This is a genomic window from Sphingomonas sp. DMC8, from assembly GCF_056314185.1.
Genome location: NZ_JBQUYV010000003.1, coordinates 227,752 through 285,422, shown reverse-complemented (window position 1 = coordinate 285,422; position 57,671 = coordinate 227,752). Strand labels below are relative to the sequence as shown.

Genomic DNA, 57,671 nt, shown 5'->3' with positions numbered 1-57,671 from the left:
CGATCTGAAAGGGACCGGGCCGCTGCGCAACAGCCGCGCCGGATCGGTCTATATCGTCAAGCCTAAGATGCACGGGCCGGAGGAAGTCGCCTTCGCCAACGATCTGTTTGATGCGATCGAAGACCTTCTGGGTCTTGCCCGCCATATGATCAAGATCGGCGTGATGGACGAGGAGCGCCGCACCAGCGCCAATCTGGCGGCGTGCATCCATGCGGTGAAGGATCGCATCGTCTTCATCAACACCGGCTTCCTCGATCGCACCGGTGACGAGATTCACACGTCGATGCAGGCCGGCGCGATGCTGCGCAAGGGCGACATGAAGGCGAGTGCATGGATTCATGCCTATGAGAATCGCAACGTCCAGATCGGGCTGGCCTGCGGGCTTTCGGGCAAAGCGCAGATCGGCAAGGGCATGTGGGCGATGCCCGATCGAATGGCCGACATGCTCGCGCAGAAGATCGGCCATCCGCAATCGGGCGCAACCACCGCCTGGGTGCCCTCTCCAACGGCGGCGACGCTGCACGCCACCCATTATCACACGGTCGACGTGTTTGCGCGTCAGGCAGAGCGGGCGGCGGAGCCGGTCGCACCGCTCGAGGCGCTGCTGACCATCCCGCTTGCCCAAGGGCAGAACTGGTCGGCGGAAGCGATCCGCGACGAAATCGACAATAACGCCCAGGGAATATTGGGCTATGTCGTGCGCTGGGTCGATCAGGGTGTCGGCTGCTCGAAGGTGCCGGACATCCATGATGTCGGCCTGATGGAAGACCGCGCGACGCTGCGCATCTCCAGCCAGCACCTCGCCAACTGGCTGCTCCACGGCGTGGTCACCCCCGAGCAGGTGGACGAGGCTTTGTTGCGCATGGCGGCGAAGGTGGACGCCCAGAACGAGGGCGATCCGCTCTACCGGCCGATGGCGAGCGATCCGGCCGCGAGCTTGGCCTTCCAGGCGGCCCGGGCGCTGGTGTTCGAAGGCGTAGCCCAGCCCAGCGGCTATACCGAACCGCTACTCCATGCTTTCCGCGCGAAGGTGAAGGCAGAGCCTGTCATCGCCTAGGCGTTGTGGCGGGTGCGGGGAATCTGGCGGATCGGCAGAACCTGCTGGCCGCCGCCAGAGCTCTGCCGATCATCGCGCCTTACGCGGTGAGGAAGAACATCGCCTGCTTACTTGGGTGACGGCGGCGTGGCGCTCGCCAGCGACGCTGCCCCGATCACGTCGATGGGCAAGCCAAGGCCTTCCAGCTGGGGCCGCACCTTGGCCGCATCCCCCACCACTATCCAGACGAAACGGCCCTGCTTCAGCGCCGCGCGCGCCGCCGCGTCGAGTTCGGCGACGGTGAAGCCGCGGTAGCGCGCGGCAATGTGATCGTAAAAATCGTCCGGGCGGCGGCGCAGGTCGTTGGTCTGCATCGCGACGAGCACCGCGCCCGAGGTTTCGAAGCGCCCGGCCAGTTCGCCGATGGCCCCGTTCACGTCGCGCGCCAGCTCGGCCGGGGTCACTCCTCTGCTCGTCAGGAACGCATCGACCTGGTCGCGGATCGCGCGGATCGAATCGCCGGTGCGATCGGCCTGCACCGGTGCCTCGATGGCGTAAGGCACGGCATGTTCGAGCCAGTCGAAACTGCCGCCGGCACCATAGGACCAGTGCCGGTGCTCGCGCAGTTCCATGTTGATGCGCGACGCGAAGCCGCCCCCGAGCGCCTGGTTGGCCGTGATCGCCGCCAGCAGCTCGGTTTTGGGGTCGAGCGGCGTCATCTGCCCGGCGCGGATCAGCGATTGCGGTGCATTGGGCCGATCGACCAGCACGATGCGCGGCTCGGCCGATCGGGGCGCGGCGGCGAAGATTTTGGTACCTGCCGGCCCCTCGCCGCGCCAATCGCCGAAGCGCGCCTCCAGCACCGCCTTGATACGCTCCAGCGGCATGTCGCTGACCACGAACAGCTTGGCCTTTTCGGGGCGGATCCATGCATGATGGAAGGCGATCAGGTCTTCCCGGCGCAGCGCTGCAATCGCCGCCGGATCGCCCGTGCCGTTGCCGATCTTCGCATAGGGATGGCCGGGGCCGTAGAGCAGCCCGGCCATTGCCCGGCCTGCGAGGCTGGAGGGATTGGCGAGGCCAAACTGGATCGAAGTAAGCGCGCTCGCTCGCAGCCGCTCGACTTCCGCAGGCGTAAAGGCGGGGCGGCGCGCGATGTCCGCGAACAAGGCGGCCGCGGCGTCCAGATTGGTGCTGGGGGTGCCGAACGTGATCCAGCTGCGATCGGCGGAATGGCCCGACTGGACCTCCGCACCCAGCCGTTCCTCAGTCTCGGCGATCGCGACGGAATCGCGGCTGGTCGTGCCGGCCTCAAGCAGGGCTAGCGCCAAATTCTGCGTGCCGGGCTTGTCGTCAGGATCTGCGGTCACGCCGGCATCGAAGCTGAGGACGATCCGCGTATACGGTACCGCCCCCTGCTGCGCATACACGATCTCGATACCGTTCGAGAGACGCGTGCGCGTGACGGCGGGGAAGCGGATGTCCTGCACCATGCCTACGGCAGGGAGCGGCCCGCGGGTGCCCTTCGGTATCGCTTCCGAAACTGCGGTCGTGGGGGCTGCCGGCTTCGCTTCCTGATAGGCCGGTCGCTCGCCAGCTTCGACGACCACGGTAAGCGCCGGGCGCGTGAGCCATTTCGCCGCCGCTGCGCGGGCCTTTGCGGGGGTCATCGTCGCGATGGCGGCGAGGCGCTGGTGGAACTGGCCCGGATCACCGGCATAGAGCGCGCCCTCGGCGAGCGCCGCCGCCTGGGCGGAGGTGGACTCCAGCCCAAGGATCGTGCGGGAAACCTGGCTCGTCGCGACGCGCAGCACTTCGTCCGCGCTGGGGCCCTTGGCGATCAGATCGGCCAGAATGGCGTCGATCCGCTTTTCCACCAGCGCCGCATCGACGCCCGGCTTCAGCACCGCCTGGATCTGGAACATGCCGAGCTGGGCCAGCGGATCAATCCCGGCCGAGACATGGACGGCGAGCTTTTCGCCGCGCACCAGCGCATTGTTGAGGCGCGAACTGGCCAGCCCGCCGAGCACCCCGCCGAACACCTGCAGCGCCGCCGAGTCCGGATCGTTCACGCCCGGCACCGCCCAGCTGCGCACCAGCATGGTCGCTGCGACATGATCCTTCAGCACGATCGTTTTCGGCGTCGGAAGCGTCGGGATCGCCACTTGGGGACGTTCGCTCTTCGGGCCGGCAGGAATGGCGCCGAAATATTTCTCCACAAGCGGCCGCGCTTCGGCCGCATCGATATCACCGGCGAGCACCAGCACCGCATTGTTCGGGCCGTAATGGGCTTGGAACCAGGCTTTCACATCGGCCAGGCTCGCCCGGTCCAGATCGGCCATCGATCCGATCGGCGCATGGCCATAGGGCGTGGTACCGAGCAGGCCGTCGAGCACCGCATATTGCAGGCCGCTATAGGGCTGATTGTCGCCCTGACGCTTCTCGTTCTGGACGACGCCGCGCTGCTGATCGAGCACGTTTTGGGTGATCGCGGGGGTGAGCCAGCCCATGCGATCGCTTTCGATAAAGAGTGCCCGTTCCAGAGCGGGCTTCGGCACCGTTTCGAAGTAATTGGTGCGATCGAAATTGGTCGTGCCGTTCATGTCGGTGGCGCCGACCTGCCTGAGCTGTTCGAACACGCCGCCGGGCGCATTTTGCGAGCCGTTGAACATCAGATGCTCGAAAAGGTGTGCGAACCCCGTCTTGCCGGCGGGCTCATGCTTTGAGCCGACATCGTACCAAATCGACAGCGCCACGACGGGCGCCTTCCGATCAGTATGGACGATCACCCTCAGGCCATTGGCGAGCGTAAACTGGGCATAGGGCAATTTCACCTGGTCGACGAGCGTTGCGACCGGCGCGGTGCCCTGCTGAGCGACGGCCGGCGCGCAAGGAAGCGCCAGCGCGAGCAAGGTGCTGCCGGTCACCAGGAGACACTTCATCGTCGCAATGCCCTTAAAGATGGTGCGCAAGGGCTGAAGGGACGGGCGCTTCGGCGAGCATCCGCACCAGTAGCGCGGCGAATTCGTCATAGCGCTCGACGACGCGGCGGTTCGTGCGTGCAAGATTGGCTTCGTACCGGCGTGCCAGATCGGGGTCTGCCGCGTGGAACAGCTTCGGATAAGGAACCGGCTCGCCTGCGGCGCGGGCGGCTTCATGTTCTTGCCAAAGGCGATCGAGCAACGCCATGCTTCGGCGCCCATCCTCCTCCGACCAATCGGGGTTCGCCTCCAGCTCTGCCAGATCGATCCAGCAGCGCAGCATGGTGGTAAGGGTCGAGCGGTCGCGGTCCGCCGGCCAACAGGCCGCTTCGCTCATCTTTGCCCGCGCCCGCGCAACACCATCGAGCGAGGCGTCCACCGGCGCCAATACTGCGCGCCGAATTTGCTTCCATGCGTCCCGGTCGGGGGCCGCGCCGTCGAGCTGCTGCTGATGGAGTGCACGGACCCGCGCGAGGAGCCCCCCGTCCCCTGCGATTTCGGGGGCGTCGAGCAGGTACAAGGCGAGGCGTGTCGGCAGCTGGGCCAGATCGGCACCTGGTGTCACTGCCGCCAGTGCCGCGAGCAGGAAAATCGTCTCGTTGCCCGGCGCTCGCACGCGCGGCGCAAGCAGCATCAGCAGCGCCGCTATCGGCAGCGGAAGGTCGCTTCGCATCGCTAGCGCGTCGGCATCGGCGATCGCCTCGCCTTTTGCCACCGCCTCGAGCAACGCCGCTTTCCGGGCCGGATCGCCCGCAAAGGCGAGCGTCACGCGGCATCCTCCAGCAGCATGGAAAGACGGGCGCGCGTTTGCACGCCCATCAGCCGCTCGCGCAGTTCGCCCCCCTGAAACAGCAGGAGCGTCGGCAAAGTCGCGACAGCGAAGCGTTCCTTCAACTCCGGCTGCTCGTCGACATTGACCTTCACTATTCGCGCCTCGCCGGCAAATTCCTCGGCCAAATCCTCCAGTGCCGGCAGCAGCATCTTGCAGGGGCCGCACCAGGGCGCCCAGAAGTCGACCAGCACGGGCTCCGCAGCCTCCAGAACCAGCGTGTCGAAGGTTTCGGCGGTGGCCACTTGTACGCTACTCACATTATCTCTCCTGTTCCCTCGTTCGTCACGCGCCGCGCCCGCCGACCATCATTGCATCGATACGGATGGTAGGTTGCCCCACGCTCACATCGAGCGTCTGTCCCTGCTTGCCGCAGGTCGCGACGCCCTCGTCGAGCGCGAGGTCGTGTCCGACCATCGAAATCTGTTTAAGCGCCTCATGGCCGACGCCGATCAGCGTCGCCCCTTCGATCGGCGCCGTGATCCTGCCATCCTCGATCCGCCACGCCTGGGTGGTCGAAAAGTTGAAGCGACCGCTGGTGATGTCGACCTGGCCGCCCCCGAACGCCGTTGCGTAGATGCCGTTCTGCACCGAACGCAATATATCGGCCGGGTCTTCCTGGCCTGCCGCGAGGAAGGTGTTGGTCATGCGCGGCATCGGAAGATGCGCATGGCTCTGCCGACGGCCATTGCCCGTCGGACGCGCATTCATCAGCCCGGCATTGAGCCGGTCCTGCATAAGGCCGGTGAGAATGCCGTCTTCCACCAGCACGGTGCGTTCGGGTGCCGTGCCTTCGTCGTCCATTCCCAGCGAGCCGATGCGGCCCGCGATGCCGCCATCGTCGATCACGGTCACCCCGGGCGCGGCGATGCGTTCACCCAGCCGCCCACCGAAGGCAGAGAGGCCTTGGCGGTGGTGATCGCCCTCCAGCCCATGGCCTACCGCCTCGTGGAACAAGACGCCGGGATAGCCGGGGCCGAGTACGACCGGCATCGTGCCGGCCGGTGCCGGCCGCGCATCGAGGTTGATCAGCGCCATCTCGGTCGCTTTGGCAACGGCGTGGACGACGGCTGCATCGCCAAAGCCCGCCAGATCGTGCCTGCCGCCAAGCCCCCCAAAGCCGCGGGCGCGCCGCCCGCCAGGCGCTTCGGCCACTACCATCAACCGTAGCTGGACCATCGGTCGCACATCGGCACCCAGCCGACCGTCAAGATCGGCAACCAGCACGACCTGCTCGCTTGCCGCCAATTGGGCGTCGACCCGAACGATTCGCGAATCTGCCGCCCGCGCCCATGTCTCGACTCGCTCCAGCAGGGAGATCCACGCCGCAGCTTCGGCGCCCGCGACCGGATCGATCGCCGGATAGAGCGTGTGGCCGGGCTGTTCGCCGCCAAGCCTGATAGCGGCTGGCGCGGCATCGCCGCTGCTCTGCCGCAGCCCGCGCACAGCCTCGGCCAGCGTCCGCAGCGCCGGCGCGCGCATGTCGGCCGAATAGGCGAAGCCGAGCGCCGCGCCGCGTGCCGCGCGCGCGCCCACGCCTTGCGTAATGCCGAAGCTGCCGGCCCGAACCCGGCCGTCCTCCAGTCGCCAGCTCCGCGATGTCCGTGCTTCGAAATACAGGTCGCCCAGATCGGCGCCGCCGGCAGCCAGCTGACCCAGTGCATGCTCAATATCCGTGCGGTCGAGTCCGGCGGGCGCCAGGATGCGCGCCTGGGCCTGCCCCATTGCCGACATGGTCATGCGCCACCTCCCAGTTGCATCGCCTCGATCAGGATAGATCCGGTGCGCACTGCGCCCTGGCGCTGGACATCGTCACCCACTGCAACCACCGCGCGCCACATGTCGCTCAGTCGCCCGCCGATCGTCACATCGGTCACAGGGTGGATGATCGCGCCGCCCTCCACCCAGAAGCCCGACACCGCCTGGGTCCAGTTTCCGGTAACGGGGTCGCTGCCGCCCCCCTGCAACTGTGTCACGAGCAGACCGGTCCCCATGGCCCTGCGCAGCGCGGCTGCGTCGCCGCCGGGTGCGCGACTGGTCAGGGTCAGGTTCCAGGGGCCATCGGCATTCCCGGTCGAAGGCATCCCCAGACGCCGGCCCGAGGCGGCGTTGAGGAAATAGCCCGCACAGACCCCGGCATCGAGGATCGGGCGCCGGCGGCCCGAAACTCCTTCGCTGTCCCATCCGCCGCTGGCGAGACCAAAGGGCTCGAACGGGTCTTCGATCAGGTCGAGATGCGTCGCCGCGACCACGCTGCCCAGCGCCCCCGGCAGCCAGCTGGCCTTGCTATATTGCGCACGGCCGAACAGCGCCTGCGTAAGCGCATGAACCAGCGCCGGGGCGATGCGTGCGTCGAACAGCACCGGCGCGCGCTGTCCGGCGACTGTGCGGGCGCCCAGTTGTGCTGCGGCGCGCGCCACGGCTTCCTCGGCCAGCACGTCCATCGGGTCCAGCCGATCGAAGCGCCGGTCGACACTTTGCGCAAAGTCGCGGATCGCGCCGTCGCCATCCTGCGCCAGCGCTGCAGCCCATTGTGCATGGGTGGAAACAGCGCGGGATCGACAGAACCCCGCCGACGTCGCGAGCGCGGAGAGGTGGTCGCTCGACGTTACGCTGACCTCATTCGCCCGCACCGTCGCCGATGCCCGGGCCGCCGCCGCCACGGTCAGCGCCTCGAATTCCAGCGCGCGCGTCAGCAACGCCTCGGGCGACTGCCCCGAATGGGCGAAGCATTCGGGCGCCGGCGTTACGAACGCCAGCGCCGATATTTCGGGCAAGCCCGCATCGGGGTCCGGCTGCACTGCATCGGCGATGACCAGCGCTTCATTCACCACGCGCGCCAGCGATGCATCATCCAGGGCAGCGGTGCTCGCTGCGCCGCTGCGGCCGCCGCGATAGACGGTCAGCGACAGCGCCTGATAGCCGTCGCGCACGGCGCTTTCGGCATGGCCATTGCGCACCTTGATGCTAACGCCGCCGCCGGCCCGCGCGGTTGCGCAGACCTCGTCGGCGCCCATCTCCTGCGCCAACGCCACCGCCCGGGATGCGACATCGCGCAGGCTGGATTCGTCGCAAGCCGCGTAGCCTGTCACTGAGCATCTCCGGTGGGAATCACATCGCCTCGGGCAATCCCGTCTTCGATCCGCAACGCATGGGTGTGATAGCACCGCAGGCGATCGTCATGGACGACGCTGACCAGGGTAAGTCCCGGCATCTCGGCCAGGATCTGCTCGTGGAAGAAGCGTGCATTGTCGGCATCAAGCGCGCTCGTCGCTTCATCGAGCACCAGCAGATCGGGGCGATGCAACAGAATACGTGCCAGTGCGACGCGCTGCTGCTCGCCAGGCGACAATTCCTCCTGCCACTGCCGCGCTGCGTGCATCTGCTCGACATGGCCGGAAAGGCGGACACGCATGAGGAGGGCGGCAATCGCCGCATCGTCATGCGCCTCGGGCAGATCCGGGAAACAGATCGCCGCCTTCAGGCTGCCCAGCGGCAAATAGAGTCGCTGTGGCACGAACATGACGGTGCCGGTGCCCGACAGCGTCACCATGCCTGCGCCGTCCGGCCATAGACCGGCGATCGCCCGCAGCAAGGTACTCTTGCCGGCGCCCGACGGGCCTTGCACCACCCAGCGCTCGCCGCGCCGGACCGTCCAGTCGCCAACGTCGAGCAATTGCTGACCATCGGGGCGTGCCAGCCGAAGGGCATGCGTGGTGATCGCCGCCTCGGCCAGATCCGGCGCGAAGGCGAAACCGATACCGCGTGGGCGCTCGTCGTCGATTGCATCGTCGAGTGCGCGCACGCGATTGATGTTCGCGAGCTGCTGGCCGATCCAGCTGAACTGCTGGACGAAGATTGACAGGTTCTGGACCATCGTACCGAACGCATCGCGTGCGCCCATCACCTGGCCGAAGCTGATCGCACCGGCGAAATAGCGGGGCACCAGCAGCATGATCGGGACGACGCCGCCGACGCGCTGGTACACGCCGTCGCCGACCTGGATTCCCAGGTTTGCCAGGATGTAGCGGTGATAGGTTCGTGCAACCTGGTCGAACGCGGCGCGCAGCGCACCCGCTTCCGTATCGACGGCTCCGGCAAAGCCGATCTGCGCGGCGTTGCGGCGGATATGCATCAGATCGGCGCGCAAATCCGCTTCGACATGCTGCAGTCGCATCAGCGCCCGGACGAAGGGCCGACCGATCCAACCGATTACGAAACTGCCGAACAGCGCGTAGAGCACGGCATACCAAATCGTGCCGCCCGGAATGGAAACGGCCGTGCCGAAGAGGTGGAAGCGGATCGGCTCCGCTGTTTCCATAAGGATGAACGCAAAGGTGACGCTGCCGACGATACTGCCGATAAAAGCCAGCAGGATGTTGACTATGTTGGGGATGTTGCCGCGGGTGCCGGTCAGGGCACCAATATCATCAGTGATGCGCTGGTCAGGATTGTCGATAAGCCGCAGCCGTTCGATTTCCGCAAAGCGATTGCGAGCAAGATAGCGCGCGACATAGCGGTCGGTCAGAAATCGGCGCCAGCGAATGCCTAGCACCATGGTGATCAGGCTGTTTAGCGCGCCGGTGAAAACCTGCACCGCAATGATCACGAAGAACAGCAGGACAAGCCAAGGAAAATGCGCCACATCGCGTTTGGCAAGCGCGTCATAAAATGCCTGCTGCCAGCGATTGGTGGCGACGAACATGTAGGTTGTACCGAACTGGAAGCCGAGCAGCACCACCACGGCGAACCAGGCGAACTTCCAATCGCGCGATACCCAGTAGCTGCCGATGAGCCGCACGGCATGGGCCCAGCGCCCGCGCGCTGGCTTAGAAGAAGAGAGGTTCGCCTCGCGGCGAACCTCCCCGGTCTGGTTCGGTTGGGACGTCATACAGGGATGCTCTTGCTGCCTTTCAGCGGAACCGATAGCCTAGCGTTACGCGAACCGAACGCGGTTCCTGGATCGGCAGATACGAAGTCTGGTAGCTGATCCCATAGTTCAGGCGATCGAACACGTTGCGCACGCCCACGTTCAGATCGAACGCCCGCCATTTCAGGAAAAAGTTCGCGTCTGCCTGCACCGCCGGCGGGAGATAGAAGGATCCAGTGCGTGTCACCGCCGCGCTGGAACGCCCGAACAGACCCATGCCGAGTCCAGCCGTGACTTCGCTGCTTAAGGGACGGCGATAGGATGTGTAGAAGCTGTACTGGTCCTTCGGCTTGCCCTGAGGCGTGTTCCCATATTGGGAGAAGGTCAGCATCTTATAGTCGGTGCGTGTATAGGATGCCGAAACCATCCAGTCGTGCGAGATTTCGCCGCTGAGATGCAGGTCGATACCTTCGCCCTGCAGACCCGGTGTCGCCAACTGGTAGCCGGGATGCTGCAGATCGGCCACCAGCGACACGCTCTGGTATAGGCGGAACCACGAGGCGTTCAGCAGCATGCGGCTGCCGAACAGGTCCACCTTGACGCCGGCTTCTGAGTTGCGCGTCTTTAGATCGGGAAGCTTGTTGCGCTGCCAGTCCACCGTCGTATTCGGTGAATATCCATAGGCTTGTGAACCGTATAGCGACACGCTCTTTGTCAGGTCGATGATAACACCAAAATTGGGCGTGGTAGAACCATTCGATTGGTAGTTGGACCGGTTGGTAGAGTAATTGGCAATCCTGCTCTCATATTCGTTCCGGCGAACGCCCGCGAGGAGACGAATTTTCCATAGGTTGAACTGATATTGCGCGTAATAGCCGGTCTGGCTGGACGTGAGCCTGTAGTCTTGGCGGTTGATTGCTGGAATTGCCGGCGCGGGCGCTGTCGCGCTGAGCACGTTGTAGGAAAAGAATGAGCCTTTCGAGCTACTCAGCGCCAGCGTGTCGTTGGCGACATAGGTGGCGCCAGCGACCAGTTGGTGCTTCACCGGTCCGGTGGAAGCCTTGACCCGGACATAACCGTCTACCGCGTCCGAAGACACCTTTTGCAAGCTATGGCTATTGCTGGAGAAGACGTCGCCACTGCCGCCCATGACGCCATAGGGGGAATAGGATGCGAGATCGAGATCGATTTCCTGATGCTGGCCGCGTGCCACGACGGTCAACCAGCTTGCCACCTCCTGCGTGATCTCGCCGAAGACCTGCGTTGATTCGGTGCGCACGCCCTGCTGCTTGTGGCCGTAGAGCGGCTTGTCCCGCGCGATTGCGAAGGGCTGGTTGGTAGCCGGATTGAGCAGCGTGTAGGGCGAGGCGCCGGTGAATTGATCGCTCAGCGAAACGCTGAAGATCGCGTCGGTCTTGTCGTTTTTGAACCGGACGCTCGTTGCGATCAGATTGTCGCGCGTGCCGGCATACCCGCCCCAGTTGCGGTCCGCTTGGTTGACGCTGGCGATCGCGCGCGCGCTGAACGTGTGCGAAGCATTCAGCCCGCCGGTGGCATCCAGCGTCGCGCGATACTGGCCGAACGAGCCGCCTTCCAGCACCGCGTATACATAAGGGTCGGCCGCCGGTTTCTTCGTGACGATATTGACTGTGCCGCCAAGGTTGTTGGCGCCTGCCAGCAGCGCGTCGGGGCCTTTCAGCACTTCCAGCCGTTCGACATTGACCATCGACTGCGTGCCGCTAGCCGCCTGGCCCAGCGCCGCTGTGCCTGCCAGGCCGTTGGTGATGCCTACGGTATCGAAGCCGCGTACGCTATAGGTGATGCCGCTCTGCACCGTGGCATTGTTGACCATGACTCCGCCCGCATTGCGCAGCGCGTCGGTAATCGACTGTGACTGCTGCTCTTGCATGAGCTTGGAGGTGATCACCTGCGCATTGCGCGGCTGTTCGCGTAGCGACAATCCGGTGCGGGAGGAGGTTGTGGTCGTGCGTGCGGCGTAGCTGGTCTCCGCCTCGTCCCGCGCGGCCGTGACGACGACTTCGGCGAACACGTCGATCTTGCCGTCTCGCAGTTCTAGCGACAGTCCTTGGCCATTGATGGCCTGGCGCACTGCGGCCACGGCATCGGTCGCCGAAACAGGCCGCGACAGCCGGCCACGCACCGCATCCGGATCGAAATTGATCGTACGGCCGCTCTGCTCGGCGATTTCCTTAAGCGCGCTTGCAAGTGACATCGACGGAACCGAAATCTGTCGGGTTTGTGCAGCGGCGGGCACCACGCAGGTTGCCATCGACAAGGCGCTCGCGCCAAGCATCCAGCACATCATATTCGAACGAAGTAGCTTCATCCTTCCCCCCTTCTTGCAGCACAGGCTGACCGGCGCGGCGTGCCGCGTTCCGGTGCGGCGTGCCGCACCTGATAGCGCTCAATGAACGGTGGTCAGCCTCCCTGAGCCGACCGAGTTGGTGCCCGGATACGGGCCGTTCCTTGCCCTGCTCGCAGCTGTCACACGCTTGTTCCCCCGCTTGCGGGCCTGCGTCTGTCCAGCAGCTGTCATGAGGATGCAATCAATCTGAAATGCCGACAAATCAGTAATGATGATACGCGCATCAATCTGATTGATGGCCATATCGTGCGAGCGCCGCGCCTATTTCCAGTAAATCGCCCGGCGCAGTTCGTGGAGGATCCATTCCACATGCGGGGCACGCTCCAGGTGCGCAGGCCATTGCGCGACCACCGACGCAGTGGGGAACGCCGCCGCGGACACATCGACGAGTCGCACGGGAGTCATCGCCGCATAATATTGCCCCAGCCATGAGCTGACTGTCGCGATCAGGTCGGTGCGCTCGACCAATGCGGGCAACATTGCATACATGCTGGTGCGGACGACGATGTCACGCTTCGCCAGCAGGGGATGATCCAGCCCGTTCAGGTTGACGCGCTCCATATCCTCGGAAAGCGCGGCGTGTCGCGCACCCAGATATTCCGTAATCGACATGGCATCGCCGAAATCGGGATGGTTGCGACAAACGATGGCGGTGTGCGTCGATTCGAACAGCGTTCGCGTTGGCAGCGCCGGATCGGCCATTTGCCCGGGCAAGATGGCGACATCCACGCCGCGGTCGAACAGCGCCTGTACCGATCCATAATGGAACGGCACCAGATGGATTTGCAGCCGCGGACCCTGCTGCAGCAGGCGCGGAATCACCGTCCGCAGGAACATCAGTTCGATCTCCTGCGGTGCAGCGATCGAAATGATGCGCTCCGCAGTTGCGGGATCGAACTCCAGGCGCAGGTCGAGCACGTCGTCTGCCTCACGCAGGATTCGCATTACCCGCGGCAGCAGCGCCTCGCCCAGAGCAGTCAGTCGCCGTTCGCCATGCCCATAGATGACGATCGGGTCGTCAAAATGCTCCCGCAACCTCCGCAGTGCCATGCTCATCGCCGGTTGGCTCAGCGAGTTCATGCGCCCCGCTTCGGTCAATGTGGTCGCGCGCAGAATTGCGGCCAGCGCATAGAATAGGTTCAAATTCAGCCGCCGCAGGCTCTGCTGCGGATGCCGGGCATCATCGACCATGAGTCTCTCTCACTACCTGAACGGATGTTTCCGAGCGGTAGGCAGGACTGTCAAATCAAAGCGCGCTGCGACCGCGCTTGATGGTATCTGACCGGGCCGGTCAATCGAACGCGATCGACATCCTCAGGCTCCTGCCCGGCGCGGGTGTGCCCACTGCGTCCCAGCTCCGGTTGTCGCCCAGGTTGCGCGCGGTAATCCTTAACTTCGCATGGGCGGTGAGCCGATAGCCAAACCCCAGGTCGGCCTCAACATGGCCTGAGGTCACGCGTGCTCCCGTTGGAACGGCGCTGTCATTCACGTCGCTGTTACCGCGCAGTGCTGCATCGGCTTGCCAGCCATTTTTTTCCCACGCCAGGCGCAGGTTTCCGCTCCACGCCGGGCGCCCGCGCAGCGGTGTTTCGCTATCGAGCGAGACGTGCGTGACTGCCCCGGTAAGCGACCAGCCTTTGCCCATCACCAGCGCTAACGCCGCTTCCAGACCTTGCGCGCCGACCCTAGCGCGGTTCACGAGGCGGAACGCGATGGGATCGAAGTCGATCAGATTGCGAAACCGATTGTCGAACAGCGTGAGGCTTACCCGGCCGGCGGAAAGCGGCACCTCGATGCCGGCGTCGAGGCTGCGGCTCGTCTCGGGAACAAGCTTGGCGTTGCCGACGAGTGGGTGACCTAGCGCATAGAGGCTGGGGCGCTTGTAGCCGCTGGCAAGGTGGGCGAACAGGCTCGGGCCGGAGGACGCGATCTCCCATCGCACGGTGCCGCGCCCAGTCCAGTCGCCGCTGCCGCCGTCCAGCTTGTCGTACCGAACCGCGCCTCCCAGTGTAACGCGGGTGGAGGCGCGCAGTACCGCCTCTCCAAAGCCGCTATGCGTCACCCGGGTAAGTGCGAATTTCACCGGCAGGGGAAAGCCGAAATTCAGCGTGCCGGTGCTTCGGCCGCTCTCGCGCAGCACTGCCCCACCCACCGAAAGCGTGACCGGGCCAAGATCACCGGCGACGGCGCCGGTGCCTTCGAAGCGGACAAAACGGTCATGCGCAGTCGTTGCCGGAACGCCGCTGAGCACGCCCGGCGCGATTGCCGGCGCGGCACTGTCGCCATGCGCGACCGACCAGGATGCGGTCAGGCTGGGCCGGATCCGAGCTGTCGAATCCCGCGCAATCGAGAGGGCTGCGAGCGAGAGGTCACCGCTGCGGTTCTCGCGCGTGCGGTTCACCGCCAGCAGCGGCCCGCCGCTGTCCTCCGGAAACAGCGTGCCGCGCATAGAGCCGTAGAGCCCCGTCGCCGCGAGCTTGTAACCACCCAGTGACTGACGGGCACTGCCGAAGAGCTGGTCGCGGCGTAGCGTGCCGGCGGCATCGCCGTCGCCGCTGTCGTAATGGGCGCCCGCGGCAAGGATGCCGCCCCCGTGCCAGCCGCTCGACACGCTGGCAGAGGCCGCGCCGCCATACCGGCTGTCGAGCCATCCCCGCGCACCGACACGAAGATCCTGGGTCGCTGGCGAGCGAGTGACGATCTGGACGACGCCTGACAGCGCATCCGAACCATGAATTGCCGATTCCGCCACGCGGGACACTTCGACTCGTTTGACGATGAGCGGGTCCAGCAACGTGAAATCGAAAGCACCACCGGCACTGTTGGTGGGGTCGTTCAGCCGTACGCCGTCGATCAGAACGGCGGTGAAATTGGGCTCGCCGCCTCGTATCGTCAGAAAGGTGCCGCCCGCAGGGCCGCCAGTCGAAAACGCATGTACGCCGGGCAGATCGTCAAGCAGTTCGACCAGCGAGGTGCTCTGGCGGCGCTCGATGGTGTCGGAGGCTATGGTCGCAGTGCCCGCGCTATCCCCCACGCGGGAGGCGGTGACAAAGACATCCTCTTCCTTGTCCGAAGCAACTTGCTGCGCGCGGGCGGCGGGCGCGGCAAAAAGAACGGCAAGGGCCGCCAGGCTGGTGCTCGTCTTCAACGCCGATGCTCAGCGCATTTGCCGGGCAAGTGCCGCAAACCCGCCGGTTTCTGCCTCCGGTGCGGACGACGCTTCGGTACGTTCGCTGGCTTTTAGCGGTGCGTTGTCGAGGAACCGGTAGAGGAGGGTGCGCTGGCCACGAGTCAGGTCGCGGGTCACCGGCATATACCGGAAATGCTCGAAATAACCGGGGTCGGTTAGCTTCTTGATGATCGGCGCATAGGCGCGCACCTGCGCCTCGTCGCCCAGGCGCAGCCAGTTGTCCATGCACGGCGCTATCGCCTCCCAATAAGAGAGGACATGGGCATAGACATTGTCCCAGCTGGGTTCGAGCTTCGCAAGGGCGTCATCGCCGGGAAGGACGCGCAGATACATGTAGGTGTACACCTGCGGGTTGAATGCGTCCGCCGAGATCGGCACGGTCGGATTGTCGCCGGGCTCGAATACAAAGGCGGTGATGGTTGGTGTCGCACTGTCGAGCGAGAAGCTGACCAGCCCGTTTGCGTCGGTAATGGCAGTTACCGGCGTGGTGCTGTTCGATCCGACCTCAACCAGGCTGACGCGAATGCCTGCGCCCGCCGGCTTGCCATATGCATAGACCTGTGCCTGCGCCAATGCGGGCTCGCCCTGGTTGACATAGAGATTGGGTGCGAGCGGGATTGCCCGGAGGGGCGCTTCTGCCAGAAGCGGTGTGGGCTTGTCGTCAATTTCTACCGAAAGAGTCAGTGCGTTCAGGTCGAGCGCGACCTGCGACGCGGGGAGAGGCACATCGACGATGCCCGAGGTTGCGAGATAGGCTGCCTGGTCATAGCGGTCGGGCGTCAGTGTCGCGATCGGCACATCGCCGGCCGAGATAAGGAGATTGCCGACATTGGCCTTGTCCGGCGTCACCGTGTTCCACGGAACTGCGTTTGAAAGGTCAAGCGCGATCCTGTCGCGATCTACTCGCGCCCAGGCGGTGCCGAACGGAACCTTGCCCAGCCTGTCGCCGATCGCCACCGTCTTGTTCGTGGTGACCAGTGCCCGATCGCCGGGCTCGTGCATCGGGTCCGTGTCCCGCCAGATGCCGGCCGTGCCCACCAGCAGACTGCGCGCCGGATTGGGCTGGAACCCGCCGGCGGCAAATTTCTCCATCAGCGCCTTGGCCTGCGCAGCGACCTCCTTATCCACTTCTTCTTTGGAGCCGGTGGCGAGCTTTAGGTCGTCATAATAGATTGTTCGATAGGTGCAGAAGCGAGTCATCAGCCCTTTGACGCCCGGTGCCTCCATACTGGCGCGCAGCGCCTGTAATGCGGGCGAATCGAAGGCGTCGATGGTCAGCGTGTCCGGATCCCAAGCGTAACAGGCCTGCCACAGGACGGAGGCGACGCCGGCGATGAACGCATTCGCGCGATTGGCACTGAAGTTGATGTAGCGATCGCTCGACCGGCACACCGGGCTGCCGAGGATGCGGCAGCCCCCATCGATGCCGAGATGGATCGAATCGAAGAACAGCTGCGACGTATAGGGGCCATATGGCTCCGCATCGACGAGCATGCCGGCGAAATTGGCGGGCGCGCTTACGAATGGGTCGGTCGTGTCCAGCCCCGCGCCGGTGTCGACGCCGGACACGGCGCAATTGTAGAAAAACGATCGATAGGTACCCGCCGGGTTCCAGTTCTGACCGGGAATCTGCTGGATCGCCGTCTGACGATATTGCGCGACCTGGTTCGGGCGCAGCGCTTGGCCGTCGAGCTGCGGATCGGCGTTCACCTCGTCATAATTGGCTTTCCAGGTCGGCTCGGTATTGTTGTTGGTGGTGACGGGATCCCAGCTGATTTCGCCCGAGAAATAGATCCGGGGGAATTCGAGGATGCTCATGCGACCGCTCCCATATCGGCAACTTCGGTGGTGACGATTGGCTCGAACAGAAACGCCGGGCCCGCGACCATGCCGTTGCTGAGCGGCGTGTTGAGCGCCTGCATCGCCGCCATGCGGAGATCGAACATCGCGCGTACCGCTACGCCGAGTTGGCCCGGCGCGCCGCCAAAGGCCGCCTGCAGCGCGTACACCATCGCCGTGAAGGCGGCATTGCACTTCGCTTGCGCGATCTGGACCGCTTCGGATTCCCGACTGAAATCATAGCGCTCGGGATCGGTGATCGCGGGATAGGCCGCCTTCCAGTCGACGCCGAGCGGCCCGCCCCACATATATCCGGAGCCGTTCCCGTCAGGCGAAACGTCCTTCTGGAGGACACGGTTCTTGTGGATTTCCCAGAAGCGATAATAATGGGCCAGCTCGTTCTGGAAATCGAGCGGGCTGCCTTGCGTTTCCGGGGACCTGGGCGTCCCTTCGCCTTCCGATACGATCTGGTCAATCGCATTGCAGGCATCTTCACAGTTGTTGACCGCAAACACCTGCCCCTGGAAGAACTGTGCGTCGGTCACCTGATTGCGGTCCCGCGTCCATGCCGAGGCGGGTAGCGCCTGCAGCGCCAGCTTCAGCCGCTCGTAATAGACTCCGATTGTCACTTCCTCTTCCTCGCCGTCGCCTTTTGCGAGCAACATGCGCGGTTCGATCGGCTCGAGCGGAGTCTCGATCGCCATGCCCTGTTCCATGGCCTGCGGCGAAAAGGGGTAGAGGTGCACGACCAGGCTGCCGCCGACCGCATGGGGCAGGGTGCCCGGATAGGAGGGCGGCTGGATCTGCACCGTCCCGCCGATCGCGTTCAGGATATTGCAGGCCAGGCACATGTGGATCATTTCCTGCATGATCACCGACTGCAGCCGGGATTTGGCCGCAGCATTGGTGTCGGGCAGGATGGTGAGCGAGGCGTAGAGATACGGCGGCAAGGTCGAGAATTCGATGTCGACTGCGCCCTGTACCAGCGCCTGTACGTCGGCCAGGCCGCGCGGTTCGCACCAGGAAAGCTTGATCATCCCGGGTATCTCCCCTCTCGGGCGTCGAATGATGCCTGTAGGCGCGCCGTCCCGACACATGCTGGGGACTCGCCTGATTTCAGTTTGCTATGGTCGCTGCAGCGCGTTTTCCGTCAACTGAAATATAAACCATAATGGCGTCATCTTTTGCGGCGTTTGGGTGTCTTGAATGTTAAGTTGATCTCAAAATGTATTCATGAAATCTGGAATATTGATATTGTTGAGGCTGAGGTAAATGTGCCCTGACGTCGGAAAAATTTCATCGAATTCGCATGTTTTGGGCCGTTATTGTTGATTTTGCGAACGTCGTTACGGGAGGGGAAGCCGATGACCAAGGGGCTGCTATTCTCGATTATCGCGGGCTCAGCCATGGTAATGGCGGCTCCGGCGACTGCACAGGTCTATCAGACCTACGGCGCCCATAACCCCGCCGAGGCGAGCCCATGCCAGGTCGAGAATTGCGTCTACAAGCGCAAAAAGGGAGAGCCTGCCGATCCGCTATGGCCCGTGTACTGGCAATCGGACTGGACGATGTACCGCGTTTACGGGGACGATGCCGGGAAATATCCGCCGCCCTATCAGGGTAAGCCGCCGGCAGGCGCAACGTACCAGACTTCCTATGGCAAGACCTTTTACGACTCCACCTGGCGCGGCAAGTCCGGGGAAGGGGCGATGGAAGAGCGGTACGACGAATATTGCCTGCCGATCTTCCCGCTAGACAACCATTATTCCTGCAAATTCATCTCGCTGGGCGATGTGGCCTATTTCGTTGCGGGAGAGGGGCGGCCGGCCTGGATGCCGCGCATTTGCCTGTTCTCGGGCCTCAATCATCCGCCGCGCCGCGACTTCGTATCGCACCTTCCCTACAGCAAGGAAGACAGTGCGCGCATTGGTACAGGCGGCCAAGGCTACTCTTTCTGGGTGAGCGCGGCGAACGGATATGTGATGCAGGTGGGCGCAAGCCCGGACCTGACCGACAAGGGCGGCATTCTGTTCGGCTACGGTTTTCAGGCCAATGCTGCGGGCGAGGTGCTGCCGCAGTCCTTCTATTTTTCCGGCTACCCTTTGGCGCCCGCCAATGCGCCCTATGTCAGCCAGAACTATACCAATTTTGCCGCGACCCAGCCCAGCCCGGAAATCTGGTCTGAAGTCGCCGGCGTTGACCCGACGACGCTGCCGGCCTGTCAACTCTTCCAGCCGCCGGAAAGCGCTAGCAACGGACTCAAGGCCGGCGTCGCACCGGCAAAGCGCGCGCCCACCTGGGGCGATATCGGCCGCTGGAAGCAATAGCGCGTCGCCGCAGCGCAGACGGCATGTCACGACCGAGAGCCTGGCGACCAGGCCCGCGGAACCGGCCGCGACGACGATCACAGCCGCATGTGGGGCGTAACTACCGCACCTCCCGCCGCAGGATTTTGCCGACATTGGTCTTGGGCAGCGGCATGTCGCGCAGTTCGACGATCGCCGGGATTTTGTAGCCGGTCAGCCGTTCGCGGCAATGGGCACGGACAGCCTCAGCGGTCAGCCCCGGTCCGCGCGGATGGACGACTGCCTTGATCCGCTCGCCCTTGACCGGATCGGGCACGCCGACCACCGCGACTTCCGCCACATCCGGATGGCCGGCGATCACCGCCTCGACTTCGGCGGGATAGACGTTGAAGCCCGACACCAGGATCATGTCCTTGATGCGGTCGACAATTCGCACCGCGCCGCTTTCGTCCATCACCCCGACATCGCCGGTCGCCAGCCATCCGTCCGGCGAGAGCACTGCTGCTGTCGCTTCGGGCTGCTGCCAGTATCCGCGCATCACCTGCGGGCCGCGCACGCACAGTTCGCCCGGCTCGCCGATAGCGGCCCAACTGCCGTCCATTCGGCGCATCCGCACCTCGGTGGAAGGGACGGGGAGGCCGACCGAGCCATTGTGCCGCATCCGCTCCGGCGCCGCGAAGTCGACAGGGCGGATGCAGACGATCGGCGCGCATTCGGTGAGGCCATAGCCTTCGACCAGCGGCTTGCCGGTCATCGCCTCCCAGCGTGCGGCGACGTCCGGATGTGTCGCCATGCCTCCGGCGATGGTCAGTTCCAACGCCGAGAAATCGCGGGTGCGGAACGCATCGTCTTCCATCAGGCTGGCGAACAGCGTGTTGACGCCTGCCAGGCCGGAAAAGCGCTCCTTGCGCAGGATCCAGGAGACGCGCCGGGCATCGCGCGGATTGGCGACCAGCACGTTCCGGCCGCCGATGCCGCTGAACAGCAACAGGTTCGCCGTCAGCGAGAAGATATGGTACAGCGGCAGCAGCGTCACGTTGGTGCGTGGCCGGTCGTCCGGCAGTTGCGACATCACCCAGGCGCGCCCCTGCAGCACATTGGCGACGACATTGCGGTGGGTGAGCATCGCTCCCTTCGCCACGCCCGATGTGCCGCCGGTATATTGCAGGAAGGCCAGATCTTGCTGGTCGATCGGAACCCGCTGGAACGGCAGCCGGCGCCCGCGTCTGAGAACCGCATTCCAGCGCATCATGTCCGTGCGCGGATAGGGCTTTGGCGCCTGCCCGGCGGCGCGCAGCATCAGCGAGACGAGCCGCCCCTTTACCGGCCCCAGCATGTCGCCCATCGACGTGACCACGACATGGCGCACGGCGGTCTGTTCGCGGATCGCGGCGAAGGTGGCGGCGAACATGTCCATTACCACCAGCACCGTCGCGCCGCTGTCACGCAACTGGTGTGCCAGCTCGCTCGCGGTGTAGAGTGGGTTGACGTTGACCACCACGGCGCCGGCGAACAGCGTGCCGAACAGCGCGACCGGATATTGCAGGCAATTGGGCATCATCAGCGCGACCCGGTCGCCCTTTTTCACGCCCTGGTCCTGCAGCCATGCCGCGAATGCCTGCGCATCCCGCAGTACTGCACCATAGGTGCGCCCGGTGCCCAGGCTGACAAAGCCTTCGCGCGCCGCGTGTCGCGTTGCATCGCGCTCGAAGACATCGGCCATCGATCCCGCGGTTTCCAGCTCGGCCTCGATGGAGGCGGGGACGCCGGGGCTGTAGTGGCGCGTCCAGAAGCGTTCGGCCCAGAGCCGATCGGTGTCTTCCGATGGCTCCGGCGCGGGGCTCATTTCTCGACTACCGCCACTACGCCCTGGCCTCCGGCCGCGCAGATCGAGATCAGCCCGCGCCCGCCGCCGCGCCGGTCGATGCTCTGGGCCAGCGTGGCCAGGATGCGCCCTCCCGTCGCAGCAAAGGGGTGCCCGGCGGCGAGCGAACTGCCGTTGACGTTCAGCCTAGCCCGGTCGATCGCGCCGGGCGGCGTGGCGCGGCGCAGGCGGTCACGCGCGAAGGCCGGATCTTCCCATGCCGCGAGCGTGCACAGCACCTGTGCGGCAAACGCCTCGTGAATCTCGTAAAAGTCGAAATCCTGCAGCGCGATGCCAAGCTTGTCGAGCATACGCGGCACGGCATAGGCCGGTGCCATCAGCAGTCCTTCCGCCCCGCTGGCGAAATCCACCGCTGCGGTCTCGGCGGCGTGGAGATAGGCGAGCACCGGCAGGTCATGCGCGCGCGCCCACTCCTCGCTGGCCAGCAGTACGGCCGCCGCGCCGTCCGTGAGGGGTGTCGAATTGCCGGCGGTGAGCGTGCCGTTCGCGCGGTCGAACACGGGGGCGAGGCGTGCCAGCTTCTCCACGCTGCTGTCCGGCCGCAAATTATTGTCGCGCGAAAGGCCGCGCCACGGCGTGACCAGATCGTCGAAGTCGCCCCGGTCATAGGCCGCGGCCATGGCGCGGTGGCTGGCCGCTGCCAGCGCGTCCTGATCCGCGCGGGCGATGCCCCAATGTTTTGCCATCTGCTCGCAATGCTCGCCCATCGACAGCCCGGTGCGGGGTTCGGCATTGCGGGGAAGTTCCGGGCGGAAGGGCAGGTCGGGACGGATGCCTGCCAATGCCCTCAGCCGGGCGCCCATCGACCGCGCACGATTGGCGCGCAGCAACGCCTGGCGGAACCCTTCGTTGATCGCGATCGGCGGATCGGAGGTGGTGTCGACACCGCCGGCGATGCCGACATCGATTTGCCCCAGCGCGATCTTGTTGGCGACGAGGATCGCCGCTTCCAGCCCGGTGCCGCACGCCTGTTGCACGTCATAGGCGGGCGTTTCGGGCGACAGGCTGGTCGAAAGCACCGCTTCCCGCGTCAGGTTGATGTCGCGCGAATGTTTGAGCACTGCGCCGGCGGCGACTTCGCCCAGCCGCATTCCTTGCAGCCTGAAGCGGTCGACCAGCGCCTGAAGCACGACCGTCAGCATCGTTTGGTTGGAGGCATCGGCATACGCCGTGTTGGAGCGGGCGAACGGAATTCGCCGACCGCCGAGTATCGCGACGCGGCGGGGCGCGGGAATGCTAAGCACGATCGGTCTCCGGGATCGGGTGGCCGCGCGAGAGGCAGCCGATCAAGTGAAGGCGCGCACCGCTCGCGTCGCGCACCGCAAAATCGATGGTGGTGTCGCGCCGCGCCGCGCAGAAGCTGGCGCGGCCGGGCAGCAGGATCGGCGCACGGAATGCGACGTCGATGGTCATCGCGTCCACCGGCGTTGGCGGCAGTATCAGCGCCAGCGCGCGGGCCTTTGTCCACATCCCGTGCGCGATCGGCCGGCGAAAGCCGAACAGGCGGGCGCCCAGCCACGACATGTGGATCGGGTTGCGGTCGCCCGAGAGGCGGGCATAGCGTCTTGCGACCGATGGCAGGATCGTCTCGCTCGCGATCGCCTCTGTCGGTGCGGTGTCGCCCGATTGCGTCGCGAGCGGCGTGCCGAGGGCAGAGGGCGCGCCGATGCGCAGATAGCTGCTTTCGCTTCGCCACACCGTCGCGCCGTCGCGTTGTACTTCCGCCAGAATGGTGAAGGCCTGACCGCGCGGGTGCGTGTGGAACGCGCCGCAACTCGCGGCGATGTCCAGCCGATCTCCTCCCGCGATTGCGGCATGTTGCACGATGCGGTTGGCGACATGCACCAGCCCTGCCATCGGGTAAGGAAAATCGCGGCGCATCATCACGGCCAGATGCAGCGGAAAGGCGAGCAAATGGGGATAGCTGGGCGGCACTCCCTGTTCCGCGACGAAGCCGCACAGCGCACGATATTCCGCCACGGCGTCCGCATCGACGGTGAGGCCGGTGCGCAGCAGACGGACCGAGGGCAGGGTCGGGCTGGCGGGTGCTCGCTTCGCGAGAGTGGCCAACCCCGCGCGCAGCACGGCGCCCGGTGTGGGTGGCGCTTTGAGAAGGGCGGTATCCGCAACCGACATCGGGGTCATGCGCCCAGCAGGCTCTGGCCGCAGACGCGGATGACTTCGCCGGTGATGCCGCCGCTGACCGGGTGGGCGAGCCACGCGATGGTCTCGGCAACGTCCTCTGGCTGGCCGCCCTGGCCCATGGCGTTCATCCGCCGTCCGGCTTCACGGATCGTGAAGGGGATAGCCGCAGTCATCTGCGTCTCGATAAAGCCCGGCGCGACCGCGTTGGCGGTGATGCCCAGCGGCGCCACATCGCGTGCCAGCCGCTTCACCCAGCCGATCAGACCGGCCTTCGACAACGCATAGTTGGTCTGGCCCATATTGCCTGCGATCCCGCTGAGCGACGATACCGCGACGATCCGCCCGTTCCGCCGGATCTGCTCGGCGGCCAGCAGGGCTGCCGTGATCCGCATCGGCGCGGCGAGGTTGACCGCCATCACGCTGTCCCAGCGGGCGGCATCCATCCGGGCGATGGTCTTGTCGCGCGTGATGCCGGCATTGTGGACGACCACATCATATCCGCCGCGGCTGGCCGCATCCGCGGCGATACGCTCCGGCGCGTCCGCCGCGGTTATATCGAGCGCCAAGGCGCTGCCGCCCAGCCGCGCGGCCTGTTCGCGCAGCGCAGGCTCGGCTCCGGGCACGTCCAGTCCGACGACATGCGCGCCCTGACCCGCAAAACAGGCGGCGATGGCGGCGCCGATTCCGCGCGAGGCGCCGGTCACCAGCACGACCCGCTGGCGCGATGCATCGGGTGGCGGCGAGTTCGCGGCGCCGATATGGACGACCTGCCCCGAAACATAGGCCGACCGGCCGGATAGCAGGAATGCGAGGCTGCTGCTGAGCGCGGCGGGCGCTGCGAGCGGCACATAGACGAGTTGCACGGCGATCGCGCGGCGGGCTTCCTTGCCCAGCGAGCGGGTCAGCCCCTCCAGCCCCCGCCAGATTGCGGCGGTTTCGGCATCGGGAGCGTCCGCAGGGTCGGTGGCGAACAGGAGGATGCGGCCATTCGCGGCCACCGAGCGGATATGGCCGTGGAGCAGCCGGTACAGCGCATCGGTGTCGGCAACGGTTCGGCACCCGGTCGCGTCGATCAGCAGCGCATCGAACGCAGCGCCTTCGCTTCCCTCCACCCGTTGCACGCCCAACGCGTGCAGTTCGCTCGCCAGTTGCGGCATTATCCGCCCGTCGCCGCTGTCCGCCAGAAAGGCGGTGCGAGCCATACGCTGCGGGTCGCGATCGATCGGCACTGGCTGGGGCAAGCCCAGCGCGCCGGTCAGCCAGTGGCCGAACCCCGAATTGGCAAAGGCGAGATAGCGATCGCTCATTCGGCCGCCTCCGCCAGCGGGATGCGGGCGCTTTCGGCTTCGCGCCGCCGCAATCCTTCGGCAAGCCCGAAGTCAGCGGCAAAATCGTCGACCTGAATCGCCAGATCGGCATGGTGCGCGAAGCGCTCGATCAGCGCCCGCTCGCTTGTATCGATCAGGCCCTTGGCTTCGGCATCGGCGGCCCATGCGCCGAGCTGGCGATAATTCTGCGGCAGCCGCTGAATCTCGCCGGCGCGGACCGCGTCGCGCAGCCGCCGCTCGATTGCGGCGACGGCGGGATAGCAATCGAAAGCGACGTGCGTGGCGGCGATCGCATCGACTTCCATGCGCGGCGTCCAGCTCCCGGCCAGCAGCCGGTCGCGTGAGCGACCGTGCGTCTGCACGAGGTTGGCAACGGCCGCATCCAACCGGTCGTCCGGCCCTGCGAGACTTCCTCCGAACGGACGCACCAGCAGGCGGAGGAGGATTGCGGCCGCGCGGCTCGGATGGTTGTCGATCACCCCGCGCAGTGCCGCATCCGCCCGTGCCAGCGCATCGCGTGCGGCCCAGTGGACGAACGGAAGGTCGGCCTCGGGCCGGCCGTCATCCTCGAAGCGCTTCAGGATCGCCGAGAGAACGAAGAGCTGCGACAGAATATCGCCCAGACGCCCCGTGACGGTCTCGCGCCGCTTGAGCGTGCCGCCCAGCGTCGCCATCGAAATGTCCGTCGCCAGTGCAAGCGCGGTCGAGAGCCGGGTTGCGCTGCGATAATAGCGCGCCATTTCCGGGGCCGCGCCCCGTGGCTTCGCCAGCAGCAGCCGTGCCGGCGTCGCAAATGCCAGCGCCCGCGCCGCATTGCGGAACAGGAAGCCGAAATAGCCGAACAGGGCTCGATCGAACGCGACCAGGCCTTCCCGGCCCGGCGCTTCGGCCGACCGCATCAATGCAAGGATGTAGGGGTGGCATCGGATCGCGCCCTGACCGAAGATGATCAGCGTGCGGGTCATGATATTCGCACCTTCGACAGTGATTGCGATCGGAATCTGCTGATAGGCCCGCGCCAGGAAATTGCCCGGCCCCATGCACACGCCCTTGCCGCCAATCAGGTCCATGCCGTCATTGACGATGATGCGGGCGCGCTCGGTGACATGGTATTTGACGATCGCCGACACGACCGAGGGCTTTTCCCCCAGGTCGAGCCCGGCGGCGGCCAGCTTTCGCGCGGCGTCGATCGCATAGAGGTGCCCCGCCATGCGTGCGAGCGGTTCCTGCGCCCCCTCGAACGCGCCGATGGGCACGTTGAACTGGCGCCGGATCGCCGCATAGGCGCTGACGCTGCCGGTCGCCAGCTTGGCCATGCCGACATTGGACGAGGGCAGCGAGATGGCGCGCCCGGCGGCCAGGCATTCCATCAGCATCCGCCAGCCATTGCCGATCTGCTCGCGCCCGCCGATCACCATTTCGATCGGCACGAACACCTCGGTGCCGGAGGTGGGGCCGTTCTGGAACACGGCATTCAGTGGCCAGTGACGCCGTCCGATCTCTACGCCGGGGTGGTTGCGGGGGATGAGCGCGCAGGTGATCCCCAGGTCCTCCGCGCCGCCCAGCAATCCATCCGGATCACGCACGCGAAAGGCGAGGCCGAGGACCGTAGCGATGGGGGCCAGCGTGATGTAGCGCTTGTTCCAGGTGACGCGGAACCCCAGCGTCTCACGGCCTTGCCACATCTCGCGGCACACGATTCCGGTGTCGGTGAGCGAGGCCGCGTCGGACCCGGCATAGGGGTTGGTGAGCGCGAAGCACGGGATTTCCTCGCCTCGGGCCAGCCGGGGCAGATAATGGTCTTTCTGCGCCTCCGTGCCATAGTGCAGCAGCAACTCGGCCGGGCCCAGCGAGTTGGGCACCATCACCGAAACCGCCGCTGCCGAACAGCGCGTCGACAGCTTCTGGATCACCTGGCTGTGCGCATAGGCGGAAAAGCCCAGCCCGCCGTAGCGCTGGGGAATGATCATCCCCAGAAAGCCCTTTTCGCGCGCATAGGCCCAGGCTGCGGGGGACAGATCCTGCCACACGGCAGTGCTGTCCCAATCGTTGGCAAGATCGCACAAATGCTCGGTCTCGACATCGAGGAAGCGCTGCTCTTCGGCGCTGAGCTTTGGCGCTGGCGTCGCCAGCAAGCTGGCCCAGTCCGGGCGGCCGCCGAAAAGCTGCGCATCCCACCATATGGTGCCGGCGTCGATCGCGGCCTGTTCGGTTGCGCTCATCCGCGGCATCACCCGGCGGAACAAGGTGCGCAGCGGGCGCGCCACCAGTCTGCGGCGGAGCGGACGTACTGCCAGCAACGCCGCGGGAAGCCAGAGGGCGGCGAGCACAGCCAGCCCCATATCATCCACTAGACCAAAGGCGCGGCCGGTCCCGATCCACAATGCCAGTCCGCCGGCCCAGAGCCACGCCGGTGCCTGCACCAGCAGCATCACAAAGGCGGGCACGATCAGGGCTGCGGTCCACAATGCCATGAACATAACGCTTGCTCCAATGATATTGACATCAGTGTCAATATAGAAAGGGCGTCTGTCAAGCGTGTTAATGCATGCCGGTCAGAGCATTGTTTATAAAAGATATTTACGGATAGCGCATCGCAGGGCTCTGGCTTCCGTGGGCAGACTCGTTCGCAATCCGGTCGGGGTAGCTGCGTGTGCAGGGCGCCGGGCGCACCATTGGCGCGCCCGGCGGTAAGGTCAGTAGGTGAGGGTCGGCGAGAGCCGCACCTGACCGCTGACTCGGCAGGGCGATCCACCGGCCGGGCTCGACGGAATCGTCGCGTTGCTAAAGGTCAGGATTCCGGTCGACTGGTTATAGGTGCCCGACAGGTTGCCGAAGCAATTGCCGGTGATTCCCGTTACACGAACATTGTTGATCGTAACGGTCGTCCCGCTGGCAGTGACTGCATAGGGAACAGCGGTGAAACCGATCGAAGGGCAGACGCCGCCAGTAAGTGTCAGGCTGGTGACGCTGGCGCTACCGCCCGATGTCACATTGCCGTTGCCGGTCAAACCGCAGCTGAGCGTAATCCCTTTGCTCACGGTGATCGTACCGACATTGGCGATCGTGAACGAACCGGCCGGCGAGAAAGTCTGCGCCGAGGCTTGCGGAATCAGGAACATCGCCGACGCTGCAATCGCGCCAGCGGACAAGATCTTCTTGATCATTATTCCTCTCCTTGCTTTTCGGGCATTGTACTGCCCATCGCAGGGGGAAATGTTCCCCCTATCAACCAGACGCGGGCAAAGCGTCATCGGGGGGGGGGCGTCGCAAGATTTTGGTGCAGAAAGATTGACATGCGAAAAGACGGAAAACGGGCAGGGCGGCCGTCATGAGTGATCCGCAATCAAGGCGCCGCAAGCGTAGCGCGAGCGAGGCGCGCGACGAGGGACTGGCCGCCGCGCGCACGTTGCTGTTGTCCCAGGGACCGGCCGCAGTCACGCTGGCCAATGTCGGCCGAGCGACCGGCATGTCGCACAGTAACGTCATCCATCATTTCGGGTCGGCGGCGGGGCTGCAGGCGGCGCTGATGGAAGCGATGATCCGCGATCTCGATCAGGCTCTGGGCGAGGCAGTGAGCAGTCTGGGCGTCGATGCCGATGCGCCGGCGCGGCTGGTCGGCCGGGTGTTCGATGCGTTCGACGGAGGTGGTGCAGCGCAGCTCGCGGCGTGGCTGGTACTCGCGCAGGAGCCCGGACATCTCGAATCGCTGGGCGGGGCAGTGCGCGACCTGGTCGATGCCGTTCGCATCCGCGTCGCACATGGCGATGATAGCGAGCAGCGCATTCGTACCAGCATCCTCCTGATTGCGATTTGCGCTTTCGGCGATGCGCTGATCGGGCCGCATCTGCGCGGGATGCTGAGTCAGGAAGACAATGCGATGCGCTCGTTGCTTACCCAGCTGTTACCGGTGCTTATCGCACCGCACCGGTGATTGCAGAAGCCGGCACTCAGTGTGCGCGCCGCCAGATCTGGGTGCGGCATAAGAAAAGCGCGATGCAACCCTGCACCGCCAGCGTATCCGGATCGCGCAGCGTCAGGGTACCCTTGGCCGCGAGATTGCCGGTTTCTGGGTCGTAGAGCGGCCCGCCCTTCCAGTTTTTCGGACCGCCCGAGAAACCCTCCAGCACGCGAAGTCCCTTCACCCTGCGCGTTCGCAGCGCGGCGTCCGGGTTACGGACGTCGCGCTGGTCGGGATTGGCGCGGAGCGGCGCTCCGTCGATCACGCGCCCGCACAGTGCCGCGCCGCAGCGATGGATTTCTACCATCCCGTCCTTTCGCTCGGTATGCCATTTGCCGATCAGCAGCGCGCTGGGGTCCGGTTGTGCTACGCCCGACATGGGGCTGGCCAAGGCGCAGGAAGCGACCGTGAGTGCAAGCGCGCGGAGATGCGGGAAAGCTTTCGAAAGCAACGGTAACTCCCTTGCTGGCTACCCGATCCCGTGTCGGGATCGGGTGCAGTCGGTTCAGAAACGCTTGGAGAGGCGGAAGCCGATGATGCGCGGCTCCAGCGTGAAAACATTGGTCGTCAGGCCCGTGTCATCCGAATTGGTGAACGCATCGGTGATCGGGGCGTCGTCGAACAGGTTCTTGACATAGAGTTGGGCCGTCACGTTCCAGTTCGAATTCTCCACCGTCAGCGCGACATTCACGTTGTTCCAACCATGCAGCCGATCATAGGCGGTATTGTAAACCCGGGCAAAGCTGGGGCCTTGCCGATAATAGTCGCCGCGCAGCGTAAATTTCCAGGCATCGGCGAACACGCTATACTCGGCGCCGACATTCACCGTCACGCGCGGCGAATTGGGTAGTTCGTGGCCGCTGAGATCGGCGGAAAAGCCGCGGCCGCCATTGGGCGCGCCGCTGCGGGGATCGGTGCTACCCAGCGTTCCCAACGGGTTGAGAGCGGGGTTGTAGGGCAACAGCGGATTATAGGTGAACCCGAACAGCGCGTAATACGGCGTTTGTCCCGGTGGCAGGGCGGGATCGTAATTGCCGAGCCGGTTCGAGCCGCTGCATAGGGCCGCCAACGCGAAGGGGGCGAGCCCGCCATCCGAGCCTTGCGAAAAAGGTGACGCCAGGATCGCTTCTACGGCTGCGCGGGGGGCGATGCAGTTGGACGGCACCTGAATCCATGGCCGTACCACTACCCAATCGGAGTTCCCCTGAGTCCGATTCATGACGTCGATCGAGCGTGCGCCGTCTGCGATGCGCGTGCGCAAATACCCCGCATTAAGGTTCATCCGGAAATTGCGCGATGGTCGCCACCAGGTCTCCAGCTCCAGACCCATGCTCGTCGCATTGAAGTTTTCGTTTAGTGAAATGCGGTCGACGATCTGCGAGACCTGATAATTCTTATAGTCATAATAGAATCCGGTCAGATTGAACCCGGCCTTGCCATGGCCCAGCACGTTCTTGGTGCCGATTTCAAAGGCATTGACATATTCGGGGGCGAAGGTCTGTGCCAGCGGTTGATACAGCACGATCGACGGATCGAAGTCGACGCGGGGCGGATTGGAACCCCCGCCCTTGTAGCCATGCGAGAAGGACGCATAGACCATCGTTTCATCGGTGAAGGAAATGCGCGGTTTCCAGTCGAGCACGGCGCGACCGCTGAAGCGGCCCCATTTCTGAACAATGTCAGGCTGGGCCGGATAGCCGATCGCCGCCTTGCCGCCCGTCGAATTGGTCAGAACAGGGCCAATGCCCAGCAGCAACTGGCTGGGATAGGGCGTACTCGTCTTGGTGTCGTCCGTGTAACGCAAGCCGGCCGTAAGTTTCAGGGAACTCGTCAGTTTGTAATAGGTTTCTCCGAATAGGGCCCAGCTCTCGGTTTTTACCACATTTTTGCTGCGGAAGTAATTGTGTCCGTCGCCATTTATATTGGCGAGGGAGTTTGGGTCGACATAAATGCAGTCTGCTGTGCTGTCAGAAGGGCCGGTTGGCTTGCAGTTGCGCGTGGCGATGGTGTTGTTGGCAAAATATGCATCATTGTCGAGGTTGTAAAAATATTGCGATAAAAGAGTAAAAAAGTTGCTGAAAACGTAATAATCGTCCTGAGATTTGAATTTCAGGTAATTCGCCCCCAGGCTTATGTTTAGGGGGCCGTCCCACGATGACTGCAGCCGTAATTCCTGAGTCCATTGCTCGTTTCGGGACTGGCTTAGATCGACTGACAGGAAGCGACTCGACGGGCCGAGCTGTGGATCGGTGAAGATGCCGCCTGGCGTCAGATTCGGCGCAATGAGAGGGCCGCCAGCCACGCCGGTAAGTCCCGGCTGAGTGGAGTTGCCGAAGACCGGGTTCGAGGCAAACCGATTGTAATCCTGCGACGAATAATAGCGGTCCTGCGCATAGGCGCTTTGCGAGATCAGCCGGAGACCGTCCGCCACGCCGAATTCGAGATTAAGCTGATAAAAATCGTTGCGTGCGCGGAACACCGGATCATAGCTGGTCGAAATCTCCCGCAGATTCCGCGACTGGCTCAGCCCGGCATAGGGGTCGGTTCCCAACGGGACAGCACGGACGAAGCTTCCATCGGGCAAACTGCCGATGCCGATGTTGGTCGCGAGATAGACTTGTGGAAAGCTCTCGCCATTCGGCATGCCGAACGCGGCATCGTCGTACAGCGATGCCGGCTTGCACCCTTGGCTCAGCCGGGCGCGGAGCGCGTCGGGAACCGGCGTGTTGCCGATCTGGGTCGGTCCGTCGTCGCGGGTGCAAAGCTGTTTGCCGCTGCGCGAGCGATTGTCGTTTTCCTCGAAATGCTGCCACAGCACGCTGGCGGTGAAGTCGCTGCTGGGCTTCCACGATGCTGACGCGCGGGTCGACCACAAATCGCGCCCGTTCACGCGGGTGTTGTTGAAGCTGTTATATTCGAACCCGTCGCGCTTGGTGTAGGCGCCTGCGCCGCGCACCGCCACGGTATCGGTAAGGGGCACGTTGATCATGCCGCTCGCCCGGCGGGTCTCGTAATTGCCTGCCTCCAGCGACAGCGCCCCTTCCAGCTTGTTGGTCGGCAGGACCGGCAGCACGTTCACCACGCCGGCGGTGGCGTTGCGGCCATACAGCGTACCCTGCGGCCCGCGCAGCACCTCTACGCGCTCGACATCGAAAAATTCCTGCTCGAACAGACGATTGCGGATCAACGGCGTGTTGTTGAAGCTGACCGCCACGGCCGGATCGGAACTGGCGGACACCGCCTTGGTCCCAACCCCACGGATCGAAAAATTATAGCCCGAGAAGTTGCTTTTCGAGAAAGTGACGTTGGGAATGGCGCGCAGCAGTTCGCCGCCGGTCTCGATCTTCTGGCTGTCCAATGCTGCCGGCGAAAAGGCGCTGACAGCAATCGGCACGTTCTGCACTGATTCCCGCATCTTCTGCGCGGTGACGACGATGACGTTTGGGTCTGCCTGTTCCTGCGGCGCCTGGGCCAGTTCTGCCGGTGCTGTTTGCGGTTCGGTTTCGGAGGTGGCGGTTACGACCACATAGACCGCGCCGCGTTTGCGATAGGAAAGCCCGCTTCCCCGCAGCAATGCATTCAACGCCACTTCCACTTCGCTGGTCGCGACATAGCGTGGCGCCAGCTTGCCGCGGGTAAGCGTGGCGTCGGCCATGATTGAAACGCCGCTTTGCAGGGCGAGATCGCGAAGCGCGCCGGCCAGCGACTGCGCCTCAATCCGGAACGCCACCACCGGCGGAGCGGCTCTGGCCGGCTCGATCGCCCCCATGGTGGCCAGCGTAGCCGTACCTACCAGCAGCAGATGTCGCGACGCCGGCATCCAATTGCGCATATCATCCCCTCCTTTTTTCGCCGCCTTCGCCCCCTAGCGTGGCGTTGCGTACGATTGTGGGAAGATAAGACGCATGCTTTCAGGGCGGTGGGGGGATCAGCAAAAAAATATATTCCATTTTGGTCAATATATCGTTCGCACTTGCAGCAGCGACGCCTACGCCGCACCGCAAAATAATAGCAAAATGGCGCAAACTATTATCGTCGATCTGTATATTGACAAATAAATGGCGGCCGTGCCTCTTTGATTGTGAGGGGTTGTCATGCTTAGGCTGGAGCGCATCTGTAAAGAGTATCACGCGCCGGCACGGACGCTCGCGGTGCTCGACTCCGTGACGCTTTCGGTGGAGCGCGGAGAGTTTTGCGCGATTGTGGGCCCGTCGGGTTCCGGCAAGAGTAGCTTGCTCAACATCATCGGCCTGCTGGACCGCCCGACCAGCGGCGCGCTCGAAATTGGTGGCGAAGCCATCCGGTCCTGGACCCCCCACGCAACGGCCGCGTTGCGCAACCGCCTGATCGGCTTCGTTTTCCAGTCGTTTCAGTTGCTGCCCCGGATGACCGCTTGGCAGAATGTCGCGCTGCCGCTGCAATATCGCGGTGTTCCGCGGCACTGCCGGCGTGCACGGGCAGAGGGAATGCTGGCGCGCGTCGGCCTGGCGGCTTGGGCGGAGCATATGCCCAGCCAGCTTTCCGGCGGCCAATGCCAGCGCGTCGCAATCGCCCGTGCGCTGGTGGGCGAGCCCCGGCTGCTGCTCGCCGACGAACCGACCGGCAGCCTCGACAGCGCGACCTCGCACGAGGTGATGGCGCTGTTGCGCGGCCTCAACGCGGAGCTGGATGTTACCGTGCTGATGGTGACCCATGACAGGGAACTCGCCGCCAGCTGTCCCCGCCAGATCGCGCTACGCGACGGGCGTGTCGTCGATGCGGCGGAGGCGCGGGCAGCATGATACGCCTTGCGCCGGCGTTTCCGCAGTTTGACGGGCGTCTTCCAGATACCTTGGCCGAGGCATGGACCAATTTGCGCGCGCAGGGGCGGCGCTCTGCCCTGGCCCTGCTCGGCATCCTGATCGGGACGGCGTCGATTATTGCGATGCTCAACAGCGGCCATATGGCGCAGCGGGAGTCGCTGAAGCTGTTCGCCAAGCTCGGCGTGGATATGCTGCAGATACAGGCCGTTCCGACGGGCGACGCGCCTGTTGCGCTATCCCGGGTGACGATCGCGGCATTGCCCGCCACCGATCCGGACGTGGTGGAGGCGATCGCCCTCGCAACCGGTCGAGCGATGGCGCGCGTGGGCAGGGCGTCGGCGGACCTGGCGATTTTCGCGCCTGCGCCAGCGCTTGTGCCCATGGCAGGGCTGGTTGCCGCCCGCGGGCGCCTGTTCGGTACGGTTGAGGATTGCGCCTTGTCGGTGGTGCTCGGCGCAGATGCCGTCCGCGCCCTCTCCGGACCGGCTGCAGCGGTGGGACCGGGCAGCCTGTTGTTGCTGGGAGGCTATGGTTTCAGGGTGGTCGGTGTGCTCGCCCCGGTGACGCCGGAGACATTGGACCCCGTCAATTACAACATGGCAGCGATGATCCCGCCCGGTTGCGCCCGCCGCGTGATAGCCGGAGGCGGGCCTAACGCGCTGCTGATTCGCCTGCGGCCCGGCAGCGACAGCAAGGCTGCCGGCGCGCGGATCAGCGCGCGGCTGGCGCCTGCCAACGGCACGCTGACCGTGCTGGATGCGCAATCGATACTGGCGACGATGCAGGCGCAAAAGGCTGTGCACAGCCGGATGCTGATCGCGATTGGCGCCGTCTCGCTGCTCGTGGGCGGCATCGGCGTGATGAACGTGATGCTGATGACCGTGATGGAGCGGCAGCGGGAAATCGGCCTGCGTGCCGCCACCGGCGCGTCCCCGGGGGCCTTGCGCATGTTGTTCCTAACCGAGGCGGTGTTGCTCAGCATGGCGGGCGGTATCGCCGGGTCGTTGCTGGGCGCGGGCATCAGCTACGCCATTGCACGCGGCTCGGGCTGGGATTTCGATCTGGCACCCTGGACACTAGCGCTTGGCCCTGCCGTGGCCGGGGGTATGGGCCTGATCTTCGGCCTCTATCCCGCGATGACCGCGGCGCGGCTCAACCCGATCGATGCATTGCGTGCGGATTGAGCGGGCCATAGCCGGCCTCGCTGTCGCCGCACTGGCGGTGCCTGCGCCTGCCTTGGCCCAGCGAATTGCGCCGATAGCGCCGGTGCCTTCCCCCTCCAGCATCCGCCCGTCGCAGGTTTCGAAGCCCGTGCCACTCAGCCTGGTCGAAGCCGTGTCGATCGGCCTGCGCGACAACCGAACGATACGCTCGGCATTTCTGGACAGAGTTGCGCAACGGTTCAGCCTGCGCGCCGCCGAGCGAAGATTTGCGCCGCGGCTCTACATCGTCGCTGACCTCTATCGCGCGGATAGCGGGGGTATGGTGAGCGGGCAGGCCGATGTTAGCGGTACGGCAAGCTGGCTCCTTCCCACCGGCGCGCAACTGGGCTTTGTGTGGGATCGCCGCCAACGCCTCGATCGCCGCGAGGATGCGGACAATGCCAGCCTGGTGCTGACCCAGCCTCTGCTGCGCGGAGGTGGCTTCGCCGTCAACCGCGCGCCGCTTCGCATCGCCCGATTGCGGGACGCGACCAACCGGCTGGCCGTACGGAACACGATTGCAGAGACTATCAGCAACATCGTTTTTGCCTATCGTTCGCTCCAGCGGGCGCAGGCCCAGGTCAAGCTGGCAGAGCTGGCGCTAGCCCGCACCGGCGAACTGATTGCCACGAACAAGGCGATGATTGAGGCGGGCCGGATGGCGCCGGCGGACATCGTGCAGTCCGAGGCGGATCAGGCCAACCAGCAGCGCAGCCTGTATGAGGCGCGGCAACAGCGCGTTTCGGCGCAGCTGCAACTGTTGCAACTGCTCGCGATCGATCCCTCCACCAATATCGACGCCGCCGATCCCATTACCGCGGAGCATGTGCCGATCGACCTCGAACCGGCGATCGCCATCGCGCGTGAGGCACGGATGGACATTCAGGCCCAGCGCTATGCCGTAGAGCAGGCGCGGGAGTCGCTGCGTATCGCCCGCAACCAGCGACTTTGGGATGTATCGGTGGTGGCTGCCGCGACCCGCACTTCCGGGCGCGATGCTTTAAGCGGCGTGTTGCCGCCACGCACCGACAATCGCGTCGGATTACAGCTTTCGATTCCGATCGGCGATCCCGGCCCAAAGCTGGCCGTTATAGAAGCGAACACCGGCTTGCGGACGGCAGAACTACGCCTTGAGGAACTCGATCAGGGCGTGGAAACGCAGGTGCGCGACGCGGTGCAGCGCGTCGAGGGGGCCTGGCTCGAACTGGAGTCGGCGGAACGATACAAGACGCTGGCGAAACGTGCGGTCGAGATCGAGCGCGACAAGCTCGAGGCCGGGCGATCGAGCAATTTTCAGGTGCTGTCGCTGCAGGATGGGCTGCGCACGGCCGAGATCCAGGCGCTGAGCGCTACGATCGGCTATCTCGATGCGCTGACCTCGTTCGATCTCCAGATTGGTACGACACTCGACAGCTGGAAAATCGACTGGAGGGATGAATGAGGCCCGCCCTGCGCCGCTTCGGAATGGCGCTGTGCGCTGTCACGTGCATCGGCGTGGCTGGCGCCTGGGCGTTGCGGCCCGGGCCAGGCACCGAGGCGCAGCCGGAAGGCGCCGAACAGAGTCTGGTCGTTACGCCGCGTCCGCTGGTTTCGACGCTGGTCTTCGCAGGCCGGATCGCGCCCGGCAATGCCGTCGGCATCACCGCACCGTTCGACGGTGCGGTGCGCACGCTATCCTTTGCCTTTGGTAATCGCGTGCAGGCGGGAGACACGCTGCTGGTACTCGATACCGAAGACGCCGCCGAGGCGCGCACTATTGCCGAAGCGGCGGTGCTCAAGTCCGAACGGCCGGCGCGCGATCTTACCAACTGGGCGAGCGGGCCGGAAGTCGCGGCGGCACGCCGGCGCCTGCGCCTGGCCGAGCTGGATCTGGCGCGTTTCGAGCGCGAAGCGGCGGAAAGCCGCCGCCTGTTCGAAAAAGGACTGATCGCGCGCAACGAGAATGCCGGTGCCGAGCAGCAACTGACCGCGCAGCGTATGGCCACGGTCGCGGCACGCGAGGAGCTGGCGAATACGCTTTCCCGCGGGGATGCCGTGGCCGTGCACGCGGCGCAGCTGGAATTGAACGTCGCACGCGATCGCCTTCGTCATGCGGACGCGGAGATGCGCGCGGCCGTGGTACGCGCACCGGTGTCCGGCGTGATGGTTCGTCCCGCCACCTCGACTGCGGCGGCGAGCGCTGCGCCGATCTATGCCGGCGGACGTGTGTCGCGTGGGCAACTCATCGGGCTGATTGCGCGCGACGGCGGCTTGTCGGCCATGTTCGATGTCGATGAAGCGGACGTAAACGCGCTTTCGGTCGGGCAGACAGTGACCGTCACCGGGCCGGGCTTCCCCGGGATCACGCTCGCCGGCCGCGTGGCGTCGATCGCTTCCGAAACTGCAGACGCGGGGACTGCCGGCAAAACCCGTTTTGTCGCGACCGCGCTCCTGGATACGCCGCCTGCCGGAAAGGCTGGCCTGATACGGGTCGGCATGACGGCGGCAGTTACGGTGATCACCGGGCAGAAAGCGCGCGCGATGGTCGTGCCGCCGCTGGCGGTGGAAGGCACTGCGCCCGCGGCGACGGTGCGCGTGCGCGTCGGCGGCAAGGTGGAACCGCGACCGGTTCAACTAGGCCAGATAACCTCCGAGGGTGTCGAGATACTCAACGGTCTCGCTCCCGGAGAAACTGTCGTGTGGCATGAAGCGCGGCCGCCGGCGCAACCGGGATCGCAATGAAATGATGCACCCTCCCTCCCCCCGATCCTCGCGCGGATGCGTCCCAGGCTGGAGAAGGGCGCACAGCGTTGCAGCGCCCGATGCCGTAGCGGAACGAGGCGCGCGATGTGGGCGAGATGGTCGGGGGGCGGGGCAGATGCTGCGATGAGCGACACCTCGCGCACGCAATCCGATCTTGCACTGTGGGTAAGCCGCCACGGCCCTGCGCTACGCAGCTATTTTCTGCGACGGGTGGGCGAATCGGAAGCCGACGACCTGATTCAGGAAGTGTTTCTGCGCCTGCATGCCATGCGTCGCGATACGCCGATCGAAAATGTCGATCGTTTCATCTTCAAGGTCGCGCGCAACATTCTGATCTCGCGTCATCGCTATCTGAAGGCGCGACATGCCTCGGCGCACACCCCCTTGACGGGCGCGAACGATCCGGTCGATGCAATCTCGCCAGAGCGCATCGCGATCGGCATCGACGAATATGAGCGGACGGTCCGCGCCATCCTCGAGCTGCCGCCGCGCGCACGTGCAGCGTTTCAGCTCCATCGATTCGAGAAAATGACCTATCAGGAAATCGCCGAGCGGATGGGAATATCGCGGGAATCGGTGAAGGAACTCATCCACCGCGCACTGGTCCGCCTTGCCGAACGCCTGGGGCACGACGCATGATCGGCTGGAACCGCATGCGACCGGATCGGTCCCGTCGCGAACGCGCCGCGCAGCGTTTTCTGGCCTGGCGCGCGCATGAACCGGGGATCGACGCGGCACCGCCCGGCGATGAAGATCTCGCGGCACTCGAGGAGATGAACCGCGTCTGGGCTCTGACCGGCGCGGTAGCCGACGACCCCAGATTGCGGAAATCGCTGGGCAGCGATCTCACGCGCCTCGCACCGGAACGACGCGCGCGGCGCTATCATGCCATCGCCGCAGCGATTGGCCTGTGCCTGCTCTTGCCTGCCGCCGGACTGGTCGCATGGCATGCGCTGGCCCCCGAGCCGCAGGTGGCGGCGGCGACCGGGCATCATTTCTTCACCGGCGTTGGCCAGCGCACCCGGATCGTGCTTTCCGATACGTCGAGCGTATCGATCGATACCGACAGCGCACTGGTGATCCATATGGACGAGCACCGCCGCGCCGTGACGCTGCAGCGCGGCCGAGCCTTTTTCAAGGTCGCGAAGGACCGGACGCGCCCCTTCGTGGTTACCGCCGGCAACAAGCAGGTGCGTGCGGTGGGCACCGCGTTCGAGGTGCGGATCGACCACAACCGCGTCATCGTGACGGTTGCAGAAGGCGTGGTGGAAGTCACCGAGCGTGGACCGCGCCGCCCCGTCGAGCACGAGGCGTCCATTGAGGCAGGCAGCCAGCTGATTGCGCATGACGACAATGCGTGGGACATCGCGCAGGTGGACCTGAAGCAATCGACGAGCTGGCTGACCGGTCGCCTGTCGTTCATGGGCGAGCCGCTTTCCGATGCGGTCGAACAGATGAACAGCTATTCGCGTCGCAAGCTGGTGTTCCGCGGCAATCATATACCAGACGAGCGGATCGTAGGCGTGTTCCAGTCGGGTGATACCGAAGCCCTGGCACAGGCAATCGAACTCAACGGGTTCGGCCGGATCGTTGCGAACACACCCGAGCAAATCGAGGTCCAGGCCCTCAAATAGGGGCGGCGTTCTTACAAAAGAGCGTGGTGTAGGCGCGTGTCAGCCATGCCGCCGTATCGCGCCGGTGCCCCGCGGCTTTTTGATCGGTCCGGCGCAAGGCTTTACTCTTCACGTGCCGGGGATGTCCGGTCCACCCGGGCAAAGCCGAACCAGGCGATATAGAGATAGGCAAGCAGGGGAACGGCAAAGGCGAAGGCGAGCCCGGCATGATCGGCGATACTGCCGGTCATCAGTGGCAAGACAGCGCCGCCTCCGATGGCGAAGTTCAGCAGGCCGGATATGGTCGCCGGCGGTATCGGCGATCGTTCGAGGGTGAGGCTGAAGATCGTCGGGAACATGATGGCATTGCACAGCCCCACCGCCAGCAGGCACGGGCCCGCAATCTGTCCCGGCGTCGCCAGTGCAATCGCACAAAGCGTGGCAGCGGCGACGCCGGCGGCGCCCAGCAGCCGGTCGGCGGGCAATAATCGCAGCAAGGCGCTGCCCGCAAATCGCCCCACCAGCGCACCGCCCCAGTAGAAGTTGGCGACCATGGCGGCAGCCGTCGCCAGCGACAGGCCCATGCCCTGCGGCTGGGCCAGGAACAGGATGAGCGTGCTGCCGATCGACACTTCCGCGCCGACATAAGCAGCGATTCCGATCGCGCCGCGGATCGCCCAGCGGGAGCGCAGCGCGGCCAGGCGCGGGGCGGATGTCGCAGCGGAGGGGGGGATGGACACGGAAGGCGCGGCAAGGCGAGGCAGCAGCAACAGCACGGCCAGTATCGCCGCGATCAGCAGATAGGCATGACCGATCGCAGCCATGCCGACGGCAGGACTGGCGATGGCATCCCGCCCGAAAGCCGCGCCGGCGAGGACAACCCGTGCGCCGAAATGGACGCCGCAAACCACCCCCAGTGCATTGAAGGCGTGGGCAAGGGTCAGGCGAAAATGGCTGCGTGCGGGCGGCCCCAATGCCGCCGCTAGCGGATTGGCTGCGACCTGCAGCACCGTCACACCGCCGGCGACGACGAAGATTGCGGCGAGCACCAGCGCGAACGCGGGAATCCAGCGGCCCAACTGCATCGCTAGGCATCCCGCAATCATCAGCGCCAGCGCAACCTGCATCGTGCGGATCGGTCCAAACCGGGCAAGCAGTTGCGCTGCTGGCAGCGACACCACCGTAAACGCCGCGAAGGAGGCGAACTGTGTCGTGAGTGCCACCGTATACCCAAGACCGAATACGCGCTGCACCGCGGCGACCAGCGGGTCGTTATTGGCGGAAACAAATCCCCAGCCAAAGAACATCGCCACCACGCATGCGAAGGCAAATCGCGGGCGGTGGCGCGCCATCGGTCTCAAGCGTGCGGTCGCCAGCGGAACGTTGCGGCGGCGCCGGCGGGCAGACGATAGCGGAACTGGCGGCCATCGGCGGCAACGATCATCGTTCGATCCGCAGCAGCGGCATTGAAGGCGAGCAGCACGCGGCTGCCGTCCGGGTTCAACCAGGCGACGGTCTCGATCTGGTCCTTCTCGCTGGTTGAGGCGATCCGCCACGCGCCCGGCGCGACGAAGCGGGAGGCGTGGCCCAGCGCATAATATTCGGGGTTGCGCGTCACCGCACCGCTACGGCTGTCGATCGTCACAACGCCGCGGCAATCGCTGCAGCCGCCCAGATGCGGGCCGTGGTTCTCGTCGAGCGCCAGGTTCCACAGCACTGTACCGCGCGCCCAGTTGCGCGTGGCGCCGATCACCAGTGTCCGTACCGTCCAGGCCCAGCTGTCGGGCCACGCTTTCGACCATTCGCCGCCCGCGCACTCGGTCATGAACACGTCCTTGTCGGGAAAGCGGTCGTGCACCTTGCTCTGGGCGGCGACATTGCCGGCATAGCAATGCCAGGCGATCCCCGCGACGAACCGGAGGGCGGCGGGGTCGGCGAGCACGCCCAGCGGGTGTTCGGGCCTGTCCCAATTATGATCCCAGTCGAGGATTTTGGTCTTGAGCCCCGCCCGGGCAAATTCCGGCCCGACATGATCGCCGATGATCCGCGCGCGTTGCGCCGCGCTTAGTCGCATGCCCGGATAGTCGCCGGGCTCGAAATCGGGCTCGTTCTGGATACTCAGATAATCAACCCTGCCGACACGGGCAGCGAAGCCTTCCACGGTGCGCCGCAAATAGGTGGCGAAGGGCGCATAGGCATCTTCGCGCAGCGTGCCTTTGATCAGCGAAGCGCTGGTCTTCATCCAGGCGGGCGCGCTCCAGGGTGACAGCATCAGCGCCAGTCGCGGATTGATGGCCCGCGCGGCCGCGATGGTCGGCAGCACATCGGCTTCTGCGGTTGCGATCGAGAAATGGGCCAGCGAGGGGTCACGCTCGCCTGCCGGCACATCGTCATAGCTATAGTGGTGCTGCGAAAAGTCCGATGCGCCGATCGTCACGCGCGTGAACCCCAGTCCGATGCCCGGCGCGGGTCCGAACAGTTCGTGCAGCAGCGCGCTGCGCTGGGCATCGTTCAGCCGGTGCTGGATCAGCCAGGCGGAGGCATCGGTAATCGCGGCGCCGAAGCCAACCATGCGCTGATAGCGCTGGCGGGGATCGACCGTGATGCGGCTGCCGCGCGCCGTCGCGGTCTCGAACCGCAGCTTTGGCTGACGGGCGAGCAGCGCCGACTGGTCCGCCCGCGTGAGCCACAGCTCCACCCGGTTCGCTGCCGGGCGTGCCGCCGCAGGGGTCGCCACACTCAGTGTAAGGGCGCTGAGCGCCAGCAGGATGCGCATCACTTCATTCCTCGCTCGGGCTCAGGCAGCGCAGTGCTTCGCCACGAAAGCCGCATGGTCGGGCATCACGGCGACGCATTTTTCGATCACCGTTTCGATGTTGCCGAGAAAACCGGCGATTTCCGCATCGCCGCGGATGTCGACCAGCGGGTCGTGCGCGCGCGGAATCACGCCCTGGCCCAGGAACACCTGGATCCAGCTCTCCTCCGTGAACAGCTCCTCGTCCTCGCGGAAGACGCGGCCATTGGCTGCGAACAAGTCGATCTTGTGCTGCAGTGTGGCCGGCACCGGCATCGCCCGGCAATGGCGCCAGAATGGCGTGTCGTCGCGCTCGGTGGCCTTGTAGTGCAGGATGATGAAGTCGCGGACCCGCTCATATTCAAAGTCGGTCTGGCGGTTGAATTCGGCGATGGTGGCGGGATCGAAGCCGGCATCGGGGAGCAACTTCACCAGCCGGATGATCGAGGACTGGATCAGATGCAAGCTGGTCGATTCCAGCGGTTCGAGAAATCCCGCCGCCAGCCCGATCGCCACGCAGTTGCGGTTCCAGACCTTGCGTCGCTTGCCGGTGGTGAAGCGGATGCGGTTCGGCTCGGCCAGTGGAGCGGCGTCGAGATTAGCGAGCAGCATCCGTTCCGCTTCGGCATCCTCGATCCAGCCGCTGGCATAGACATGCCCGTTGCCGGTCCGATGCTGCAGCGGGATGCGCCATTGCCAACCGGCGGTGCGCGCCGTGGCGCGGGTATAGGGCAGCAGCGGTTCCGTGCGCGCGCACGGCACGGCGATGGCGCGATCGCATGGCAGCCAGTGCGTCCAGTCGTCATAGCCGGTCTGTAATGCCTGTTCGATCAGCAGCCCGCGAAAGCCCGAACAGTCGAGGAACAGGTCAGCCGCGACGATCGTGCCGTCCTCCAGCGTCACGGATTCGATGAAGCCGTTGTCGCTGCGCAATGCAACCCGGGTCACCTTGCCTTCATGGCGGCGGACACCGTGGCGTTCGGCGATCTCCCGCAGGTAGCGGGCATAAAGGCTGGCGTCGAAGTGGAAGGCATGGGCGATATGCCCGATAGGCGATTCCGCCATGCGCGGATCGGCGCGCATGAACCGGTTGGAGAGGGCCGCCGCCGTGTTGATCGAATAGCGGGCGAAATCGGCGGCGCGGCCCTGCGCCCGGGCCTTCAGCCAATATTGGTGGCAGCGCAGCCAGCCGAGATCCTGCCCGATCACGCCGAAGCCGTGGATATAGCTTTCCCCCAGCCGCAGCCAGTCCGTGAACTGGATGCCCAGCTTGAAGGTCCCCTGTGTCCTGCGAAGAAAGTCGTTCTCGTCTAGCCCGATCAGTTCATTGTATTTCTTGATGGCGGGAATTGTCGCTTCGCCGACGCCGACCGTACCGATCTCGTCCGATTCAATCAGCACGATCTCGTACAGGCCCTGGAACAATGTGCCGAGCAGGGCGGCTGTCATCCACCCGGCCGATCCGCCGCCGACGATCAGGATACGCTTTAGCTGCTGCATGATCTTGCCGTCCTCTCCCGGCTTCATCGTTCGCAGGTCGCAGGCGTGTCTGGCAAGGGAAGGGGAGCAGTTCGCTTTGGATGGGCATAGCGCAGGCCATAGCCGCGGGCGAACTGGACGATCTGCCCCGGTCCCTCGCCGGTCGAGCAGGCGGACCCCGGCCAAGCAAAGGACAAGGTGCCGGAAAAGTCATAGCGACCGCCTACGAGCAGGTCGGCCAGGCCTTCGCCTTCAGTGCCGGGCAGGAAGGCCGCGACAAAGGCGTCGGACAGGTTGATCAGGTCGTTGGCATAGGCGGGGCGGCCCGAATAGAGCACCGAAATCACCGGCACACCCTTGCCGGAGACGGCCTGCAGTGCGGCGAGGTCGGCCGGATAGCGGGCGCTGTGGCCGACGGGAGCCGGAAAACGGACATCGCCCTTATATTCGGCATAAGGGCTCTCCCCCAGCACCGCGACGACCGCCTCGAAACGCTTGACGTCTATGCCCCGACCATCGGCGACATAGGTTACGTTGGCGTCGCCCAGCGTCTGGCGCAGCGCCGCCAGCAAGGTGGTGCCGCCGCGGAAATCGGCATTGCTGTTCTCGGTCCCTTGCCAGGTCAGCGACCAGCCGCCGCTCTGGTTTGCAAGGCTGTCGGCGCTGGCGCCGACCACCAGCACATGCTTGCCCCGCGCAAGCGGTAAGACGCCGTTGTTCTTCATTAGCACGACCGACTTGCGCACCGCCTCACGCGCAAGGTCGCGCGCGTCGAGCGCGGCGGCATTGCCGCTGAACCGGCTGGCGGTGGGGGCATGATCGAACAGGCCGGAACGCAGTTTGACGCGCAGAATCCGCGTAACCGCATCGTCGATCCGTGCCTGCGTGATCCGCCCGGCGCGCACGTCGGCTACAGTATTGGCGATAAAGGCTTTCCAGTCCTGCGGCACCATCACCATGTCGATGCCGGCGTTGATCACCTGCGGGCAATGATCCTTGGCACAGCCGGGTACCTGTTCGATACCGTTCCAGTCAGATACGACGAAACCGTCAAAGCCCAGCCGATCCTTCAGCATTTCGGTCAGCAACGGACGGCTGCCGTGCATCTTGCCATAGTCCTTGCCGGCGGCAACGTCGTTCCAGCTGTTGTACGAGGCCATCACCGTCTGCACACCCGCAGCGATGGCCGGGGTATAGCCAGCGGCATGGACGCGCATCATGTGCTCGCGGGTGGCGCGGTTCTCGCCCTGGTCGACGCCCTGAAAGGTGCCGCCATCGCCCAGGAAGTGCTTGGCCGTGGCGATCACGTCGCCATCGCCTTTCAGGCCGCCCTGCAGGCCCTTGACCATTGCACGGGCATAAGCCGCGACGATCGCCGGATCGCTCGAATAGCTTTCATAGCTTCGTCCCCAGCGGCGGTTCTCGCCCACCGCCAGCGTCGGTGCGAATACCCAGGTGATGCCGGTGGCGCGGACCTGCCTTGCGGTTGCGCGGCCAATCCGCTCAACCAGCGCGGCGTCGTGCGCCGCCCCCAGGCCGATATTGTGGGGAAACAGCGTCGCACCGGCTACATTGCCGTGCCCATGCACGGCATCGGTTCCCCAGATTACCGGGATCTGCACCGCCATGTCGGTGGTCATCGAGGCCCGGTAATAGGCATCCGAAAGCGCCGTCCAGGCGGTCAGCGCGGCATCCTTGCGATCACCGGGCCAAGCGCCACCGCCGTTCAGGACCGATCCTATATAATAGCGCCGCACCTCGTCCGGCGTGATGTAGCGGATGTCGGGCTGGGTCATCTGCCCGATCTTCTGTTCCAGCGTCATGCCCGCCAGAATGGCGGCAATACGCTTTTCGAGCGCAGCGTCGGCCGTGCGGGGTGCGTTCAGCGCCGGCACCGGGTGTTTCGGGAAGGGGGCCGCAGCCGTACAGCCTGCGATCAGGGGAAAAACTGTCAGCAGGGTTCGCAACCGCATCCTGGCCTCACTTGCATGCCGGCGCGGTGCCGGTCTGTTTGGGGAGAAAAAGGGGGGAGGCGGGCTGGATTTGCCAGCGCTCCCCCAAATGCCGGTTCGGGCAAGGGGTTGGGGACTCAGGGTGCCTCAGAACCGGTAGTTGAAGCCGAGCAGGAACTGCCGCCCGTATTTTTCATAGGTTTCCAGCACGGTGCCGCCGCTGGACGTGTGCGTACCGCCGGAATCCATGCCCAGCCGCGTGCGATAGGGCGAGTTGGTCAGGTTGTTCACCTGGAACAACACGCCCAGCCCGTTCAGCGTGCCCCTGTCGAAGGTATAGCCGATCTGTGCGTCCACCTGCTTGTCGGCCAGGATTTCGGTATAGCCGCGCGTCGCGAACAACTGCACGACCTCGCCCTTGAACGCGGAGCGGTACCGCTGGCTGATCCGTGCCTGGAAGCCGCCATTCTCGTAATAGGCGGTCAGGTTGTAGATGGTGCCAGACAGGCCCGGGATGCGAACCTCCTGGCCATTATCCGCCGGATTGAGGTCGGACTCGGTCAGCGACAGGCTGCCGATCAGGCCCAGCCCGCGTAGCGGCCGCACCACGGTTCCGAAATCGAACGCGCCGCTGAATTCCACGCCCTTGATCGTCCCGCCATTGCCGTTGGCGGGCAGGGTGATCTGCCCGATCGGGCTGACAATCACGCCAGGCGGGATCGACGTTGCGGTGCTGGGCAGCGGGATGCCGGAGAAATTGAACAGGTCGGTGCGCTGGTAGATGTAGGTGTGCAGCTTCTTGTAGAAGCCGGCGATCGAGAAATAGGTCGTCTTGTCGACATACCATTCATAGGCAACATCCAGCGCGTCGGCCCGCCACGGCTTCAGATTGGGGTTGCCGCCCGATGCCGACCACGGATTCACCGTCTGCCCCGGCGCGCAGCCCGGTCCGCTGGAGCAGACCAGCGCGTTGAAGCTGGGCGTAACGTTGGCCCGCATTTCGTCCATGCGCGGCCGCGCCATGGTCTTGGAAGCCGCGAAGCGCAGGCGGTGTCCGCCGCCCAGCTCCCAGATCAGGTTCAGGCTGGGCAGCACGTCCGTATAGATCGCGCCCGCCCGGCGCATCACCGGCGTGATCGGCTTGCCGGGTTCCAGTCCGTTGATGACGACGCCGGTCGATTCCTGCTGTTGCTGCACCACCTGCACGCCGGCATTGCCGCGCACCGGCCCAATCTTGAAATCAGCGCGGATGAAGCCGGTCAGCAGCTCTTCGGTGATGTCCCAGTTCTTGTCGAAATAATTGGCGTCGAGGATCGGCGCGCGCTGATAATATACGTCGAGCGCGCGGTCGAGATCGACGCTCAGAACGTTGCCCAGGCCGGCAAAGCCCAGCGACGTGGGTGAGACCAGATATTGCGGGTCGACCAGCACCTGCTGGCGTCCATTCTTCAGGAACAGGTCGTAATCGCCGACGCGCTTGCTCTTTTCGCGGTGCGTGAAGTTCACGCCGGCGCTGAGCTTGGTCAGGAAACCGTCGAAGCTATGGTCCAGCTTCAGGTCGATCGCATAAATGCTTTCCTTCACCTTTGGGAAACGGATCGCGCCGTCATGGGCCCAGCCGCCCCAGGGCGCACGGTCGCCAAGCGACACCTTCGACGCATCGGCATAGTTCAACCCGGCACCATAGGTGGGATAGCCATCATCCGGCACGCTGAAGCTGATCTTGTCATAAGTGCGTCCGACATCCGGCGTGGCCGAGGTTACGCCGCCCGTGCCCAGCCCATAGCCGGCATAGGTCTCCAGGATCTGCTCGTTGCGCTTGTTGTTGGAATAGGAAAGATCGGCGACGAAGTTGGTGCGATCGTCCAGCTTGAACGCATTGTTCCAGCCGGCCGAGAAAATCTCGTCGTCGCGCTTGTTCAGGTCGTTGCGGATGATCGGGACGGCATTGTTGACGGTGCCGCTCGCCGCGAACAGGGAACCGCCGCGTGTGTCGGTCTGTACGCCGGTGAAGGTCGCATTGTCCGCCCAGCCGTTCGAGAACCACTGTGCGCCGCGGGTCGTCTCCTGCTGGTGAAACTTGGAATAATAGAGGTCGAGCGTGGAATGGACATTCTCGCTCGGCTGCCATTCGACGATCGCGATGCCGGCGTCGCGCCGGTTCAGGCGCGAGGTGGCGAAGACTTCCTGGCCGTTGAGGATCAGGGCGTTGGCGGCAGAGGCAGGCTGTACCGTTGTCGGGCTGACGCTGCCGAACGTATCGTAGCCATAGGCCTTGAAATGCTGGTTCTTCGACGGTGAATCGAGATGGGCATAGCCCAGCGCAATGCCGAGCGTGCCATTGGCGAACTGGTCGATATAGCTGGCGCTGCCGCGGAAGCCCCAGTTGCGGAGATCGGCGTTTGCCTTGCTGCCTTCGGTCAGTTCGCCGCGCAGGTTGAGCGCCACGGCGCGCTTGCCGAACGCCAGCGGCCGCACCGTGCGCAAGTCGGCTGTGCCGGAAAGGCCCATGCCCGAGACGGCAGCGTCGGGCGTCTTGTAGATAACGACACTGGACAGCAGTTCGGACGGATATTGGTCGAACTCGACCGCGCGGTTGTCGCCCGAGCTCGCCTGCGGCCGTCCGTTGAGCAGGGTGGTGGTGAAGTCGGGTGCAAGGCCGCGAATCGAAATCACCTGCGCGCGACCGTTGACGCGCTGCGCGGCGAGGCCGGGCAGGCGGGCGATCGATTCGGCGATTGACACGTCGGGCAGCTTGCCGATGTCCTCTGCCGAGACCGCCTCGACGATCGAGGTTTCCTGCCGCTTGATGTTGATGGCGTTCTGCAGGCCGGCGCGCAGACCGACGACGACTACTTCCTGCCCTTGCTCGTCCTGCGTTGCGGGCGCGGCATCACCCGGTGCTGCCTGCGCCCAGGCCTCGCCCGGTATCGCGGCGGCCAGCGCCAGCGCGGATATGCCAAGCCCCAGATTCTGTTTGGTGCGGCGCGCGACTGGCGCCCGGCGACGATCCGCCATGATGTTCCCCTCTCCTGTCCCCGGCACAAGGTGCCCTTTTTTGGCGCTCACGACTGGAAGCGCTTCCAGTCGGTACGTCGCGGAGGGGTTGGTTGTCAATCGGCAATGGCAGCTAAGGGTGTTGTCGCGGATCAGGCTGCCGGCGAGGCAACCGATTCCCGGAGCACCAGATGGTGTTCGATCAGGTCATGGCCGGGCTCCACCTGGCCGCTGCCGCGACGAAGCGCTTCGGCAAGCCGCTCGACCGCGCGTGCGGCCATCCGGCGGATTGGCTGGTGGATGGTGGTAAGCGGCGGCCATACGCACGCGGCAACCGAAGCGTCGTCAAACCCGAGGACCGACAATTCACCGGGGAGTGACAGGCCCATACGATGCGCGGCGAACATCGCGCCTACGGCCATGTCATCATTGGCGCAAACCAGCGCGGTGGGGCGGTTCGCGCCTTCCAGCAGCGCTTGCGCCAGTTCGGCGCCCGAGCGGAAGCTGAAATCCCCGCGCAGCGGCGTGACGCTGTTGGGCGAAATGCCCGCTTCGACAAGCGCGCGCTGAAATCCCGCAAACCGCGCTTCGGCGGCAAGATGGCCGGCAATGCCGAGAAGATAGCCGAAGCGGCGATGTCCCGCCTGAAGCGCGTGGCGGGTTATTTCGAAACCCGCACCCTCTTCGTCGAAGCCGACGCTTGGAAGCAGGGCGCGCACCGCGTCGCTGGGGGAGATGCACACGACGGGGCAGCGATGTTCGATCAGCCGTTCCGCCAGTTGCAGATCGTCAGACAGGGGCGGCGCCAGTACGATGCCGGCGCTGCGCCGCGACAGGAACAACTCGACGACCTTGTCGCCGCGCCGGTCGTCCTCTGCCTGAACATTGACGGTCGAAAGTTCGAATCCGGTGGCCGCCGCGGCGCGCAACGCGCCGAGTTCGAGGGCCGAGAAATAATAGGAATTGGGCGCAGAATCGAGTGCGATGCAGTTCACCAGCGTCAGCACATTGCTCGTCCGGCTGGCGAGGTTCCGCGCCAGCGGGTTCGCGCGGTAATCGAGGCGCTGGGCCGCCTCCATAACCCGTGCGCGCACGGCGGGACTGACATTCGCCTGCCCGTTCAGCGCGCGGGACGCCGTTGCCCTGCCGACGCCGGCGAGCGCCGCGACATCGTCGATGGTCGCGCGGGCGGTTACAGGTTCGGGAAACCGATAGTCGCGCGGACTGGGGAAGGAAGGCTGCGTCATGATCTGCGCAAGCGTTGGCACAAGCAGGGGCGGAACGACAAGCTCCGACCTATTGGTCTTCCGCTGCATATGGCGACTGGCCGATTGCGCCAGACGCCGCGCCGATCGGATAAAGATACCTGAAATTCAGGAATGTGCGGGCAGGCGCAAAGCGGCGCCGCTTTGACGTTGCGTTGCAATGAAAGACTAAACTATGATTTTGCGAATTCAGGGCATGTAGCATGAATCAGCTTGCAAACGACGAACATACATTGGTCGAGGTTCGTCGTCAGATACGGGTTCTGACGAGCGGCGTTTTCGGCATGAGAGGCGATGCCGAACTCTCCGAGATCGTCGAAAAAGCCGCTTCAGCTATCGATTTTCCTTTCGCAGCCGTGTCCATTGTCGACAGGTCGAGGTTATGGCTCGCGGTCGCTTATGGCTTTGATCCACGCGAGTTCGCGCGGCCTGACAGCTTTTGCGACGCGGCTATTCAGGTGCCTGGCTTTGCGCCTTTATGCGTGGCAGATGCCTGGCGCGAGCCGCGATTCAAATTTGCGCCGGCGGTGATCGAGATGAACGTGCGTGCGTACTATGCGGCTCCCTTGGTGACGCGCGACGGCTTTGCCCTGGGTACTTTATGCCTATTGGACCAGAAGCCCCGGACGGTCGATGCAACCGACCTGGAACTGCTAGCGTCGCTCGCTGGAAGCGCCACTGCCGTCATCGATCGGGAATCAAACGCACTGGCGCATGCGCAATATGCCATTGCGGAGCTTTCCAACCGTATCCGTTTCGCGATCGCCAGTGAAGATGAAGCGACGGTGGAACTGCTCGACCAGGAACTTCGCCGCCTTGAGGCGAGGCTGGCGCCCGATTGGTAATCGGAATCTGCTGCAGAGGGTGGCGTAACGCTGCGTATCATTGAGCAGCCGAAGGCTCGCTCGATATCCCATCCCGCTCCTTCTTAATGTCCAAGCCTATTCTGCGCCACAAGCGATAATGGCCGGCAGCTTTTGCGGGCTGCCGGCCATCTAAGGTTTTAGAACGTCACCTCTGCGGTGATGCGATAGCTGCGCCCGAATACCGCATCGAATTCCTTGTTCGTGCTGAACTCGGGGACCGGTCCGGCATAGGTCACGCCCATGTTGAACGGGTTGTTGACGATCGCCCGCAACCGGAAATGGTCGTTGACCATCAGGCCGGCAGAGGTATTGACCATCCAGTAGGGCGAGACATTGTAATATTGATAGTTGCTGGCCGGGTTGTTGGGGTTCACCTTGGTCGGGCCGTCATAGATGACCGTCCAGGACCAGTCGAAGCGCTTGGTCTGCCAGTCGATCGTCGAAGTGACCGCATCGGCGGGTTCGCCGACCTGATCGTGCGCATATTGCACGCTGCCGCTACCGACCACCGACTGATTCTTGAATTCGTGCAAATAGTTGGAGCTGAGATTCAGCACGCCGGCGCTATCGGGAAGTCCAAGGCTGCTCAATCGCAGGGCATATTGCGCCGAGAGCTGTGCGGCACGGTAGTTTTGCGACGCGATGTTCTGGAACGAGTCGGTGAAGTTGGTGATCTGGTGGCTCTTCGGATCACGCGTGAACAACGAGCAGAAAGGCGAATTCGGATAGCTCGCCGAATCGTAGCAGGCCTGCATGATGCTCTGGATGCCCGGCTGGACAATCTCGTTCTTGATGTCGATGTGAATATAGTCGGCGGTCAGAACGAAGCCGGGCAGGAACGGCGCCGCGTAATTGGCCCCGACCGTCCAGCTATTGGCGATTTCGTTGCTCAGCTTGGGGTTGCCGCCGCCCAGTCCGGCGACGGTCGCACTGGATATCGTCGAGGTGAAGCCGGCGGGAACGCCTGCTGCGGCGCAGTTCTTCGCGCGGACTGCGGGGTTGGAGCCACCGCTCACGAAGCTCGAATCGCACGGATCGTTGCCGTATTCGAACGTCGTTCCGAGCGGCGCAAAGGCTTCGGTCACCGACGGCGCACGGAACGACCGCGTATAGTTGCCGCGCAGGGTCAGACCCTTGATCGGCGACCAGTTGCCGCCTCCGGTATAGGACCAGAAACCGCCATTCTGCGAATTGTCCGTATAGCGGGCAGCGCCGTTCAGCGTCAGTTCGCGCAGCAGCGGAATATGCATGTCGGGCGACAGCAGCGGAACGGTGACTTCGGTGAAGCCCTCATGCGTGTAATAGGAGCCGCTGACCGGCGCGATCGCCGCATATTGGCTGTACGTACCTGCGAAATACGTGCCCGGGTCGAAGGCCTGGCTCTCTCGGCGGATTTCGCCGCCGACCACCGCGTTCAGGTCACCGGCGGGCAGATGCACCACCGAACCCTTGATGTCGAAGACCGCGTCAAACTGCTTGTTGACCTGGCGGCTGATCGCCGACGCAGTGATATAGTTCAGCGCCGCTTGGCTGGCATTGCCGTTGCCGAAGAGATTGAGCGGCGCGCAGGTGCTGCTGCGCGTGGCAATCGGGGCATTGGTATAGCCGGGCGCGCAGATGATCTGCCCGTTGGCGCCGACCACGGCGTTCACGGCGTTCTGGATATTCTGCCAGACGAGTCCAGGCTGGCTCGTGGTTGTGTTGACCTGGCCGTAGGTGACCGTCCCTTCCCAGGTGAATTTATGCGTGCCGAGCGTGAAGTCACCGTCGAGGCCGGCGACGCCGCGCGCAAGCGAGGAACGGGTCGTGAAGGCGCCATCGTACAGGTCGGTGTTCGCACGGGCCAGATAGAACTGGTTGGTGGGCTGGCCCGCCGCCGCCAGCGAAGCCTGGATTGTCGCCTGGTCGGCCGCGCTCAGGAACGGGTTGGTCGAGGAAATCGCGTAATTGCCGCTGGCCGATCCCGCGCTGCCTGGTCCCCCGAACAGCGCTGTGTTGTAGAGCGGCTGGGTTGCAATGTTGGTCGCGATATTGCGGCTGGCCCAGGCTTCGGCGTGGAACCGGATATGATCGCTGAAGTCGTAATGCCCCATCAGCACGCCTTGGATGCGCTTGCTGTCGGTCAGCAGATTGCCGTAGTCTGCGGTTCGGAACCCGTCGCCACCCGCCTCTTCGCTGAAGCTGCCTACCGGCGTGCCATGCTGGAAGGGTACCAGTTGCCCCGCCTTGTTGAAGACAAGTGCCTGGCCCGCGGCATTGGTGATCGCCTGATAGGGATATTGGCCGGTAAACGGATCCGCCGGACCGCCAGCCGACAGACCATTGAACGGGGTATTGTCGATGGCGGTCGGAAGGCCGGTGTTGGTAACCACAGAAAAGCGATCGCCCCCGAAATAGGCGATGTACGCAGGCCCCGTCTGACTGGTCGTCTTGCCGAGGAACGGCGCGTCGGCGCTCGTTACGAAACGCGACGCCGTGGTCATGCCATCCTGGTGGTCATAATAGGCGTTGAGCGTGATGTTGCCGCGCCCGTCGCCGAAGTTCTTGCCGACCAGCACCGACACGTTGCTGTCTGCGCCGTCTCCCTTTGCTGAGATGCCATTGCTGCCGGTGACGTCGATCCCGTCGAAATTCTTCTTCAGGACAATGTTCACTGTGCCGGCAATCGCATCGGAGCCATAGATCGGCGCGCCGCCGACCGACACGACATCGATACGATCGACAAGTGCCGGGGCGATCTGACCAAGATCGACCGGTGTCCCGACCGAGGCACCGAACACGCTGGAGGTAGCGCCTGAGACGAAACGCGTCCCGTTAACAAGCGTCAGCGTACGCTGGGAACCGAGATTGTACAGGTTGCTGAACGACTGGCCCGCGCCAAAGCTGCCCTGGCTGCCGATCGTGCTGTTCGCGGGTACGCCGAACTGCGGCATGTTGGTCAGTGCCTGGCTGATCTGCGTGAATCCCTGCTTGGAAATGCTATCGCCGGTGATTGCGACGACGGGCTGGTCTGCCACCTTCTTTCCCGTGCGCGTTCCGGTAACGATGACTTCGTCCGTCGCGCCCGGAACGGCTGACGCGGCGGCGTTAGCGGTTGCTGCGGACGTATCGTCCTGCCCCGCGCTATTGGTGGGGCGGTCCTGTGCGCTGGCAGGTGCAATGGCCACGAACGCCATCGCGAGAGCGGAGCTGGCCACCAGGAGTTTGCGACAGTTGAGTAACATCCGAACGCCTTTCTTCTATTTGATGGCGCTAGGATCAAATTCGGCTGGTTTGGTGTCCAATCAAAAATAAGATTCTGATTAATTCTTGCTCTAAACCGTTGCATTTTTGAGACAGTGATTGATAAATTGTAGAAACAATTTGCAAAAATTCATTTTTTTTCGAGAGGATTTGTATTTAATTTTCCAATTTTTATTTGAATCTATTTTTTGGATGAGTGATAAATATATTTCGAAGAGTCCGGTAAAATTTAAATAAAGATGCCGGTGCGGAATTTATTTTTACCTGTCATGTCGTAGAGATGTCTGTTCAATGATGCTGCGCGAAGATAAAACGGGGGGCGGCAACCGTTGCGGTATCAACGGCGGGTGCTTCTTTTCCATTCGGCTGCCAGCGGGCGGCATCGAGTTCGATCTCCCGCTAATCGGCTATTTCCGTCTGAAGCCGGGAACCGGATGCGGGAATCAATCCCGACATTGCCGTTGCGTTGTCGATTGCAGACGTGCGGCGGGGCGCGCCCCGGTTATGGAGCGACCCATCGGCTGGCTGCGGCAAGTCGCGTAGAATCGACGAGACTGCGAAGCGACAGGCTGTGGTGGAAGAGGTTCCCCATGGCTGGTACGACCGCTTTAGCAGCGATAGGACTTGCGGTAATCCGACGGGCTCATACCGGTTTCGGCGAGGAACGCGCGCGTGAAGCAGGCTGTTTCAGCATAGCCGGCCTGCTGAGCGATCTGGAGGATGGTGCGGTCCGTTTCGGCCAAATACCGTGCCGCGCTGGCGCATCGTCGGCCGCGCAGCAAGCGCCGGAACGACGTGCCTTCACGGTGTAGGCGCCGCCGCAATTGGTCCTCGCTGATACCAAGGCGGGCAGCGACCAGCCGTAGTGAAGCGTTACCCGCCTCAATCATGCCGGGGAGTAGCCCGTCGACTTCCTGCGCCATCGTTTCGCGGGGCGGACCGCCGGGGCGTGCAAGTTCCATATAATGCTGGAGGATCGCGACGAGTTGGGGGTCGTGTCGATGTCCGGCCTGGGAGATGTCCTCCTCCCGCAGGATCAGCGTGTTGTGCGGTTGTTCGAAATAGGTCGGGCAGCCGAAGATGGCGTCATACCGCGCGCGGGGGCCGTTCGGCGCATGTTCTAAATGCACTTCGCGAGGCGCAAAGGCGCGTCCGAGAAACCGCCGCACAAGGGCATGGACATAGCCGAGCGAGAACTCGACATCCTGTCGCCTGGGGTGCAGCCGCTCGTCACCGATTACATAGCGCACAATGGGCTGGGGATCGCGCATGTAGCGCAGCGAAGTCACGCCCTGGATGCTCAACACGGCGCTGGCGAAGGCTTCGATCGCCGCATCGAGCGTGGCCGAGTGCAGGAACACATAGCCCACGGCGCCAACCAGCTCCGGCCCCATGCGCTGCGACAGCTCGAGGCCGAGCAGGGGCCGCTGCAGCCGTTCGGCCAGCTGATCAAAGATGCGCAGATAGCTGGACAGCGGCACCGACGCATCGGGCCCGCGTAAGTCGCTCGCGACGAGCCCTTCCGCATCGAGCAGGCGCGTCCGCGCTGGCGCAGGGACGGGGGCTGCATCGAGGATCGCGGCCAGCACGCGGGCGTGGATCACCGCCCTCGGAAGCGTGCCCCCTGGCGCCGGGAACCGGGCCTCGGGCAGGGAAGGGGCGTCCACGGCGCGCATGTCGAAAATATCAATTTATCGCCGGAAAATATCAATCCCGTTTCAACAATGCCGATACATTCGGTTCAATAAGATCCTTGCCGCAACAGTGGCGGGAGGCCGGGGAGGGCTAGAATAGTGGGTGCTGGCGATCGGTTCGTTACGGTGGCGGTGGTCGATACGAATGGCCTGTTGCGCGGCCAGAAAATATCCGGCCATGAGATTGACGGGATCCTCGACGACGGTGTCGGCATGTCAGCCGCCCAGCTCGCGCTCGACCCTACCGACATTTTCCTCGAACTGCCCGGCGTGACCGACACGGCCGCCGATTATCATGACACCCGTCTTGTCGTGGATCGCGCTAGCCGCGTGACGCTGCCGTTCGAGGTTCCCCAGGATAGTGGCCTGTACCTGGCGGAGTTCACCGGCGATGCCCAGGCATTCTGTCCGCGCAGCCTGCTCCGCCGGACCCTCGAACGCGCCGATGCCGCCGGCTTCTCAGCGACGCTAGGCATCGAGCTTGAATTCACCTTGTTCGACGAGACTGCGCGCACGCTGGAGGAAAAGGGGTTCGAGAACCTGGTCACGGCGACGCGCCATGCCAGCCATGACCTGCTGATCTATCAGGTGGCGCAATCGGACTTCTACAGCGCGGTGGCCGATATGTGCGATACGCTCGGCATTTCGCTCGCCAAGATGCACGAGGAAATCGGCGGGGGTTTCATGGAGGCCTGTATTCGCGCCGCCCCCGCGCTGTCCGCCGCAGACCAGGCGGTATTGTTCCGCAACCTCGTCCGCGTTCTCGCAATGCGTCGCGACCAGACGGTCAGCTTCATGCCGCGCTGGTCGGAACAGGTCGACAGTCAGTCGTCGCACATGCACGTTTCCTTGCGTCGCCGCGACGGTACGCCTGCCTTCTGGGATGCGGGGGCGCCGCACCACATGTCCCAGACCTTCCGCCATTTCCTCGGCGGCCTGCAGCGGTATCTGCCTGAAGTGATGCTGGTATTCGCGCCCACGGTGAACAGCTGGCGCCGCTTTGCCGAGGGGACCTTTGCACCGCCTGCCTTTACCTGGGGTATCGAAAACCGGACGACCTGTCTGCGCGTTGTCGGCGAGAGCCCGAATTCGCTGCGTGTCGAGAACCGGCTGCCCTGTGCCGATGCCAACCCCCACCTCGCTGCCGCAGCGACCATCGCGGCGGGCCTTGCGGGCATCGAGGAGGGACTTGAGCCGGATGCACCGGTCGTCGGCAACGGCTATGGCGGCTCCACCGGGCGCCCGCTGCTGCGAACCATGGAAGCCGCCATCGCCGCGATGCGGGAGTCCGCTTTTGCTCAGCGCTGGCTGGGGCCCCGCTTCGTCGAGACGTTTTCCGCCGGGCGCGAGTCACAGGCCCGGCAGATGCAGGGCAAGACGTTGATCGACGAACGTCGTCGCTTCTTCGAGTTGGGATGAGCTGCCATGACCGTGATCGGGATTCTGGAATGCGGGCGCAACAAGCCGGAATGGACCCGGGACCATGGCGGCTTCGCCGACTGGTTTCCGCCGCTACTGCACAGCGCCGACCCCGCCATCGGATTTCGGGTCTGGAAGGCGATCGACGAGGAACTACCCGCGGCACCTGACCTGTGTGACGCTTGGCTGCTGACCGGCAGCCCCGCCAGCGTCTATGAAGACAGGCCATGGCAGAGGGCGCTGACCGGGTTTGTGACCGAGGCGCGTCGGCACCGGCCGCTCGTAGGCATCTGCTACGGCCATCAACATCTGCACGCCGCATTTGGCGGAGCGGTGGCGAAGACGCCGCAATGGGGCGTGGGCATTACCACCTATGCGATCACCGAGAAGCCTGGCTGGCTTGCGGGCGACGCGGCAGCCGCGGGCGCGGACAAGTTCCGGCTGATCGCGCTGCACCAGGATCAGGTCACCGTGCTCGCGCCGGAATCGCGGGTACTCGCTGCGAGCGCCGAATGCCCGTTCGCGGTGACCATGATCGGCGCGAACGTCCTCACCTTCCAGCCGCACCCGGAGATGACGTCGGCCCAGGTCACCAAGATCTACGATTTTCATCGCGGCGACATGGGGGACGCGCTGTGGGAGAAGGCGCAGGCCAGTTTCGCCGAACCCTGTGATGCGCATCTGGCGGCACGGTGGATCGTAGACTTTCTGCGATCGCGTCCGGCGCCCTACAGCACGGAGGCTCGCCCCCGGGAAGACCGTCCGGCACATGGAGAACAGGCATGACCCTCGGCACCATCACGGCGCGTCCCACCACGCGCATCGACCTGTCCGATGCCGGTAACTG

Annotated in this window: 40 protein-coding genes (2 of these 40 only partly in view); 13 read left to right on the top strand and 27 right to left on the bottom strand. The window is 64.5% G+C overall.

Annotated features, from left to right (window positions below; genetic code table 11):
- Positions 1-1,057: the 3' portion of a malate synthase G gene (locus ACT53K_RS08895; protein WP_476228246.1), read on the top strand. Its footprint begins 1,055 nt before the window's first position; 1,057 of the gene's 2,112 nt are visible here — the last part of the coding sequence; the start codon falls outside the window, past its left edge; it ends in the stop codon at positions 1,055-1,057.
- A gap of 107 nt (positions 1,058-1,164) precedes the next feature.
- Here ACT53K_RS08895 and ACT53K_RS08890 read toward each other — a convergent pair whose 3' ends face one another.
- The 11 genes from ACT53K_RS08890 to ACT53K_RS08840 all read right to left on the bottom strand — a co-directional run bounded on the left by ACT53K_RS08890 (position 1,165) and on the right by ACT53K_RS08840 (position 18,168).
- Positions 1,165-3,978, bottom strand: a complete 2,814-nt coding sequence (locus ACT53K_RS08890) for a M16 family metallopeptidase (RefSeq protein ID WP_476228244.1) — start codon at positions 3,976-3,978, stop codon at positions 1,165-1,167.
- A 13-nt stretch (positions 3,979-3,991) separates the two neighbouring features.
- Complete coding sequence (locus ACT53K_RS08885) at positions 3,992-4,786, bottom strand: hypothetical protein (RefSeq protein ID WP_476228242.1); 795 nt, start codon at positions 4,784-4,786, stop codon at positions 3,992-3,994.
- A complete protein-coding gene (trxA, locus tag ACT53K_RS08880; protein ID WP_476228240.1) occupies positions 4,783-5,106 on the bottom strand; it encodes a thioredoxin in 324 nt (107 codons plus the stop codon). The genes ACT53K_RS08885 and trxA overlap by 4 nt, the downstream gene beginning before the upstream one ends.
- 25 nt (positions 5,107-5,131) lie before the next feature.
- Positions 5,132-6,586: a metalloprotease TldD gene (tldD, locus tag ACT53K_RS08875; protein ID WP_476228238.1), complete on the bottom strand. Its 1,455-nt coding sequence runs from the start codon at positions 6,584-6,586 to the stop codon at positions 5,132-5,134.
- Complete coding sequence (locus ACT53K_RS08870) at positions 6,583-7,938, bottom strand: TldD/PmbA family protein (RefSeq protein ID WP_476228236.1); 1,356 nt, start codon at positions 7,936-7,938, stop codon at positions 6,583-6,585. The genes tldD and ACT53K_RS08870 overlap by 4 nt, the downstream gene beginning before the upstream one ends.
- A complete protein-coding gene (locus ACT53K_RS08865) occupies positions 7,935-9,737 on the bottom strand; it encodes an ABC transporter ATP-binding protein/permease (protein ID WP_476228234.1) in 1,803 nt (600 codons plus the stop codon). Before ACT53K_RS08865 ends, ACT53K_RS08870 begins: the two co-directional genes overlap by 4 nt.
- 22 nt (positions 9,738-9,759) lie before the next feature.
- Positions 9,760-12,063, bottom strand: coding sequence for a TonB-dependent siderophore receptor (locus ACT53K_RS08860; protein WP_476228233.1), 2,304 nt, complete (start codon positions 12,061-12,063; stop codon positions 9,760-9,762).
- 300 nt (positions 12,064-12,363) lie between these two features.
- Positions 12,364-13,293, bottom strand: a complete 930-nt coding sequence (locus ACT53K_RS08855; protein ID WP_476228232.1) for a LysR substrate-binding domain-containing protein — start codon at positions 13,291-13,293, stop codon at positions 12,364-12,366.
- Between the two features lie 100 nt (positions 13,294-13,393).
- Positions 13,394-15,250 (bottom strand): TonB-dependent receptor plug domain-containing protein, encoded by a 1,857-nt coding sequence (locus ACT53K_RS08850; protein WP_476228231.1) that lies wholly within the window; start codon positions 15,248-15,250, stop codon positions 13,394-13,396.
- Between the two features lie 9 nt (positions 15,251-15,259).
- Positions 15,260-17,110 carry a hypothetical protein gene (locus tag ACT53K_RS08845; protein ID WP_476228230.1) on the bottom strand — a complete coding sequence of 617 codons (1,851 nt, stop codon included), beginning with the start codon at positions 17,108-17,110 and terminating at the stop codon, positions 15,260-15,262.
- Positions 17,107-18,168: a ferritin-like domain-containing protein gene (locus ACT53K_RS08840; RefSeq protein ID WP_476228229.1), complete on the bottom strand. Its 1,062-nt coding sequence runs from the start codon at positions 18,166-18,168 to the stop codon at positions 17,107-17,109. Before ACT53K_RS08840 ends, ACT53K_RS08845 begins: the two co-directional genes overlap by 4 nt.
- A gap of 327 nt (positions 18,169-18,495) precedes the next feature.
- On the opposite strand from ACT53K_RS08840, the gene ACT53K_RS08835 reads away from it, so the two are divergent.
- Positions 18,496-19,458: a hypothetical protein gene (locus tag ACT53K_RS08835; protein WP_476228228.1), complete on the top strand. Its 963-nt coding sequence runs from the start codon at positions 18,496-18,498 to the stop codon at positions 19,456-19,458.
- Between the two features lie 100 nt (positions 19,459-19,558).
- Here the strand turns inward: ACT53K_RS08835 and ACT53K_RS08830 are convergent, their stop codons facing one another.
- From ACT53K_RS08830 to ACT53K_RS08805, 6 genes are all read right to left on the bottom strand, one after another.
- Positions 19,559-21,283, bottom strand: a complete 1,725-nt coding sequence (locus ACT53K_RS08830; protein ID WP_476228227.1) for an AMP-binding protein — start codon at positions 21,281-21,283, stop codon at positions 19,559-19,561.
- Positions 21,280-22,566 carry an acetyl-CoA C-acetyltransferase gene (locus ACT53K_RS08825; RefSeq protein WP_476228226.1) on the bottom strand — a complete coding sequence of 429 codons (1,287 nt, stop codon included), beginning with the start codon at positions 22,564-22,566 and terminating at the stop codon, positions 21,280-21,282. The genes ACT53K_RS08830 and ACT53K_RS08825 overlap by 4 nt, the downstream gene beginning before the upstream one ends.
- On the bottom strand, positions 22,559-23,467 hold the full coding sequence (locus ACT53K_RS08820) for a MaoC family dehydratase (RefSeq protein ID WP_476228225.1): 909 nt from the start codon (positions 23,465-23,467) through the stop codon (positions 22,559-22,561). The genes ACT53K_RS08825 and ACT53K_RS08820 overlap by 8 nt, the downstream gene beginning before the upstream one ends.
- A complete protein-coding gene (locus tag ACT53K_RS08815; RefSeq protein ID WP_476228224.1) occupies positions 23,464-24,774 on the bottom strand; it encodes a 3-oxoacyl-ACP reductase in 1,311 nt (436 codons plus the stop codon). Before ACT53K_RS08815 ends, ACT53K_RS08820 begins: the two co-directional genes overlap by 4 nt.
- Entirely contained in the window at positions 24,771-27,269 is a 2,499-nt protein-coding gene (locus ACT53K_RS08810) for an acyl-CoA dehydrogenase (protein WP_476228223.1), read from the bottom strand. The genes ACT53K_RS08815 and ACT53K_RS08810 overlap by 4 nt, the downstream gene beginning before the upstream one ends.
- Before the next feature lie 222 nt (positions 27,270-27,491).
- Positions 27,492-27,962, bottom strand: coding sequence for a hypothetical protein (locus ACT53K_RS08805; RefSeq protein WP_476228222.1), 471 nt, complete (start codon positions 27,960-27,962; stop codon positions 27,492-27,494).
- A gap of 164 nt (positions 27,963-28,126) precedes the next feature.
- Between ACT53K_RS08805 and ACT53K_RS08800 the strand changes: the two genes are divergently transcribed.
- Positions 28,127-28,729: a TetR/AcrR family transcriptional regulator gene (locus ACT53K_RS08800; RefSeq protein ID WP_476228221.1), complete on the top strand. Its 603-nt coding sequence runs from the start codon at positions 28,127-28,129 to the stop codon at positions 28,727-28,729.
- Positions 28,730-28,745: 16 nt separating this feature from the next.
- Here ACT53K_RS08800 and ACT53K_RS08795 read toward each other — a convergent pair whose 3' ends face one another.
- Positions 28,746-29,135 carry a DUF2147 domain-containing protein gene (locus tag ACT53K_RS08795; protein ID WP_476228220.1) on the bottom strand — a complete coding sequence of 130 codons (390 nt, stop codon included), beginning with the start codon at positions 29,133-29,135 and terminating at the stop codon, positions 28,746-28,748.
- A gap of 126 nt (positions 29,136-29,261) precedes the next feature.
- Entirely contained in the window at positions 29,262-32,588 is a 3,327-nt protein-coding gene (locus tag ACT53K_RS08790) for a TonB-dependent receptor (RefSeq protein ID WP_476228219.1), read from the bottom strand.
- A gap of 262 nt (positions 32,589-32,850) precedes the next feature.
- On the opposite strand from ACT53K_RS08790, the gene ACT53K_RS08785 reads away from it, so the two are divergent.
- The 6 genes from ACT53K_RS08785 (at position 32,851) to ACT53K_RS08760 (ending at position 39,136) form a co-directional block, all read left to right on the top strand.
- Positions 32,851-33,537 carry an ABC transporter ATP-binding protein gene (locus tag ACT53K_RS08785; protein ID WP_476228218.1) on the top strand — a complete coding sequence of 229 codons (687 nt, stop codon included), beginning with the start codon at positions 32,851-32,853 and terminating at the stop codon, positions 33,535-33,537.
- Positions 33,534-34,742, top strand: coding sequence for an ABC transporter permease (locus ACT53K_RS08780; RefSeq protein ID WP_476228217.1), 1,209 nt, complete (start codon positions 33,534-33,536; stop codon positions 34,740-34,742). Before ACT53K_RS08785 ends, ACT53K_RS08780 begins: the two co-directional genes overlap by 4 nt.
- Entirely contained in the window at positions 34,732-36,201 is a 1,470-nt protein-coding gene (locus ACT53K_RS08775) for a TolC family protein (protein WP_476228216.1), read from the top strand. Before ACT53K_RS08780 ends, ACT53K_RS08775 begins: the two co-directional genes overlap by 11 nt.
- Positions 36,198-37,481, top strand: coding sequence for an efflux RND transporter periplasmic adaptor subunit (locus ACT53K_RS08770; protein ID WP_476228215.1), 1,284 nt, complete (start codon positions 36,198-36,200; stop codon positions 37,479-37,481). Before ACT53K_RS08775 ends, ACT53K_RS08770 begins: the two co-directional genes overlap by 4 nt.
- A 144-nt stretch (positions 37,482-37,625) precedes the next feature.
- The gene (locus ACT53K_RS08765) at positions 37,626-38,141 is read left to right on the top strand and encodes an RNA polymerase sigma factor (protein WP_476228214.1); all 516 of its coding nucleotides are present in this window, start codon (positions 37,626-37,628) and stop codon (positions 38,139-38,141) included.
- Positions 38,138-39,136: a FecR family protein gene (locus ACT53K_RS08760; RefSeq protein ID WP_476228213.1), complete on the top strand. Its 999-nt coding sequence runs from the start codon at positions 38,138-38,140 to the stop codon at positions 39,134-39,136. Before ACT53K_RS08765 ends, ACT53K_RS08760 begins: the two co-directional genes overlap by 4 nt.
- 101 nt (positions 39,137-39,237) lie before the next feature.
- Here the strand turns inward: ACT53K_RS08760 and ACT53K_RS08755 are convergent, their stop codons facing one another.
- From ACT53K_RS08755 to ACT53K_RS08730, 6 genes are all read right to left on the bottom strand, one after another.
- On the bottom strand, positions 39,238-40,422 hold the full coding sequence (locus ACT53K_RS08755) for an MFS transporter (protein WP_476228364.1): 1,185 nt from the start codon (positions 40,420-40,422) through the stop codon (positions 39,238-39,240).
- A 50-nt stretch (positions 40,423-40,472) separates the two neighbouring features.
- Positions 40,473-41,891 (bottom strand): glycoside hydrolase family 30 protein, encoded by a 1,419-nt coding sequence (locus ACT53K_RS08750; protein ID WP_476228212.1) that lies wholly within the window; start codon positions 41,889-41,891, stop codon positions 40,473-40,475.
- A 21-nt stretch (positions 41,892-41,912) separates the two neighbouring features.
- Positions 41,913-43,409: a tryptophan halogenase family protein gene (locus ACT53K_RS08745; protein WP_476228211.1), complete on the bottom strand. Its 1,497-nt coding sequence runs from the start codon at positions 43,407-43,409 to the stop codon at positions 41,913-41,915.
- 23 nt (positions 43,410-43,432) lie between these two features.
- Positions 43,433-45,361: a glycoside hydrolase family 3 protein gene (locus ACT53K_RS08740; protein WP_476228210.1), complete on the bottom strand. Its 1,929-nt coding sequence runs from the start codon at positions 45,359-45,361 to the stop codon at positions 43,433-43,435.
- A gap of 126 nt (positions 45,362-45,487) precedes the next feature.
- Positions 45,488-48,358, bottom strand: a complete 2,871-nt coding sequence (locus tag ACT53K_RS08735) for a TonB-dependent receptor (RefSeq protein ID WP_476228209.1) — start codon at positions 48,356-48,358, stop codon at positions 45,488-45,490.
- Between the two features lie 131 nt (positions 48,359-48,489).
- Positions 48,490-49,584: a LacI family DNA-binding transcriptional regulator gene (locus ACT53K_RS08730; RefSeq protein WP_476228208.1), complete on the bottom strand. Its 1,095-nt coding sequence runs from the start codon at positions 49,582-49,584 to the stop codon at positions 48,490-48,492.
- A gap of 221 nt (positions 49,585-49,805) precedes the next feature.
- Between ACT53K_RS08730 and ACT53K_RS08725 the strand changes: the two genes are divergently transcribed.
- Positions 49,806-50,447 (top strand): GAF domain-containing protein, encoded by a 642-nt coding sequence (locus ACT53K_RS08725; protein ID WP_476228207.1) that lies wholly within the window; start codon positions 49,806-49,808, stop codon positions 50,445-50,447.
- Between the two features lie 158 nt (positions 50,448-50,605).
- Here the strand turns inward: ACT53K_RS08725 and ACT53K_RS08720 are convergent, their stop codons facing one another.
- Positions 50,606-53,665 (bottom strand): TonB-dependent receptor domain-containing protein, encoded by a 3,060-nt coding sequence (locus ACT53K_RS08720; protein WP_476228206.1) that lies wholly within the window; start codon positions 53,663-53,665, stop codon positions 50,606-50,608.
- A gap of 654 nt (positions 53,666-54,319) precedes the next feature.
- Positions 54,320-55,387, bottom strand: a complete 1,068-nt coding sequence (locus ACT53K_RS08715) for an AraC family transcriptional regulator (protein WP_476228205.1) — start codon at positions 55,385-55,387, stop codon at positions 54,320-54,322.
- A 117-nt stretch (positions 55,388-55,504) separates the two neighbouring features.
- Here ACT53K_RS08715 and ACT53K_RS08710 point away from each other — a divergent pair, with 117 nt between their 5' ends.
- The 3 genes in view from ACT53K_RS08710 to ACT53K_RS08700 are tightly spaced (at most 6 nt apart) and all read left to right on the top strand, a layout consistent with a single transcriptional unit that may run on beyond the window.
- Complete coding sequence (locus ACT53K_RS08710; protein WP_476228204.1) at positions 55,505-56,824, top strand: glutamine synthetase family protein; 1,320 nt, start codon at positions 55,505-55,507, stop codon at positions 56,822-56,824.
- Between the two features lie 6 nt (positions 56,825-56,830).
- Positions 56,831-57,610 carry a glutamine amidotransferase-related protein gene (locus ACT53K_RS08705; protein ID WP_476228203.1) on the top strand — a complete coding sequence of 260 codons (780 nt, stop codon included), beginning with the start codon at positions 56,831-56,833 and terminating at the stop codon, positions 57,608-57,610.
- Positions 57,607-57,671 carry the start of a cytochrome P450 gene (locus ACT53K_RS08700; protein WP_476228202.1) on the top strand. Its footprint extends 1,204 nt past the window's final position, so 65 of the gene's 1,269 nt are visible here — the first part of the coding sequence; its start codon is at positions 57,607-57,609; the stop codon falls past the right edge of the window. The genes ACT53K_RS08705 and ACT53K_RS08700 overlap by 4 nt, the downstream gene beginning before the upstream one ends.

Coding starts and splice junctions, on each gene's coding strand:
- ACT53K_RS08890 (WP_476228244.1), bottom strand. CDS start 3,978: ATGAAGTGTCTCCTGGTGACCGGCAGCACCTTGCTCGCGCTGGCGCTT.
- tldD (WP_476228238.1), bottom strand. CDS start 6,586: ATGACCATGTCGGCAATGGGGCAGGCCCAGGCGCGCATCCTGGCGCCC.
- ACT53K_RS08865 (WP_476228234.1), bottom strand. CDS start 9,737: ATGACGTCCCAACCGAACCAGACCGGGGAGGTTCGCCGCGAGGCGAAC.
- ACT53K_RS08860 (WP_476228233.1), bottom strand. CDS start 12,063: ATGAAGCTACTTCGTTCGAATATGATGTGCTGGATGCTTGGCGCGAGC.
- ACT53K_RS08855 (WP_476228232.1), bottom strand. CDS start 13,293: ATGGTCGATGATGCCCGGCATCCGCAGCAGAGCCTGCGGCGGCTGAAT.
- ACT53K_RS08845 (WP_476228230.1), bottom strand. CDS start 17,110: ATGAGCATCCTCGAATTCCCCCGGATCTATTTCTCGGGCGAAATCAGC.
- ACT53K_RS08840 (WP_476228229.1), bottom strand. CDS start 18,168: ATGATCAAGCTTTCCTGGTGCGAACCGCGCGGCCTGGCCGACGTACAG.
- ACT53K_RS08835 (WP_476228228.1), top strand. CDS start 18,496: ATGACCAAGGGGCTGCTATTCTCGATTATCGCGGGCTCAGCCATGGTA.
- ACT53K_RS08830 (WP_476228227.1), bottom strand. CDS start 21,283: ATGAGCCCCGCGCCGGAGCCATCGGAAGACACCGATCGGCTCTGGGCC.
- ACT53K_RS08820 (WP_476228225.1), bottom strand. CDS start 23,467: ATGACCCCGATGTCGGTTGCGGATACCGCCCTTCTCAAAGCGCCACCC.
- ACT53K_RS08815 (WP_476228224.1), bottom strand. CDS start 24,774: ATGAGCGATCGCTATCTCGCCTTTGCCAATTCGGGGTTCGGCCACTGG.
- ACT53K_RS08810 (WP_476228223.1), bottom strand. CDS start 27,269: ATGGCATTGTGGACCGCAGCCCTGATCGTGCCCGCCTTTGTGATGCTG.
- ACT53K_RS08805 (WP_476228222.1), bottom strand. CDS start 27,962: ATGATCAAGAAGATCTTGTCCGCTGGCGCGATTGCAGCGTCGGCGATG.
- ACT53K_RS08800 (WP_476228221.1), top strand. CDS start 28,127: ATGAGTGATCCGCAATCAAGGCGCCGCAAGCGTAGCGCGAGCGAGGCG.
- ACT53K_RS08795 (WP_476228220.1), bottom strand. CDS start 29,135: ATGTCGGGCGTAGCACAACCGGACCCCAGCGCGCTGCTGATCGGCAAA.
- ACT53K_RS08790 (WP_476228219.1), bottom strand. CDS start 32,588: ATGCGCAATTGGATGCCGGCGTCGCGACATCTGCTGCTGGTAGGTACG.
- ACT53K_RS08785 (WP_476228218.1), top strand. CDS start 32,851: ATGCTTAGGCTGGAGCGCATCTGTAAAGAGTATCACGCGCCGGCACGG.
- ACT53K_RS08780 (WP_476228217.1), top strand. CDS start 33,534: ATGATACGCCTTGCGCCGGCGTTTCCGCAGTTTGACGGGCGTCTTCCA.
- ACT53K_RS08770 (WP_476228215.1), top strand. CDS start 36,198: ATGAGGCCCGCCCTGCGCCGCTTCGGAATGGCGCTGTGCGCTGTCACG.
- ACT53K_RS08765 (WP_476228214.1), top strand. CDS start 37,626: ATGAGCGACACCTCGCGCACGCAATCCGATCTTGCACTGTGGGTAAGC.
- ACT53K_RS08760 (WP_476228213.1), top strand. CDS start 38,138: ATGATCGGCTGGAACCGCATGCGACCGGATCGGTCCCGTCGCGAACGC.
- ACT53K_RS08755 (WP_476228364.1), bottom strand. CDS start 40,422: ATGTTCTTTGGCTGGGGATTTGTTTCCGCCAATAACGACCCGCTGGTC.
- ACT53K_RS08750 (WP_476228212.1), bottom strand. CDS start 41,891: ATGCGCATCCTGCTGGCGCTCAGCGCCCTTACACTGAGTGTGGCGACC.
- ACT53K_RS08745 (WP_476228211.1), bottom strand. CDS start 43,409: ATGCAGCAGCTAAAGCGTATCCTGATCGTCGGCGGCGGATCGGCCGGG.
- ACT53K_RS08740 (WP_476228210.1), bottom strand. CDS start 45,361: ATGCGGTTGCGAACCCTGCTGACAGTTTTTCCCCTGATCGCAGGCTGT.
- ACT53K_RS08735 (WP_476228209.1), bottom strand. CDS start 48,358: ATGGCGGATCGTCGCCGGGCGCCAGTCGCGCGCCGCACCAAACAGAAT.
- ACT53K_RS08730 (WP_476228208.1), bottom strand. CDS start 49,584: ATGACGCAGCCTTCCTTCCCCAGTCCGCGCGACTATCGGTTTCCCGAA.
- ACT53K_RS08725 (WP_476228207.1), top strand. CDS start 49,806: ATGAATCAGCTTGCAAACGACGAACATACATTGGTCGAGGTTCGTCGT.
- ACT53K_RS08715 (WP_476228205.1), bottom strand. CDS start 55,387: ATGCGCGCCGTGGACGCCCCTTCCCTGCCCGAGGCCCGGTTCCCGGCG.
- ACT53K_RS08705 (WP_476228203.1), top strand. CDS start 56,831: ATGACCGTGATCGGGATTCTGGAATGCGGGCGCAACAAGCCGGAATGG.